This is a genomic window from Glaciecola sp. 33A (assembly GCF_002836745.1).
Classification (GTDB): Bacteria; Pseudomonadota; Gammaproteobacteria; order Enterobacterales; family Alteromonadaceae; genus Glaciecola.
Genome location: NZ_PJAR01000037.1, coordinates 57,672 through 115,342, shown reverse-complemented (window position 1 = coordinate 115,342; position 57,671 = coordinate 57,672). Strand labels below are relative to the sequence as shown.

General features: G+C 40.8%; 53 protein-coding genes (2 of these 53 cut by a window edge). 28 read left to right on the top strand and 25 right to left on the bottom strand.

Features of this window, described 5'->3' with window-relative positions; all coding sequences use genetic code 11:
• Positions 1–1,050: the 5' end (the start) of a TonB-dependent receptor gene (locus tag CXF81_RS08550; RefSeq protein WP_101180948.1), read on the bottom strand. It extends 1,671 nt beyond the left edge of the window; only the first 1,050 of its 2,721 coding nucleotides appear in the window; it begins with the start codon at positions 1,048–1,050; its stop codon lies beyond the left edge, outside the window.
• Between the two features lie 498 nt (positions 1,051–1,548).
• Between CXF81_RS08550 and CXF81_RS08545 the strand changes: the two genes are divergently transcribed.
• Entirely contained in the window at positions 1,549–2,685 is a 1,137-nt protein-coding gene (locus CXF81_RS08545) for an ROK family transcriptional regulator (protein WP_101180947.1), read from the top strand.
• A gap of 54 nt (positions 2,686–2,739) precedes the next feature.
• Here the strand turns inward: CXF81_RS08545 and CXF81_RS20655 are convergent, their stop codons facing one another.
• Positions 2,740–2,886, bottom strand: coding sequence for a TauD/TfdA family dioxygenase (locus tag CXF81_RS20655; protein WP_198556358.1), 147 nt, complete (start codon positions 2,884–2,886; stop codon positions 2,740–2,742).
• 3 nt (positions 2,887–2,889) lie between these two features.
• The gene (locus tag CXF81_RS20650) at positions 2,890–3,456 is read right to left on the bottom strand and encodes a TauD/TfdA family dioxygenase (protein ID WP_198556357.1); all 567 of its coding nucleotides are present in this window, start codon (positions 3,454–3,456) and stop codon (positions 2,890–2,892) included.
• 361 nt (positions 3,457–3,817) lie between these two features.
• Here CXF81_RS20650 and CXF81_RS20065 point away from each other — a divergent pair, with 361 nt between their 5' ends.
• The gene (locus CXF81_RS20065) at positions 3,818–3,988 is read left to right on the top strand and encodes a hypothetical protein (protein WP_198556356.1); all 171 of its coding nucleotides are present in this window, start codon (positions 3,818–3,820) and stop codon (positions 3,986–3,988) included.
• Between the two features lie 62 nt (positions 3,989–4,050).
• Positions 4,051–4,254, top strand: coding sequence for a diguanylate cyclase (locus CXF81_RS08530; protein ID WP_101180945.1), 204 nt, complete (start codon positions 4,051–4,053; stop codon positions 4,252–4,254).
• A 67-nt stretch (positions 4,255–4,321) separates the two neighbouring features.
• Here CXF81_RS08530 and CXF81_RS08525 read toward each other — a convergent pair whose 3' ends face one another.
• Entirely contained in the window at positions 4,322–6,514 is a 2,193-nt protein-coding gene (locus CXF81_RS08525) for a winged helix-turn-helix domain-containing protein (RefSeq protein WP_101180944.1), read from the bottom strand.
• A 343-nt stretch (positions 6,515–6,857) separates the two neighbouring features.
• Between CXF81_RS08525 and CXF81_RS08515 the strand changes: the two genes are divergently transcribed.
• The 4 genes from CXF81_RS08515 to CXF81_RS08500 all read left to right on the top strand — a co-directional run bounded on the left by CXF81_RS08515 (position 6,858) and on the right by CXF81_RS08500 (position 14,146).
• Complete coding sequence (locus CXF81_RS08515; RefSeq protein WP_101180942.1) at positions 6,858–9,872, top strand: TonB-dependent receptor domain-containing protein; 3,015 nt, start codon at positions 6,858–6,860, stop codon at positions 9,870–9,872.
• A gap of 115 nt (positions 9,873–9,987) precedes the next feature.
• The gene (locus CXF81_RS08510; RefSeq protein ID WP_232771853.1) at positions 9,988–11,085 is read left to right on the top strand and encodes a metallophosphoesterase; all 1,098 of its coding nucleotides are present in this window, start codon (positions 9,988–9,990) and stop codon (positions 11,083–11,085) included.
• Positions 11,086–11,433: 348 nt separating this feature from the next.
• The gene (locus tag CXF81_RS08505) at positions 11,434–12,351 is read left to right on the top strand and encodes an alpha/beta fold hydrolase (RefSeq protein WP_101180940.1); all 918 of its coding nucleotides are present in this window, start codon (positions 11,434–11,436) and stop codon (positions 12,349–12,351) included.
• 385 nt (positions 12,352–12,736) lie between these two features.
• Positions 12,737–14,146 (top strand): DUF2130 domain-containing protein, encoded by a 1,410-nt coding sequence (locus CXF81_RS08500; protein WP_101180939.1) that lies wholly within the window; start codon positions 12,737–12,739, stop codon positions 14,144–14,146.
• 134 nt (positions 14,147–14,280) lie between these two features.
• Here CXF81_RS08500 and CXF81_RS08495 read toward each other — a convergent pair whose 3' ends face one another.
• Together CXF81_RS08495 and CXF81_RS08490 are read right to left on the bottom strand one after the other, a co-directional pair.
• Positions 14,281–14,484, bottom strand: coding sequence for a hypothetical protein (locus CXF81_RS08495; protein ID WP_101180938.1), 204 nt, complete (start codon positions 14,482–14,484; stop codon positions 14,281–14,283).
• 194 nt (positions 14,485–14,678) lie between these two features.
• Positions 14,679–15,428, bottom strand: a complete 750-nt coding sequence (locus CXF81_RS08490) for a PRC-barrel domain-containing protein (protein ID WP_101180937.1) — start codon at positions 15,426–15,428, stop codon at positions 14,679–14,681.
• Between the two features lie 403 nt (positions 15,429–15,831).
• On the opposite strand from CXF81_RS08490, the gene CXF81_RS08485 reads away from it, so the two are divergent.
• Together CXF81_RS08485 and CXF81_RS19855 are read left to right on the top strand one after the other, a co-directional pair.
• Positions 15,832–16,779 carry a patatin family protein gene (locus CXF81_RS08485; RefSeq protein WP_101180936.1) on the top strand — a complete coding sequence of 316 codons (948 nt, stop codon included), beginning with the start codon at positions 15,832–15,834 and terminating at the stop codon, positions 16,777–16,779.
• A 668-nt stretch (positions 16,780–17,447) separates the two neighbouring features.
• Positions 17,448–17,588, top strand: coding sequence for a hypothetical protein (locus CXF81_RS19855; protein WP_157825530.1), 141 nt, complete (start codon positions 17,448–17,450; stop codon positions 17,586–17,588).
• Between the two features lie 16 nt (positions 17,589–17,604).
• On the opposite strand, the gene CXF81_RS08475 is transcribed toward CXF81_RS19855, so the two are convergent.
• From CXF81_RS08475 to CXF81_RS08455, 5 genes are all read right to left on the bottom strand, one after another.
• Positions 17,605–18,906: an MFS transporter gene (locus CXF81_RS08475; RefSeq protein WP_101180934.1), complete on the bottom strand. Its 1,302-nt coding sequence runs from the start codon at positions 18,904–18,906 to the stop codon at positions 17,605–17,607.
• 127 nt (positions 18,907–19,033) lie between these two features.
• Positions 19,034–20,446, bottom strand: coding sequence for a nicotinate-nucleotide adenylyltransferase (locus tag CXF81_RS08470; protein ID WP_101180933.1), 1,413 nt, complete (start codon positions 20,444–20,446; stop codon positions 19,034–19,036).
• Between the two features lie 168 nt (positions 20,447–20,614).
• Positions 20,615–21,544, bottom strand: a complete 930-nt coding sequence (locus CXF81_RS08465) for a hypothetical protein (protein WP_101180932.1) — start codon at positions 21,542–21,544, stop codon at positions 20,615–20,617.
• 66 nt (positions 21,545–21,610) lie between these two features.
• Entirely contained in the window at positions 21,611–22,555 is a 945-nt protein-coding gene (locus CXF81_RS08460) for a hypothetical protein (RefSeq protein ID WP_101180931.1), read from the bottom strand.
• Positions 22,556–22,935: 380 nt separating this feature from the next.
• Positions 22,936–24,288, bottom strand: a complete 1,353-nt coding sequence (locus CXF81_RS08455) for a S8 family serine peptidase (RefSeq protein ID WP_101180930.1) — start codon at positions 24,286–24,288, stop codon at positions 22,936–22,938.
• Between the two features lie 129 nt (positions 24,289–24,417).
• Between CXF81_RS08455 and CXF81_RS08450 the strand changes: the two genes are divergently transcribed.
• From CXF81_RS08450 to CXF81_RS08440, 3 genes are read left to right on the top strand one after another with little or no spacing between them, the layout of a single operon-like run.
• Complete coding sequence (locus CXF81_RS08450) at positions 24,418–24,924, top strand: RNA polymerase sigma factor (protein ID WP_101180929.1); 507 nt, start codon at positions 24,418–24,420, stop codon at positions 24,922–24,924.
• Positions 24,921–25,637: a hypothetical protein gene (locus CXF81_RS08445; RefSeq protein ID WP_101180928.1), complete on the top strand. Its 717-nt coding sequence runs from the start codon at positions 24,921–24,923 to the stop codon at positions 25,635–25,637. Before CXF81_RS08450 ends, CXF81_RS08445 begins: the two co-directional genes overlap by 4 nt.
• Positions 25,638–25,653: 16 nt before the next feature.
• Positions 25,654–26,175, top strand: a complete 522-nt coding sequence (locus CXF81_RS08440; protein WP_101180927.1) for a hypothetical protein — start codon at positions 25,654–25,656, stop codon at positions 26,173–26,175.
• Between the two features lie 227 nt (positions 26,176–26,402).
• Here CXF81_RS08440 and CXF81_RS08435 read toward each other — a convergent pair whose 3' ends face one another.
• Positions 26,403–27,197 (bottom strand): hypothetical protein, encoded by a 795-nt coding sequence (locus tag CXF81_RS08435; protein ID WP_101180926.1) that lies wholly within the window; start codon positions 27,195–27,197, stop codon positions 26,403–26,405.
• A gap of 594 nt (positions 27,198–27,791) precedes the next feature.
• On the opposite strand from CXF81_RS08435, the gene CXF81_RS08430 reads away from it, so the two are divergent.
• From CXF81_RS08430 to CXF81_RS08410, 6 genes are all read left to right on the top strand, one after another.
• Entirely contained in the window at positions 27,792–30,143 is a 2,352-nt protein-coding gene (locus CXF81_RS08430) for a PAS domain-containing hybrid sensor histidine kinase/response regulator (RefSeq protein ID WP_101180925.1), read from the top strand.
• Positions 30,144–30,351: 208 nt separating this feature from the next.
• Positions 30,352–30,642 carry a hypothetical protein gene (locus CXF81_RS08425; RefSeq protein WP_232771860.1) on the top strand — a complete coding sequence of 97 codons (291 nt, stop codon included), beginning with the start codon at positions 30,352–30,354 and terminating at the stop codon, positions 30,640–30,642.
• Positions 30,576–30,731 (top strand): hypothetical protein, encoded by a 156-nt coding sequence (locus CXF81_RS20290; protein ID WP_232771859.1) that lies wholly within the window; start codon positions 30,576–30,578, stop codon positions 30,729–30,731. Before CXF81_RS08425 ends, CXF81_RS20290 begins: the two co-directional genes overlap by 67 nt.
• Before the next feature lie 257 nt (positions 30,732–30,988).
• Positions 30,989–32,152 (top strand): iron-containing alcohol dehydrogenase, encoded by a 1,164-nt coding sequence (locus tag CXF81_RS08420; protein WP_101180924.1) that lies wholly within the window; start codon positions 30,989–30,991, stop codon positions 32,150–32,152.
• Positions 32,153–32,270: 118 nt separating this feature from the next.
• The gene (locus CXF81_RS08415) at positions 32,271–33,596 is read left to right on the top strand and encodes an NAD(P)/FAD-dependent oxidoreductase (RefSeq protein ID WP_101180923.1); all 1,326 of its coding nucleotides are present in this window, start codon (positions 32,271–32,273) and stop codon (positions 33,594–33,596) included.
• Positions 33,597–33,638: 42 nt separating this feature from the next.
• Positions 33,639–34,310, top strand: a complete 672-nt coding sequence (locus CXF81_RS08410) for a nitroreductase (RefSeq protein WP_101180922.1) — start codon at positions 33,639–33,641, stop codon at positions 34,308–34,310.
• 84 nt (positions 34,311–34,394) lie between these two features.
• On the opposite strand, the gene CXF81_RS19850 is transcribed toward CXF81_RS08410, so the two are convergent.
• The 5 genes from CXF81_RS19850 to CXF81_RS08390 form a co-directional block, all read right to left on the bottom strand.
• On the bottom strand, positions 34,395–34,622 hold the full coding sequence (locus CXF81_RS19850; protein WP_157825529.1) for a hypothetical protein: 228 nt from the start codon (positions 34,620–34,622) through the stop codon (positions 34,395–34,397).
• Positions 34,623–34,636: 14 nt separating this feature from the next.
• On the bottom strand, positions 34,637–35,002 hold the full coding sequence (locus CXF81_RS08405) for a hypothetical protein (protein WP_101180921.1): 366 nt from the start codon (positions 35,000–35,002) through the stop codon (positions 34,637–34,639).
• Positions 35,003–35,011: 9 nt separating this feature from the next.
• Positions 35,012–35,260, bottom strand: coding sequence for a hypothetical protein (locus tag CXF81_RS19845; protein WP_157825528.1), 249 nt, complete (start codon positions 35,258–35,260; stop codon positions 35,012–35,014).
• Between the two features lie 372 nt (positions 35,261–35,632).
• Complete coding sequence (locus tag CXF81_RS08395; RefSeq protein ID WP_101180920.1) at positions 35,633–38,719, bottom strand: efflux RND transporter permease subunit; 3,087 nt, start codon at positions 38,717–38,719, stop codon at positions 35,633–35,635.
• A 94-nt stretch (positions 38,720–38,813) separates the two neighbouring features.
• Positions 38,814–39,938: an efflux RND transporter periplasmic adaptor subunit gene (locus tag CXF81_RS08390; protein WP_101180919.1), complete on the bottom strand. Its 1,125-nt coding sequence runs from the start codon at positions 39,936–39,938 to the stop codon at positions 38,814–38,816.
• A 179-nt stretch (positions 39,939–40,117) separates the two neighbouring features.
• On the opposite strand from CXF81_RS08390, the gene CXF81_RS08385 reads away from it, so the two are divergent.
• Complete coding sequence (locus tag CXF81_RS08385; protein ID WP_101180918.1) at positions 40,118–40,732, top strand: TetR family transcriptional regulator; 615 nt, start codon at positions 40,118–40,120, stop codon at positions 40,730–40,732.
• Between the two features lie 121 nt (positions 40,733–40,853).
• Here CXF81_RS08385 and CXF81_RS08380 read toward each other — a convergent pair whose 3' ends face one another.
• The gene (locus tag CXF81_RS08380) at positions 40,854–41,348 is read right to left on the bottom strand and encodes a MarR family winged helix-turn-helix transcriptional regulator (protein WP_232771852.1); all 495 of its coding nucleotides are present in this window, start codon (positions 41,346–41,348) and stop codon (positions 40,854–40,856) included.
• An 81-nt stretch (positions 41,349–41,429) separates the two neighbouring features.
• A complete protein-coding gene (locus tag CXF81_RS20060; RefSeq protein WP_198556355.1) occupies positions 41,430–41,603 on the bottom strand; it encodes a hypothetical protein in 174 nt (57 codons plus the stop codon).
• A gap of 343 nt (positions 41,604–41,946) precedes the next feature.
• Here CXF81_RS20060 and CXF81_RS08375 point away from each other — a divergent pair, with 343 nt between their 5' ends.
• From CXF81_RS08375 to CXF81_RS08350, 6 genes are all read left to right on the top strand, one after another.
• Entirely contained in the window at positions 41,947–42,234 is a 288-nt protein-coding gene (locus tag CXF81_RS08375; protein ID WP_101180917.1) for a hypothetical protein, read from the top strand.
• A 98-nt stretch (positions 42,235–42,332) separates the two neighbouring features.
• Positions 42,333–42,893, top strand: a complete 561-nt coding sequence (locus tag CXF81_RS08370) for a CBS domain-containing protein (RefSeq protein ID WP_101180916.1) — start codon at positions 42,333–42,335, stop codon at positions 42,891–42,893.
• Between the two features lie 9 nt (positions 42,894–42,902).
• Positions 42,903–43,694 carry a hypothetical protein gene (locus tag CXF81_RS08365; protein WP_232771850.1) on the top strand — a complete coding sequence of 264 codons (792 nt, stop codon included), beginning with the start codon at positions 42,903–42,905 and terminating at the stop codon, positions 43,692–43,694.
• Positions 43,695–43,945: 251 nt separating this feature from the next.
• The gene (locus tag CXF81_RS08360) at positions 43,946–46,480 is read left to right on the top strand and encodes an RND family transporter (protein ID WP_101180915.1); all 2,535 of its coding nucleotides are present in this window, start codon (positions 43,946–43,948) and stop codon (positions 46,478–46,480) included.
• A 15-nt stretch (positions 46,481–46,495) separates the two neighbouring features.
• Positions 46,496–47,371 carry an outer membrane lipoprotein-sorting protein gene (locus CXF81_RS08355; RefSeq protein ID WP_198556354.1) on the top strand — a complete coding sequence of 292 codons (876 nt, stop codon included), beginning with the start codon at positions 46,496–46,498 and terminating at the stop codon, positions 47,369–47,371.
• Position 47,372: 1 nt separating this feature from the next.
• Complete coding sequence (locus CXF81_RS08350; protein ID WP_101180914.1) at positions 47,373–48,674, top strand: hypothetical protein; 1,302 nt, start codon at positions 47,373–47,375, stop codon at positions 48,672–48,674.
• Positions 48,675–49,025: 351 nt separating this feature from the next.
• On the opposite strand, the gene CXF81_RS08345 is transcribed toward CXF81_RS08350, so the two are convergent.
• Positions 49,026–49,895, bottom strand: coding sequence for an SDR family oxidoreductase (locus CXF81_RS08345; protein ID WP_101180913.1), 870 nt, complete (start codon positions 49,893–49,895; stop codon positions 49,026–49,028).
• 14 nt (positions 49,896–49,909) lie between these two features.
• Entirely contained in the window at positions 49,910–50,371 is a 462-nt protein-coding gene (locus tag CXF81_RS08340; RefSeq protein WP_101180912.1) for an SRPBCC family protein, read from the bottom strand.
• A gap of 244 nt (positions 50,372–50,615) precedes the next feature.
• Here CXF81_RS08340 and CXF81_RS08335 point away from each other — a divergent pair, with 244 nt between their 5' ends.
• Positions 50,616–52,064 carry a M20/M25/M40 family metallo-hydrolase gene (locus CXF81_RS08335; RefSeq protein ID WP_101180911.1) on the top strand — a complete coding sequence of 483 codons (1,449 nt, stop codon included), beginning with the start codon at positions 50,616–50,618 and terminating at the stop codon, positions 52,062–52,064.
• 51 nt (positions 52,065–52,115) lie between these two features.
• On the opposite strand, the gene CXF81_RS08330 is transcribed toward CXF81_RS08335, so the two are convergent.
• On the bottom strand, positions 52,116–53,018 hold the full coding sequence (locus CXF81_RS08330) for an alpha/beta hydrolase (RefSeq protein ID WP_101180910.1): 903 nt from the start codon (positions 53,016–53,018) through the stop codon (positions 52,116–52,118).
• Positions 53,019–53,085: 67 nt separating this feature from the next.
• Between CXF81_RS08330 and CXF81_RS08325 the strand changes: the two genes are divergently transcribed.
• Together CXF81_RS08325 and CXF81_RS08320 are read left to right on the top strand one after the other, a co-directional pair.
• Positions 53,086–53,706 (top strand): RraA family protein, encoded by a 621-nt coding sequence (locus CXF81_RS08325; protein WP_101180909.1) that lies wholly within the window; start codon positions 53,086–53,088, stop codon positions 53,704–53,706.
• Between the two features lie 372 nt (positions 53,707–54,078).
• Positions 54,079–54,939, top strand: coding sequence for a family 16 glycosylhydrolase (locus tag CXF81_RS08320; RefSeq protein ID WP_101180908.1), 861 nt, complete (start codon positions 54,079–54,081; stop codon positions 54,937–54,939).
• Positions 54,940–55,070: 131 nt separating this feature from the next.
• Here the strand turns inward: CXF81_RS08320 and CXF81_RS08315 are convergent, their stop codons facing one another.
• From CXF81_RS08315 to asnS, 3 genes are all read right to left on the bottom strand, one after another.
• The gene (locus CXF81_RS08315) at positions 55,071–55,535 is read right to left on the bottom strand and encodes an Lrp/AsnC family transcriptional regulator (protein ID WP_101180907.1); all 465 of its coding nucleotides are present in this window, start codon (positions 55,533–55,535) and stop codon (positions 55,071–55,073) included.
• Positions 55,536–55,565: 30 nt separating this feature from the next.
• Positions 55,566–56,672: a GGDEF domain-containing protein gene (locus CXF81_RS08310; protein ID WP_101180906.1), complete on the bottom strand. Its 1,107-nt coding sequence runs from the start codon at positions 56,670–56,672 to the stop codon at positions 55,566–55,568.
• A 712-nt stretch (positions 56,673–57,384) separates the two neighbouring features.
• Positions 57,385–57,671 carry the 3' portion of an asparagine--tRNA ligase gene (gene asnS, locus CXF81_RS08305; protein ID WP_101180905.1) on the bottom strand. The gene runs 1,111 nt beyond the window's last position, so 287 of the gene's 1,398 nt are visible here — the last part of the coding sequence; its start codon lies beyond the right edge, outside the window — the gene reads right to left on this strand; it ends in the stop codon at positions 57,385–57,387.

Here is a 57,671-nt window from a genome sequence, read left to right as displayed (position 1 = left end):
GGCCTGACTGGCGCCTATGCGTTGTTGCACACCCGTTAAAGTCGCTTGCGTTGCAACCCCATCTTGTATCACCGTGTTGGTAACCGCAGTAATATTACTTTCTGAAGGTGCGTCCAATATTGTACTTCTTCGATCGGCATCAATGGTACCGATTAATGCCCTTGCTTTGATGTCTAATTTTTCGTTGGGCCGCCATTGAGCCGTGACTACACCGCCTAATGTTTCTCTTTCTTCGGTTGCGTGACCAAAACTTTCGATTCTCGGATAAAGTGCATCGAGTTGTTCTTGAGTCGCGCCGCCTGGTTCACTTACGTCAGGCCCAATCCAAACACTCGACAAGGGCGAGTGACTGCTGCCTCGTATCTGACTGTATTGCAAGTCAAGATCCGAATAGACTAACGCAGCGTTGATCCCAAAGGTATCGTTCCAATTGCGGTTAAATACGATGGACGCTTTAGGACTGCTGGAGCCAGAGTTTTCACTGTAGTTGTTGTATATCGATACATTTAATACTGGTTTTTCTGTTGAAAGAGGATCCGGAGTGTTCAACGAAACACTACCTGCAATGCCGCCTTCAACTTGATCTGCAGTAACAGATTTAGATATTTCTACGCTACTGAATAATTCAGCAGGAAATATTTCAAATGAGAAACCACGTCCTCCATCACTGCCTCCGGCTAACATTCCATTAACTTCTGTTGAAGTGAATTCAGGGCCAAGGCCTCTTAAATTAATTGCGGTTCCTTCACCCGATGGATTTCTATTTAGCGTAACTCCAGGAACACGTTGAAGTGCTTCGGACAGATTGGCTTCCGGAAACTTTCCGATGTCCTCAGCGGTAATGACATCTACTACCTTGTTGGCAAATCGTTTTTGATTTAATGATTTTAACAGACTACCTCGCACACCGGTTACGGTGATCAGCTCCACGTCTTTTTGTGATGGTTCAGGTGTTTCTTGGGCAAGTGCAGGTGTACTCAGTGCAAGAGTGATAGACGCGGCCAAAATGCATTTAGGCATATAGATGGTTGTGTTTGGTTGCTGTTTCATAATATTTACCGAACTCCTGATTTTCCTAATGAGTATTATAGGAAGCAAAATATTGCCTCGTTGCTTTTTGAAAAAATGATCCTAAAGCAAGCTAAATGTCGATATAAGTCGAGGCCATTCAATTCAGTGCTTACTTAAACATCCTCAAATTAGAGGAGTCAGCACGTTGGTTATGGTGAAACACAAACTTAATTACCGAACTGGTACTTAAGTTAGCGATTAGACGTTAATTAGTCAACCATTAAATACCAATTTGTTATTTAATTAATAAAAGTAGGTATTTAAAAGGTATTGATTTATCATGTATTATTAATTAAATCGTATTAAAAACAAAAGATTCCGGGTTTAATTGTTAATATGTTTAAATTTAATTTAATACCCTGTTGGTACTTAATATACTATTTTAAATGATGAATTGGATAGTAATGTTAACAATAGGTAAGCTTACTGCGAAAGTAACAACACAACTAATGCACTATTAAAGATAAGGACCGTAAATTGCACGCGCAAATTCAGCACCAATCTGTTTCAGAAATTGAAAAAAAATTAAACTCCAGCCATAAGAGGGTGATCGAGGTTATCCGGCGTAACAGAAAATCTACGCGTGCGGAAATTGCCAAAGCGACGGGCCTATCGACACAATCTTTAACTCGACTGACCAAACATCTTATTGGTTTGGGTATCATTTCCGAACATTCCCGCGCAGAAGGCAAACGCGGCCAACCTGCAATTTATTTAACCCTAAATAAAAATGTTTTTTTATGTGTTGGGGTCGTCTTTGAACACGACCGGGTTACAGTCGTTTTGAATGATTTCAATACGGATACTATTACTAGCTATTGTGAAGAGGGGACATTTCTCTCTGCTAAAAAAGTAACGTCGACAGCAATTCTGATGCTCGATAAACTATTTTCAGAAATTGATCAAAACGCCACAGTTCTCGGAATAGGTGTCTCTATTTCAGGATTTTTTACCAATATTGACGGCCAAATTTGTTCACAACAAGATCCTCTAGGTTGGTCTACTGTGGATTTTCAAACAATGTTTGCCGCAAGGTATCGATGCCAATGCTTTGTTGAAAACGATGGTAATGCTGCTTCGATCGGTTTTTCTCTTACAAAAAGAGGAGCAGAAATACAGAGTTTCTTTTTATTACTTTTTACCTTAGATGTTGGCGGCGGTTTTGTTTTTAACGGTAGGTTAGTGGATGGCGCATTTGGTAATGCAGGCGAGATTTCAGCACTATTTGGTTCAAACGGTAACATGCCCAGACCCACAATAGGCTCATTGCAACAATACTTGAGTGATGCAACAGGAAAAACGATATCAATTAGCGATATCCAGACCGCGATTGGTGTTCAAGATCCAATAGTGGAATCTTGGGTTATCGCTTGCATTGAATCTATGAAGTACCCACTCAAAGCAATTCAAAGCTTACTTGACCCTGAAGCGATTGTTTTTGCTGGTAGGCTGCCGCAAGAACTTCAACATAAACTTGCAAAAAATGCGTATATTTCAAGTCCCTCGTTTGGCGGTTTTAGTGCGCCAAAGCCCAACATACATGTCTCTGATAGCAGGAATATACTGACAAAGGGTGCGACCTCGATACCTGCTTTTTACTTTTTTAATAGGTGAAGTTTTTATGACGTGGTCATCTTCCCTGGCCAAAAGTAGATTGATCAGGGAGGGTCACTTAGACGCATAGCGATAAGGCACCCCGTATTCAGTGAGTATTTTGAAGTAATTCGGATGCGGCTGTTTTAAGGTATTAGCGACGACAGTGGCATCCACAAATAAAATGTTGCCACCTTTTGCATCATTGATCCTGCAATGCAAGAATTAAATACCCGGAGCAAGCTCTTCTGCAGGTAAATCAGTGTGCAACTCAAGCGCCTTATTAGTGTAAGCAAGGTTTTCAGGATTGGCTTTGGATTTGACATCAAAGGTGTAACCAGAAAAAGATGGACGCACCGTTCCAAACAGTTCGCATAAGGTCTTCAGCCCTTTGTCAGAATTTGGCATATACTGAATTAAGGCGATACCTTCATCCAACATTGCTTCCGCCCAGTCGGCTACATTGGGCGGGTTAAGCATGACATTATCGTAGTTAAAACGCGCCATGTCCGAATAGTGATCACCATACCAATTCTCACGAACACGAACGGCCAAATCACCATGATTGCAGCCCTTGTGCCAAAGCTCAAGCCAACGTAGGTCGTATCGGCTTTCAAATCCATCGCTCCAAATAATATCCAGTGATTCGTTACCCAACCTGGCGCTGGTGGCATGCAGATCATCAGATTCATCAAGAATGTCAAAGGTAGGTTCTTGCCTGCTGCTATCCCATGAGATGACGCAATTATCGCGTAACCAACAGTAATTGAAATACACCATCTCTCCGTTCATAGTTCTGAATTGAGTCCATATTCATGTTCGTTAGTGAAGTCGAAGTAGAGACGTACTCTTTACCGGTTAAGGGATTTCCTAAGCAATTTTTGATTCTTTATCATTCAGCAAAAGCGATCACAACAACAACCAAACATGAAATAAAACCAAAAGTGTTAGCAACAAATGCGCTAGTTGTTTCACTGCAGCGGTGGCTCCTTTATAATGGTAAAACATCACTTAGAAGAGGTTAGCGAGATTATAGAGATTGAGCATCAGGGTATTTTTGTGAAAGTCTCAAGTAGTGATGTTAGGGTGACCTATCGCGTTGTTAGGTAAAGTTATAATCGCAGTTTTTAAACACCATATAATTAGAGAACAGATGTCTGAAAAAAAAGTTAAATTTGAGTTCGAAAAGCAAAATAAAAATAGTGTTCGTTACAAAGAGGTCCCAGAAGATGGCATGCCACCAGTGATTGGTAGCATTTATGTGCAAAAGTGGTTTGCTGGAGAGAGTAAGAAAATAGAATTGGTCATTACTAAAAAAGAGTAAACTAACGGGCGTTTATGCCGAGCTAGCTTGTTGACGGATAGTTCATTGATTCAAGAAATGCGATGTCTCAGGCTGAACGAATGTTGACCACTGAAGTGAGTAAGAAAGATTCAATGGTGGTGGCTATTTTAGACGTCGATAATTTTAAAGTAATTGATGATACTTATGGACATGATTTGGATGATAAGGTGCTTCAAAATCTTGCATATATCATTTCTAATGCACTTCGAGAAACTGATGTGGTCGGTCTATATGGACGCGACTAATTCAGACGTTTACTAAACATGCCAAAAGCGCACTCAAGTAACCTTTTTCCATATTCAGTTATGAAACCTATAGTAAAGGATGAATTAGTTTTTTAATATCAGATTGCGCTGACTTGCCGCTTGTGAAGAGAAGTTCTTGTTTGTTTAGGTTTATTGAAATCTCTTGATAGCCCGATACCTTATTAAGCGGTAAACGCGATAATTCCACTAATGACTGTTGAGCAAAATCGTAACGCAGATGTAATTGATGATCTATTTTATTAGTACTAAAATAAATTGCATTATTGGCGTAGACCCATGAGAAACGTTCATTGAATATCTCGCCAGAAAGTTTTAAGAAGGTGTCTCCTTCAAGTTCTTTTTGCCACAGACCGCTCTCTCTCCGAGTATACAACAACGTTGTTGGCGACGTCATAATGCCGTAGCGCCCGCCGTCAAAAGTTAGACGAGTTGATGAGCCATCGGCTATCGAAATCTCGAATAAGTCAATGAATTTATCGGTATATACTGCCGAGATAACGGCGCTATCATTCCAATTCCAAGTTGGCCTATTGTGTAATTTAAAAGCAGTATCAACCGTCGTCACTTTTTTTGATTTAACATCAATAATATGTATTTTATCAGTGTTTGTATTTTCTATTGGTGCAAGAAAAGCGACTTTATCGCCTTTCCTTGACCATCTTGGATAATTAACCGATTGTTTTAAAAAAGTAAGCTGTTGTCGGTTCATTCCCTTATCATCAGCTATCCATAACTCATAATATCCAGACTCGTTTGAGACATAAACAATGGCATTGGCTGGCGCCGAGTAGTCGGGATAAAGATGGCTAAATTCAGATTCTATTACGGGGAACGGGCTACTCATTGCATCTTTGTCTATCTGCAATTTTGTAATGTAGTATCGTTCATTTTGATACTGATAAAACAGTTCGCCCGTATTTTTTGCGAATGATGGATAACTAAATCCCTCTATGCTCAGTGATTGCGATTGTTTTGTGTCGATGTTAATAATATGTCCGCGTTTGATATCGGCGCGTTGTGCAGCATAAATTAAGTGTTTGCCATCGGGGTGCCAAGCTAATCCGACGATATCCTCTTCGTTAGTGACTAAGGTTTGTTCCTCACCGCTTAGAATGTCAATAAGCAATATATCTTCGGAATACCAATAGTTTCGGCGACTAATTGCTAATGATTTTCCATCCGGTGAAAATGCGATATCACGGTCTTTGTAGCCGCAATCTATATTGCAAGAAAAACGCACGGGTTTTGCGTTCTCAGTAGTTAAATCAACAATATAAATGCCCGTATTCCCTGTGGATGCGTCATATCCACGAAAAGCTAACTGCGTATCGTCAGGCGAAATATCTAGATAGTTATAGCCCCCAACAGACGGGCAGTTGGCTACTTGTCTTTCTTGATTAGTTGTCACTTTCATTTCAACGATATCGCATATAGATTCCGCTCTATTTCGGCGAGAAAAGTAAAGAAACTGACCGTCGTTGCTCCATACCGAAATACTTTGTTCAGCGTCATCAAAGGTGAGTTGTCTGGCTCGCAGTTGTGGTTGCGTGAGGTCGACCATGTACATATTGGTTTGACCATCGGGACGTTCCCATGCGTAGACCAGATATTGTCCGTTAGGTGAGGCTGAAGGGTGAATTTCGCTTCCTGGATCTCGCGTTATTCGTTCGATCTCAGTCATTACTGGACGTCCGGCAGACCCCGAGAAAAGGGTAAACCATAATGTAGTGCTCACCATTACTAAGGCTACTGCGATTACAATTACAAAATGTCGTTTCTGGTATTTGTCTTTGTTTAGAGGAGGTACACCATTTGCAGCTTCTGCAAAATCGTCATTTTTATTGGTATTAATAAGGTTGAAATCGCTCTGCCAAATGGGTTGTATGAGCAGTTGATAACCGCCTTTACGGATAGTCTTGATAACTTCGGTGACGTTTGTTTCGTCCTGACTGCCTGTTTTATTTCCCTCACTATCCTGCACGGTTAAGTCAATTAAGTTTTGGCGCAAGTGCCAAATAGTATTGGTGAGGGCTTTTTCGCCAACGTAGCTGTTATTATTCCAAATTTTATCAATAAGTTCTTTTCGCGGAATAACCCGTGGATAATGCAATGCGAGATAAACGAGTACCTCCATGTACTTTGGTTGCAGTGCTTGAATGCAACCATTGTCAAAGTGAATTGAAAAATCAGCTGGTTGAATTAGGCAGTTGCCTATTCGGAACGTATTAGTCGGCCCCATCTACATTACATCCCTTTTTCACAGTTTTAAACTCGCCTTTCAACTTCTTTCAACCCCTGTTTGAGTTTACGGGTTAAGCCTTATTCACGCAACAAATCGAAGATAATAGCGCTGTACTTATTATTTACATTAAATGTTTTTATTAAAAAAAACGAAGGTTGGGGCTAAGATTTTGTTTTTATTAAATAAAATGCTTAGAGATATTTTAGAGATATAAAAGCGAGTTGTTACAGATTGTATGTAACCTGAATCCAAAATATAACTACGTCCCACAGCAATGGCAAATAAAATAATAATAAAAAACCAACACATTCTAAAAACTAAAATAGAGAGAGGGGAAAGCATGAAAAAGAAACTTATTTGCATTGCGATAAATAGCGCGTTTGTCGGAGGCGCATTGGCGCTAAGTCCTGGCGCTTTTGCACAAGAACAAACAACGCCTAACGTTACACCAACGGCTGATAAAGTTGAAAAAATACAAGTCACAGGCTCTCGTCTTCGCAGAGACAGCTTTAATATGGCAACGCCATTGGTCACAATAGACAAAGAAAGTATTCAAGATACGGGACTGGGTTCTTTAGCGGAAATTTTGGTAGAAGAAATACCGTCAATATCAGAAGGCAGCAGCAATACTAACAGTCAGTCTAGTGTTTCTACCACTGGGCTTTCTACAATTAATCTACGAGACCTCGGTACTGACCGAACCCTGACACTCATTGATGGACGCAGAGTTGTCTCTAATAGTTATAGCGGTAACTTTGTTAGCTTAAGCACGATACCGAGCGGTATGGTTGACCGAGTAGAAATTATAAGCGGTGGTGCTTCAGCCATTTATGGGTCAGATGCCATTGCTGGAGTCGTCAATATCATTACTCAAAGCAGCAAAGAGGGCTTTGAGTTTAGAACACGAGCAGGACAGACGCCAGAGGGCGGTGGTAAAGAATTCACGGTGGATGCTAACTATGGCACGTCGTTTGACAATGATAGAGCTTACGTATTTTTCAGTGCCACTTGGGACAGACAATTTGGACTTGATTTTGTTGACCGAGATCGCGCACAAATAGAGTCTAGCTACGATTACAACACCAGCCTCTTATGTAATGAGAATAATACAGAGTCTGGCGACCAGTGTATGCGTGACATTACTCAAGCCGATTGGCGTGAGCGCAGCGACGGCACAGCTGGTGGGGTATTCGAAGAAGGTAATAGCGCGGCGAATGGCGGCTACTTTTTTAATGAAGCGGGTTTGCAAACGGGTTGGGTAGAAGAGCGAGATGGACTTAACTCAGAAATATATGACAAACTTAAAGTCCCAATTGACCGCTTAGCGGCTGCGTTCAAATTCAATTATGATTTAACCGACGACGTCTCAAGTACCTTCCAAATTCAATACGCATCTAATCAGTCGATTAATGTAAAGTCACCAGAAGATGATGCAGAGAATTCCGATGTATTGATCCTCGACCCCATAACGGGGGCACCTGGTGAAGTAAGGCCCGGTTCAATATCACCTGATAACCCATTTGTACCAGCAGAAATTGCCGCCAATGCTGGCAGCAGTGTGAGCTGGGACCGGCGTTTCTTTGAAGTAGGTAACATAATAACCGACAATGACCGTGAAACTATTAGGTCTTGGTTAGGCTTCCAAGGCACCGTTTTTGAAGATGATTGGGACTGGGATGTGTCAGTTGGGTATGGCAAATTCAAACAAAGACAATCACGCTTAAACGAACTAGACGTTGTTAAAACTTCGCAGGCATTAGATGCAGAATTTGCGGCCGATGGGGTGACGATTCAATGCGCTGACGCCGATGCCCGCAGCGCCGGTTGTGTTCCGCTTAATATCTTCGGTGTAGGATCAATAACACCTGATGCCGCCGATTGGATCCGAGCCAACCCAAGAATTAGTACCGATATCAGTCAAATTAATTTCTTAGGTTATATCGCTGGTGACCTATTTGATATGCCAGCAGGTCCAGTCGCAACCGTATTTGGGGTTGAATATCGCAAAGATACGCAGAAGCTGCGTACTAACGACGAGCAAAGATTTGGTGGCGTGACCTTTAACGTCGTTCCTTCCTTTGATGCTGACCTTGAAGTCATGGAAGTATTTGCTGAGGCGGCTGTTCCTTTATTAGTTGATCAGCCCTTTGCTAAGAGCTTAACAGCTGAAACTTCATTGCGACTGGCTGAATATAGTTTTGAAGGTATCGACACCGTTGCCAGCTACAAACTTGGATTAGCGTGGCAACCTGCAGATGGCTACTTGATCAGAGCCAACTATGCTCGCGCGCAAAGAGCTCCGAGTATCACTGAAGCGTTGTCACCAGCGCGTGGTGACTTTGATAGCTTTGATGATATTTGTGCTGAGGTTACGGCAACTTCAACTGAAGAGGGTCACGCTAGCTGCAGACTCGACCCCGGCATAGCAGCAACAATTGCGAGATTAGGCGTATTTGAAGATGAAAATAATGGCTATTCACCGAATGCCGGTAACGAATCGTTAACCGAAGAAACCGCAGACACTTATACGTTTGGTATCACGATGTCCCCTACATTTATAGAAAACTTCAATATTGCGATTGATTATTATGATATTACGGTAAAGGATGCAATTGGTACCATTGCTAACCAAGATATATTGCGTAATTGTTATGAATCGTCGGTTGCTTTTGGCAGCGGTAATTCTTTTTGTAATGACATTCGTCGTGATGATGATGGACAGCTGATTGAAATATTGCAACGAGAGTTTAACTTAGATGAAATAGCGACTCGTGGATACGACATTGCGATTTCATATAGATACGACCTCGAACAATACGGCAGCCTAAGATTTAAGGCCGATATGAACCACGTAATCGAGCATTCACGGAGCTTTGTCGGTAATGACGGGCTTGAAATAGTTAACAACAAAGGGCAACTCAGTACAGGTATTTTTGATAATAGAGCTTCTGCCTCGGTATCGTGGCGTAAAGATAACTGGCGCGTGAGATGGAGCACTCGCTTCAAAAGCTCAACAGTTGATGATTTAGACAGAGTTGAAGACTATCAAGAACGCTTTGCACAGAACCAGTTGCTTATTGATGCAGGCGATCCAGATGCTATTTTAAATCCAGAAATACCACTGTATTTATTTTATGGATCTTATACAACACATAACTTGTCGGCGTCATACAATTTGGAACTGGATGGCAGTGAACTACGTTTGTTCGGTGGTGCGAACAATGTGTTTGATAATCAAGGTCCATTTGTGCCAAATACAGGCGATAATGTTGAGAGCGGAAGAGGTAACTTTGAAAGTGAATACGGCGGTGGTTTAGGGCGCTTTGTTTATCTTGGTTTTGAGTTAAGTTTTTAAATATATAATGAAACTGACATTCAAAAATTGAGTAACTCTTATGTTAGGCCTTTTCGAAAAAGGGCCTAATATTCTATTCAAGTTTAGTTATATTGCGTTCCTCTGGAGTAAGCAATTGAGTCGATTTATCTATTTTATCTGGTTAATTAATGCAGTAACTATTCAAAGTGCCTCTAGTCAGTCTATTTCTGACCCTCAAGAACAAGGGAAGATTTCTGATGGTCCTTATATTTTTGTCAATAATGATACATTAGATATTGATTGGGTTTGTCAAAATAACGCACAATCAAAATCTATAAACGTAGCATCACTTCCGTTTTATTTTTCTGAATGTGGTTTAAAAGCAAAAATAACCACACTCGATTTGCCGCCCCAAGCAATCCATTATAGTGGGGACTTCACTGTTGCGGCTTTAAGTGATTTACATGGCCAATATGACCTGATGCTCACCTTATTAAAAAATAATAAGATCATTGATGTTAATAATAATTGGCGTTTTACTAATAATCATTTAGTGATTGCGGGCGATCTATTTGGCCGCGGCGATAAGGTGACAGAAATAGCTTGGTTTTTATATCATCTTGAGAAAGAAGCCATTTCGGCGGGTGGAAAATTACATCTTTTGTTAGGCAATCATGAAGTGATGGTGCTAAATAACCAATTGAAATACTTGCATAAAAAATATATTGCATCCGCAAAAGTACTTGAGCGACCATTTCATGAGTTATTTGGTCAAAACAGTGTCCTGGGCAAATGGCTGCGCAGTAAAAATGTGTTGGTTAAAATAAATGATAGTTTGTTTGTACATGGCGGGTTTCACCCTGAACTTGTGAATGAAAAGATCAGCCTGCTGATGATCAATAATATCTTTAAAGAGCATCTAATTGAGACTGAACTAGAGGCACCAAGACTTGGCATGGCGAAATTTTTGCACACAATCAATGGTCCAATTTGGTATCGAGGCTATTTTAATGAAATCAAAGCAACTTCATCTGAAATAGACCGCTTACTCGCTCACTTTGATGTGGCAAGAATTGTTGTTGGACATACGTCGCAAGAACTGGTGATATCGCGCTATCAAGGCAAAGTTATCGGCATCGATACAAGTATAAAACGCGGCCACAATGGTGAAATATTGTTTGTAGACGGCGATAGAAAGTGGCGAGGGAGTTTACAAGGAGATGTTCTGCCTTTGCTAATTAATGGCGGCTAACTATTTTGCGTCGCCATTAATAGTGTTATGGATATCTAAAGTGGTTTCTTAATTTTTATTACTACTTCTCACATCAGGCCTTAGTAAAATTTATTCCTCAATCAAATCCCACTGCTATCGATTACAATGGCATAGTGAAAATCCAGTGCCTGTTGTATACATCAGAGTTGTGTTTTATTGTTCTTGCACATCAGCAGCAGTTAATTGATAAGCGCATGTCTGATGTCATTATTATAAATTTACCGAGTATGAATTATTTGGTTTAGATGCTTAATTTGATGCCTGACCTGGGTAGGGTCACTTGCTACATGCGTTAAAGCGCTAATGAACTAGAGGAGTCTATAAAAAATGCCGGATAACATAAAGCACCAAGTTGCACAGCAAGTCAGCGCTAATGGCTTGCAAATCACCTATGATAGTTTTGGTGTCCCCAGCGATCCGGTCATTATCTTAATTATGGGACTGGGCACCCAGATGATCCACTGGAGCGATCAGTTCTGTCAATTATTAGCCACTAATAAGTTGAGGGTCATTCGTTTTGACAATCGTGATATTGGTAAAAGCACTTGGCTGACTCACTACCCTGTGCCAAGCACGTGGGATTTTATTTGCAACAGTTTGTTTAGCAAAAAAGTGAACGCGCCTTACCTACTTGATGATATGGCTGATGATACCTTAGCTTTGATGGATTCGCTAAATATACATAAAGCCCATATTGTAGGTGCCTCAATGGGCAGTATGATAGCCCAATGTATGGCTTTGAAATCGCCTAACAGAGTAAGTAGTCTCACCTCTATTATGTCTACTACTGGCAATCGTTCTTTGCCAAAAGCAAAGATAAGAGTCATGGCAAAGTTACTTAAACCGCTAGCCAAAGAGATTGAGCCGCTCGTGGAGCAGAGTTTGGGTGTGTGGCGTATGTTGCATGGCGAATATTTCCCTTTTGACCGAGAAAGTGTTGAAAAAGTGATACGTTATTCAGTGCAAAGGGGGGCTAATCCTGCTGGTGTTACCCGCCAGTTAAGCGCAATAATTGATTCACCGGATCGCACTCTGGGTTTACAGAAATTACAAATACCCAGTTTAATTATTCACGGTGATATTGATCCCCTAGTGCCTGTGGAGTGCGGCATTGCCACTGCAGCAGCAATTCCTGGTGCCACTTTAAAAATCCTCGAAGGAATGGGGCATACCTTGCCGCTTCAACTATATCCACAAATTGTTGAGGACATAGTCGAGTTAAGCAATTACGCGGAGAATGCCTAAGCGATGATTTATAAATAAAATTAGCGTTAGGACAAGCAGGTGTTGTGGACGCAACGATATATGGCTATACGCTTAGGGCTATCGCCTATTATTGGTAGATCCGATTTACCTGACACTAGTTGCGTTACCAATAGTTTCCTGCATAAAACTCGCTTGACTCCAGTCCATTTTAACTTTTGAATAATATTGAGTTTAAGAGGACTTTAAACATCTTCCATTTTCGGTTCTAATAGCGCTTAACGCTTTACTTGATTAATGTAGGTTGACTTATCCGTGATACGAACAAGTTAAGGCTGCTTGAGACACCTTCTACAAATTACTCAAAGCCAGCGCGGCGTCCCAATATAAGCAACGCGAATCTCCATCAAAAAGGAATTAATAAGACATGCATGAAATCATCTGCCCACACTGTAATAAAGCATTCAAGATCGACGAAACTGGGTATGCCGACATTTTAAAGCAGGTCCGCGACAGCGAGTTTGAGCAACAGATACACGAACGACTAGAATTGGCTGAAAAGGATAAGTTTAATGCCGTAGAACTGGCCAAGAGTCAAGGTGGCAGCGAAATGCATAGAGCCGTGGCGGCTAAGGATATTGAGATCCAAGCGTTAAAAGCCAAATTAGATACAGGTGAAGTCACTCAGAAGCTTGCCGTAACCGAGGCGTTGGGGGATGTCAAAAAAGAGCGAGATAGTCTGGCTAATGAGCTGGAGCAAATTAAGCGCGATAGGCTAACAGCTTCCGAACTTGCCGATGCTAAGCTTGCCAAGGAACTACAGGAAACCGCAGCAATAAAAGACAGAGAAATTCAGGCATTACAAGCCAAGCTTGGCGCCACTGAACTTGAGCAGAAGGTGGCGATAATCGCCGCTGTCAGCGCAGTTGAGAAGGAGCGCGACGAATTGAAGAACGGTCTTAAGCAAGCCGGGCTTGAAAAGCAACTTGCCGAGACCTCGCTTAAAGATAGATACGAGACACAAATCAAAGATCGCGATGATGCAATTGAGCGGCTTCGGGATATGAAGGCCCGCCTATCAACTAAGATGGTTGGCGAAACCCTCGAGCAGCATTGTGAAACAGAATTTAATCGTATTCGTGCAACTGCGTTTCCGCGGGCGTATTTTGAAAAAGATAATGACGCTCGAACAGGCAGTAAAGGCGACTATATTTTTCGTGACTTGGACGAAAATGACACTGAGATTGTTTCAATTATGTTTGAAATGAAAAACGAAAATGATACTACCGCCACTAAAAAAAAGAACGAGGACTTCTTGAGAGAGTTGGACAAGGACCGCGTAGAAAAGGGCTGCGAGTATGCAGTGCTAGTGTCTCTGTTAGAGCCTGACAGCGAACTTTACAATACTGGGATCGTGGATATGTTTTATCGTTACCCGAAGATGTATATTGTGCGGCCGCAGTTTTTTCTTCCGATCATTACGTTATTGCGCAATGCATCGATGAAATCACTCGAATATAAGAGGGAACTTGCACTTGTTAAAGCACAGAGCGTTGACATAACAAACTTTGAAGATGATCTCGATTCATTTAAAACCGCTTTCGCAAGGAACTATGATCTCGCCTCAAAGAAATTTAAAACAGCGATCGATGAGATTGATAAGTCTATCGATCATTTGCAGAAAACCAAGGACGCCCTGCTCAGCACCGATAGGAACCTTCGTCTGGCAAATGATAAGTCACAGGATGTAACAATCAAGAAACTAACTAGGCGCAATCCGACTATGGCAGGCAAGTTTGATCAATTAAATGATAAAGGTAATTCGGATGCCGAATGATGCAACAGATACACTGCATTTCTTTGTATTTTGGGCTTGAGCAAATTTCCTTTAATAGCGACATTTGCGGTTGGCTGGATCGGCGTTTGTCCGGCAAACCTGAAGTCGTTATTGCAGCGAAATGTTAGCGCTTCTTATCCCTTTACTGGAATATCTTCAAGTAATTTTATGATCGCATGATTATTACTTAGTTTGGCTAAGTCAACGAGATAGCTTTTTTCAAGGTCCTGCATCTCCTGGTCGCCTGAGAGTTCCTTTACCGACTGCACTTCATCATTGACTATGGCGGTTTTTAAGGCCGCAAAATTTGCGATACCGTGTCCGTTCTTGTCATTCATTGTAGCTCCTATTAGTTACATTTCACTAATCGTTGGTTACTAACGTTATACTCGTTACTAAGATTAACAAAATGACCGCGTATGTTGCAATCCAAGTGTATGGTTAATGTAAGCATATGCCGAAATTTAACCGAAACTAAATAAGTCGATATAGCGCTTTGCAGCACAGGCAAGCAAACCCGACTGATTGTCGTTTATGGGTCCACCTGCAATTTGTTTTTAACCAACGTTAAATAATCAAGGTCATTCAATTTGTCATGATAATATTCTGGACAGGCTTCTATTTGCGATATGCTAACGTTGCAAGTAATTGTTTTATACTCCCAATCTACGCTCTTCACTTGTTCAGTCGATATGAGTACCTTTTTTCCGCCAGGTAACCAATCATGAGTATCTATTACAAGATAACGCAGTGACCAGCTATCGGTATCCCAAATAAAGTCTTTAACATAACCTTTGTTGTCACCCATTGCATTGACGCTATAGTGTGAGACTTCGTTTGACGACTGAAGATGGTTAGTTCGCTCGATATCCTTGTCGCTTGCGCTATCAAAAGACAACATATTTCGAGTAGACAAGGCTGTCGGGTAAGCATATTCTCCCCACGTGTCTGTGTCCATCCAATAATAGCCATACCCAAAATAATCGAAATAGAATTTTTCAAACTCTCTCGAAACCGTTTCATGCTCTTCCACTTTAGGACAATCCTCAATCATTTCTTTTGTTAAAGATACATTGAGTAAACGCTCATGCGCACTAAAATTTAGCAATGCAATAGGGCTTATTAACACTTTTTCACTAAGGGGAAGCCATGGGTGCGTGTCAATCACTAAATACCTAATTGTCCAAAACCTATCGTCAAAATAAACATCTTTTATTTCGCCTAAATCACCATCCATACCGTTGACGATACTACCATTTAATTCTTTTAAGCTAACTAACATAAGTTTCTCCTCGCTTGTGAATTGGCTCTCTGCCACCTTTTTGGTCATCTATGTCATTATTAAATAATAGACCTTGCCGTTTCATTATGCCACTTCAGTTAGGCGCTTTTGCTTATTAAGTGTACAGTTAAATCGACGGTATAATTCCATGTCCAGCTATTATAGCCGCTTAATTTTACACTTTAGCGACTTTTTTTATGTTAATTTGATATTTATTATTGATTAAATTCAACGATTTAATTGCTTTTATTTAGATGTGATACCATTTTATGTAGATAGATAGATAGATAGATAGATAGAACTCCAGCTATTTTTAGAGACTAGCCGTTAAAGCTCTTATTTGTCTTAATCGCAAGGGAGTTCTCAATATTATCTTCACGAACAACAAAGCGTAGCGTTATTAATGCGGGGGCGAATTGATTTGAGCGTAAAAGTAGCACTGATTGCTGAAGGTGGTGGTCAACGAGGAATATTCACTGCCGGTGTGTTAGATGCCTGGTTGGAGCATGATTTTGATCCTTTCGATTTATTTATCGGCACCTCATCTGGATCGCAAAATCTGACGAGTTTTTTATCTCGTCAAAAAGGCTATGCCAAACGATTAATCCGAGGTTTATCGCGTCAAAAGCGTTTTTATAAGCTTGGCCGTGGATTAATGGGAGGCAATGTTGTCGATTTAGACTGGTACTTTGATAAAACCATTCAAGGCAGTTTTGCCTTAGACTTTGCGGCGGCTAAAAAATCATTGGGAGAACGAGAATTATTGATCACCGCAACTAATTCACGCGATAGAAAAGGGTACTTTTTACGCCCAAACGGCAATAGTAATCACTGGCGTAAATTGCTTAAAGCCTCCAGTGCATTGCCCTTTTTATATAAAGAAGGGGTCAAACTCACGCCTGAATTAACTGCCCGCTCACTTAATAAGGCAAAAGGTAATAAGCTAAAAGGTAATAAAGCAAAAGCGCCTCCAGCTGATTACTATCTGGACGGTGGATTAGCGGCGCCGCTACCCGTGCGCGAAGCCTATCGCCGCGGTGCTCGAAAAATAGTAATTATACGCACGGTTAACGCTGACTTTCATGCTCAGTCGGTTTGGCTAAAAAAATTAAAGTCATTGATTTACTCGTCTGGGCATTGCCCAAAAACCATTGATTACTTGCTTCAGCATGAGCAAGCTTATCGCCAAGAGCTCGCGTTTATCGCTAACCCTCCTGATGATGTCGAGCTCATTCAAATTTTTGCTAAAGACCATCTTCGAAGTAAACGCTTAGGCAGTTCGGATATGGATTTACAGCATGATTATGGTGCCGGCATCGATGCGGGTAATGCCTTTTTGCGGACGTCATAAATATTTTACGCAGCACATCCTTAGTATTCTTTCGCATATTAGCCACTTTTATGCTGCTTTTGGCAAGTTATACCTCTCCTGTTATTCTGAACTATATGAGAGAAAGCATGACCAATCAAAGCATATTGGTTAATCCTCAATCGATTATTAAGCATGGCCTGACTCGCTAAAAATGGTTGCAAGCGTTGCGCTGATGCTATCTGATTTGGATTCAGTATCATTGATTGAAAAAATAGCAAATAAAAAGAATAATTAATGATGCCGATAACACGTTACTGTCGTATATTTAAGCAACTTACGAAATACCTGCAAATAACAGGTTTACAACGGATTATCCACGGCCAGTCTTAGGTCGTGTAAAAGGAATTAATGTGGACAGGGTAAGGTACGTCAAAAATATTACACAATTATTACCCAAATTTGAGGACAGCACAGCTAATATTGTACTAATAAAGCGAGCTAAAAAGCGGCGTTTCCAATTAACAAACCTATTTATAATATTGGTCTGTGTTTGTTTTTCTTTGTATATAACCTTCTTGGATTATCAGTTTACGCTGGTTGCTCATCTGTTTCTGGTTGTTATCCTGTTATGTGTTTATACAAACTACGTTGCCTTAAAGGACGTTTTTTTCTTGAGGGAGCAGCTAACAAAGAACATGAAACTAATCATGACAGCGTCAGAAATTATTGAGAGTAAAGTTGAAGCGGACGACAATCTGTTGGCGACTATTTCCAATCATTTGGAACTGGATGGAAGCGAGCTCATAAACAAGGCGTTTGAAATCGGCGTTCGAGTGAAAGAACGATGAGAGTTAATTAAACGGATTAATTGGCTTTACTGACCTTATTATCTTCGCTACGTCGGTCTTCTGGTGCATCTAGCACCTCTTCAGATTCAGGATGCATAGGGAGCACATTTGGCGACGTACGCACCATCGCAACATATCGACTCTCATGGTCTTCTGGTCGTTCAACGATGCGTGATCGGACCAATTGCATTATTAAAATCAAACTGAAAATAGCCAAAACGCTTAGATAGTATGCTGGCAACGCGCTAGCACCCATATATTTCAGTGCAAAACCAGCAATCGCCGGCCCAACAAAAGATCCTAAACCATAAATCATTAACAAACTGCTTGACCCAGCCACCAGATGATCTTTGTGAATTCTATCCACTAGGTGTACCACCGAAATAGGATAAACAGCCAGAACCAAACCACAAAAAACGGCTGAGAGTGCGGTTATTAATCCGTGTTCACCAGGGTAATATTTTGCGCAAATAGCCATCGACAATGCCACTATTGTTCCTAAGATAAACGTGAACAGAATGACTCGTCGGCGGTCCATCTTATCTGACCAACGACCTACCGGATATTGGATCAAAGCACCGCCAAGAATAGAAAGGGAGATAAAGGCAGCTAGTTCTTCGTTAGTGTAACCTAGTTCGCTTACAAACAACGGAGTTAGCCCCCAAAAGGGTCCCATAATTAAACCTGATACCAAGCAGCCCGTTACCGCTACTGGGGCAGCATCAAAAACTTTTAAAATACTCATAGATGGCATGTCAACTACCACATGCGGTTGCTGTAAACGTGTCCAAGATATTGGCATAACCGCGGCGGTGATAAGAAAACTAGCAATGATAAAAAGTGTATAGCTGGTGGCATTGTCGATTAGCAACAGCTGTTGCGAAGCGGCAATAGCTATCAAATTGACAAAAGTATAAATAGAAAATACACGGCTACGGTAAGCGTCTTGGGTTTGACCGTTTAGCCAGCTTTCGACCACGGTATAAACCACAAATATACCAAAGCCGGTAAAGAATCGAATAAACAGCCATGCCACTGGCGAGATAAATATTACGTAAGCTAAAACGCTACATCCAAGTAAAGCCGTACAGAACGTAAAGCAGCGAATATGCCCCATCCGCTTGATCATGGCAGAAGCCATCAACGTTGCTACGAAGGCGCCAAAAAAATAGACAGACGTCAGAATACCTAAAAATTGCCCAGAGAAACCCTCAGAAACACCGCGCAAAACTAACAATGTGCTAAGTAAACTGTTGCCCATTAACAGCAAGAAAATGCCTAAAAATAAGGCTAAGATAGACACCAGGATTGAACGCATGACGGTTCCGAAAATGCAGAGGAGGCAGGACAGGGTGAGTATAACCTAAAGGCTATGAAATCAACAACCGTTGAATGAACAACCGTCGAATCAACCAGTCACGGGTATTATGCAAAAAGAATTTTGCCTACTCTCTAAAGCCAAAGAATTTGTTATTTACAATTTCATCTACAGCATCTTTGGGAAGCGCCTTCTCCCAATTACCTCGGCCTTTTGGAATTTGCTTTAATATGGATCTAGAGAAGATTTTAAACAATTCTTTATCACTGCAGTCGATGCCTGAAATAAAGTCATTTTCCAGTAAGTGGCGATATAAAAAGCGTAAGTGCTCAGGCACTTTTACATCAGTGAACTTGCTAATTTCGCCTTCAGAATTAAGCTCTGGATAAACAAACAGACGTGTATGGTCGGGAAAGAGTTTGCCAAAACCTTCTAAGATACCGCCTTCAACACCACGATAAAAATCCTCATCGAAAATTTGCTTAACGTTTATCATGCCAACTACTATGCCGATGTTAAGATTAGTGTATTGGCGAAAGTATGCGCGCAGAGAAAAATAGCGAGTGTAATCTGAAATCATCACATGATAACCCAACGAATGTAGCACTTGCACTCGCTGAATAATATCCTGCTCAGAGAAGTTGGCATCATTACCTTTTACATCGTTAAGTGAAATTTCAGCAATCGCAATGGTGTTTTCTGGTGTTACATCTTCAAGTTCATAGAAGGACCGTTTACCTTGTTCGATCATATCTATATTTAGCTTTGTCACTGGGCGGAATGAACCGCGTATCGTTAACACATTCTTTTTGTAAAGTAATTCTGCTGGCACCGCTACTGAACCATCTGGTTTCAGCATAATGGCGCGCGTTTTCCAACTTCTAATCAAGTGTATGTTTTTCATTCGATTATCTAAGTCCTCAAAATATGGACCTTGAAAATCAATTGAATCAATTTCAATACGCTTGGTTTTCATATTGTCGGTTAACGAATCAATCATTGTTCTAGGATTCTCAAAATAGTAGAAGGCAGCATAAATTAAGTTAACACCGAGCACGCCTAATGCTTGTTGCTGTGCTTCGGCGTTATCATCACGCATTCTAACATGCATGGTTATTTCAGACGCTTCTGCGCCAGGATACATTTGTACTCTTATTCCGCACCAAGCGTGACACTCATTATCGCTTTTAAAGCTTTTAGCAGCGACCGTAGCTGCGTAAGCAAAATAACGTGAGGACTTGGAACGAATATCACCGACTCGTTCAACCACTAGTTTGAACTCTTGGTCCATCATGGCTTGAACTCTTGACTTACTAACGTAACGTCGATCTTCTTGAACGCCGTAAATAGCGTCAGAAAACTTCATATCATAGGCTGACATGGTTTTAGCAATTGTGCCCGCAGCTGCGCCCGCTAGAAAAAACTGTCTGGCTACTTCCTGTCCAGCGCCAATCTCAACGATGGTACCGTACTTTTTTTCGTCTAAATTAATGCGTAATGCTTTTTGGCTAGTGCTTCGTGCGCTGACTTGTTTATCCATGATGTTCCCAAAGTAATTAAGCATTAGTGTGGTGTTCTGCGTGCAGATTATTTAGGGTTATGGCGATACTGTCAACTTAATGAAACAAGCGATGCGATCATATACCTTGATGGGCGCAAAAACAGCGAGGCATATCGACTGACCGCAAGGTGCCATTTGTTTAACATACTACCACTGATAACTGACACCTACGCTAGCCACGTTTTGTGTGTAAGTTAGTTTATCCAGGTCAGAGCTATAGTCTCCGCGTTCTAACTCTGTCTTTAGCGCTAAGTTATCTAATATATTGAGTGACCAACTTGCTGTAATTACGTGTCTGTTATCATCTCGTTGTGTTTTTTCTTCAGACTCTGCTCCCACATTTTGTAGGCTAATGTAGTCTTTCATTTGATAGCGCCAATCTAAGCCAATCTGAGAACCCAATCCGAATAGTGTGAATTTGTGAGAAACCTTAGAAGCAATTCCCGCTCCTTTAAAACTAAACGCTTGATTAATTGCATTTTCTTTCTCGATGTTAACGCCAAGCATAAGCATCGTATTGGCGTTATTGATAAAATGAAATATGTCAGTAGACACAGCCAACGCCTCTGCATCTCTATCGGTTAACTCGGCAAACGATTTATTCTTAATTTTGAAGCTTGTACGTATATAAGTGTGTGGTTTAACAAATGAGCCATAATAAACAGTAGCTTGCTGAAATTCTAAGAACGTTTTTGTAGCCAAACTTGCTGTTGCTGCATCAAGTCTAAGTCCAATTTCGCCGTTACTTAATTGGTAGCTTGTATCCACATTGGCTTGATGTAGAGCCAAGTCATATTGGCTGAATGTATTATAATTTTGTTGTTGATATGAATAACCTGTAACTACCTTTATTTTTTCATTGGGTAACCATTTTGCGTTCAGTTGTATGCCAATTTCGTTTCCGCTATCGCTATCGCTTGACACATTATCAATCTCATCAACACTCAATGCTGAATTGTTAATTAATCCGGCGCTAACCTCACCACTAACGTTAAAGTCACTGTTTGAATCTGCTAGTACGGTAGCACTGGCAGATACTGCTAACAAACCAATAATCTTACATATAATTAATTTCATTGTAGAATCCTTACGAGAATGAGATGAACGCCGACCCCAGGCCGGCGTTAATAGGTAAGTCAATAATTAAAGACCTAGACTTAAGTCATTACTGATGTTGTTGACTACCTCTGCTGTGGTGGCTGCTGCGATCTCGTTAGTAATCTGTTCAGAAACCAAGGTACTGATTTGACTATTCACTGATTCAGAAACTGAGTTCTGAGTATTACTCGTGATGGAGTCAAGCACGTTAGCCTGAATAGTTTGGTCGATAACAGTTGATGCGTCAGTGGCAGCGGTTAAACCGCTATCTGCGTCTTCAGCGCTTGCTTCAGTGCTGGGACCTTCTGCTGTTGCCACAGTGTCAGGATCTTCTGCTGTTGCTACAGTTTCAGGATCTTCCTGAATTAATGCGTTATCAGCATTACCGATAGACTCAGAAGACTGCTCATTATTAGTGCTTAGCAGTGAAGCTGAATCTAATGTTGTGTTGCTTGCTAATGCCGAGGTACTTGTTAACTGGCCTTCGAAGCTATCAGACCCTGCCGTTAGTAAGTTGTTGCCAACGTCAGAAAGGTTGTCGAGGATTTTGACCGTTGCCGTTTGCACGGTTTCAATTTGTACGACATTGCTTATATCTAGGTTATTTGCACTTGATTGCGCTTCCTCTGAGTCATCCGAGTCATCCGAGTCATCCGAGTCATCCGAATCAACCGAATTATCCGATTCAACAGAGGTATCTGACTCAACTGAGTTATCTGATTTAACTGAGTTATCTGACTCAACTGAGTCATCTTCATCTGATACATTATCAGCCTGAGCTTTCACCTTAGTAGAAGACGTTGCTGAAGCGTCAGTATTCATCTGCGTTGCAGTTTGCCCTGAGTTTGTGCTGGCCGATTGTGTTGCATTTGTTTGCTTGGAAGCACTGATTGATTGGCTTGCGCCCGTGTCGGCCGCGAACGCGCTCATTGATATTTGTGTAAGGCCTGCAATTACCATCACTTGTACTATTTTATTGAACTTAGTCATTTTAGGTTTCCTCGTGTTTGTGTTGAATGACACTTGGATAACGGATCAAAAATTGATTTATTCCCTATTTTTTGAAAAAGCTTAATGCATCAAATTTTATATTTAAAAATGGGCTGGGAAGAGAGAGATTAAATAGGAAATGGGAAAACTAGAAGACATTGCAGAACTGGCTTGTCCTAAACGGCTTGTTTTGGTCAGTCCGCATTTTACTAAAATTATATTTTAATTGTTTTGTTGTGAAAAAAGGTTTTTGAAAAAGATAACACGTCGTATTTGTTTTAAATATCTACGTTTTTTCAAAGCTTAACGTTAAACGTAATACGAAGTGTAGTATTACTGAAAAAGATCGAGTTTCGTAAAATGGTAAACACAACTAACAGTTACCAAGGCTGAATAGCCCCGAAACCATATATAGGGTCTTTACCAACAGGCCCCAGATCAATTGCTTTTTCAGCAAGTGCGCTTAGCACCTCGCTTCTGTTCGCTATTGCTGCGTTTTTTATGCGAGCCACCGTGCACGCTAGCGCAGCTGATACGATTGGTGCCGCCATGGAAGTCCCCGACTCTCGGCCGGTACGTCGTTGAGATTGTGCTGTTAATACATTGACTCCCAATGCAGAGTAATCAATGTAACTGCCCTGATTTGACCATCGATAAGGTTGCTGATGTTGATCAATCGCGCTCACCGCTATAACGTCTTCGTACCCAGCGGGAAACACAGGGTCCGCTGCAGGACCTTCATTTCCTGCCGCCGCTACGATATAAGCCCCTTGTTTGTGCGCAGCATTAATAACCGCTTTTAGTATCGCGTTGTCGGGCCCTGCAAGGCTCATATTAATTACCTTGACATCCTCTTCTATCAACCAATTTATGGCTTCAATCATGGCGTTTAAAGTGGCGCCTTGAGCATAATCAGACTGACGATAAAAAACTTCAGCAGAATACAAGTGGGCGCCTTTAAGTAAAGGTGCTTGATTATTGATCTTCCCTAGAAGCACACCAGCCACTGCTGTGCCGTGTAATGTAGGCGATTGTATACTACCAGAGAGAAATGATTTAGCGGTGATTTTAGCGTCATTAAATACAGGGTGAGTTTGCTCCACGGCACTATCTACCATGCCAATGCGTAGAGCGTCTGCGCAAAATGGGGTAGCCAATGGCCTTTGATTTGACTGCACATTCGCCTGCGTTATGCGTCGTGCAGATTGAGCTTGATATATGTGATTTCTATCCAGTGTGGCAGTATCAGATTCGGATAAATAAACAGCTAGAGCTTGTTTTGAATCTACATTATCAGGAACCGTAAAACGCAATAAGGTCAGTTTTAAACCGGCGTATGGACGGTCTGATTCGATCCTGGCACCTAATGAGGTTAATTTGCTTTTGGTATTTTCATCGGCCAATATTATCCATTGGTTTTTTACCGCACGCCAATTATCTTCAACTCTTACTTCTGTCCAAGCCGGATCCAACATATTAACACCAATCGCCAAAGTGTCAGGAAGTGAATTTAACGGGGAAGTGACAAGTGAATCGATTGGCGCCAATAAGCGGTTGCTAAATGATCGCTCAGGTAATTCATTAACCAAAGGTTGGCGCAGTTTATTTACAACAGAGTCAATTTTATTAATTGGCGGCACGCTGAGCGTATATTGTTCAACAATTTGAGCACTTGCTAATTGACTTACCACCGCGGTTACTATCAGCAATATGATGGTTCTGATTGAGCGCATATAATCCTCTACATTATGCTGCTTAGTTTTGGAGTAAACGTTTCAGCTAAAAATAAATTTCATTTTTTTTGGAATAAAATTAACCTTGGCACGTTACCCTGATAATAAGTGAGAAAAAAGAGAAAAAAAATGAATGAATCTTGTGTAAATGTATCGTATGAAAATATCATACCAATGTTACGTCGTTTTGCCTACTCACTAACGGGCAGCCCCGCTGACGCCGACGACTTGGTGCAGGCGACATTCGAGAAAATCTTAAACAAGGGGGTTCCAGAGAATGTTGAAGCCGTGAAATGGGCATTCAAAGTCTGTCGAAACGTTTGGATTGATGAATATCGTTCGCAAAAAGTCAGACAAAGGGCAACCCAAGTGCCAGAATTACAAGAGAAAGTAGTTGATCCTCAGTCAACTCCGCATGAAGCAAAAGAGCATATTGCCAAGGTCAATGCTGCGATGGGCACTTTGCCTGACGACCAGCGGTCGATTTTATCATTGGTGGCTTTAAAGGGCATGTCGTATAAAGAGGTAGCGGTTATCTCCGGCATCCCAGTAGGGACAGTGATGTCGCGATTATCTAGGGCACGCACTAGTCTGCTAGAGATGCTAGAAAATCAATCAGCAGGACAAAAATCATGAAAATAACCGACGAAAAATTGAGTGCGTTTTTAGACGCAGAATTAGCGCCAAATGATATGGAGATAATTCGTGAAGTACTCGAGGTGGATGATGATTTAGTAATGCGCCTCGCGGAACTTAGCCAAGTAGATCAATGGGTAGTGGAAAATGCTGAACAAATAGACGCAACGCCAGTGCCTGAAAACGTTGTAGAGCTAGCACAACAAATTGATAGAGGGCAAAAGCAAAGTAATGTAGTGCAGTTGTTTAATTGGAAATTAGTAAAAACCAAAATAAATACGTCAATGTCGATAGCCGCCAGTGTGGTATTAGCGATAATCGTTGGTGTATCCACCATTAATTATCAGGCAGCGCCAACGATTTCTAATCAGATAGCCAAAGTATTAGATTCGTCTACTAGCGGTCAAACAAGCCTAATTGCCGAAAATACAAGTGTTAAGGCTCAGCTTAGTTTTGCTAATAAAGAGGGGGATCTTTGTCGTCAGTATCTTTTGCTTGAAGAGCAGGCTAATTCAACCAACATTGCTTGTAAGGAAAACAACCGTTGGCGTCTGCGTGCTTCTATTCAAGAAAACGAAATTAATACTCAGCGCTATCAGACTGCCAGTAAGGAGCAATCGTTAGAAAGAGTGATAGACGGCATGATTACAGGAGCTCCATTAAATACAGAGCAAGAACAAATCGCCATTTCAAAGCAATGGCAATCAAAATAACCAAACGAGGTGAAATATGAAAACAATCATGATTTTTTTATCTATAACGATCTTGCTAGCAGGCTGCACATCAAAACCAGATTATCGCGCAGCGACTGACGGATCCGTAGGCCATAGCGAGCAAAAAATATCAGAAGACCGATACAGAGTACAATTTAAAATATATTCTAACAGCGTCGCCGACGCGACCGATTTTGCTTTATTAAGGTCTGCGCAATTAACCCAACAAGAAGGCTTTGACTGGTTTCTAGTAACCAGTAAAGAAACCTTTATAGAATCAACAAAAATGCATCCTGCGGCTAGTGTTGGCTTATCGCAAAATCGTCAAACTGTAAGGCAGTGCGGTTTGCTCACATGCGATACTTATCAGCGACCGTCGAGCCAAATGGACGCGTCTATTTCGTTAAGCTCACAGAACGATCGCAAAGAGGTGCATACGGTTTTAGATATTAGAATGGGTAAAGGTATGAAGCCCAACGACGACAGCTATCACGCACAAGATGTGATTGACAACTTAGGAAATAAGGCCATTGAATAAGTAAAAAACAAGCTCTTTAGTTTGATCAAACGACCGAGATAAACAACTCGGTCGTTTAATATCAGAAAAAAATGTTGCTGACATTACGATAAAAAGCACACACTTTATAAAAACTTAAAAACTTAAAAACTTAAAAACTTAAAAACTTAAAAACTTAAAAACTTAAAAACTTAAAAACTTAAAAACTTAAAAACTTAAAAACTTAAAAACTTAAAAACTTAAAAACCTCACAATTTAGGGCGAAAATTTTTCAACTGACTCGGTAAATATGGATTAGTTAATCGAAACGCTGTACGCGTCCGCAAAGCTAATCGGTTGATTAAATCTGGATGGTGCTCTTCGAATAACGATTCATGTTTTCCATTCGCTATGGCTGTTGTTAAACCGCTTTTAATTATACTGACAAGGTCCTGTCTATGAGGGTGAATGTAAAAAACCAGAGGTAGTGAATAGTAGATTAAAATAGTTGGTTCTAGTAAAAGTCCTTTCTTTTCACCGTTAAACTGCTCAAAAATTGATTCTATCTCATTAGCCCCCAAGGCAATATAGTCAAACTCTCGGTCTAATAAACGCATAAAAAGATCGTCTAAGCTGCCTTTTTCCGACACAGTAAAACCGTTATGCCTGAACAAATCAGCATCAGCCCAAGTGGCAGGAATGCCAATAGTCATTTGCTGTAACTGGTGGATATTATTAATGTTTGCAAAATACTCAGCCTGTTTTTGCGGTATTACCAGTAAGCGATGTCCTAAAACACCTCGGCAAACAGGTATCTCAATAATAGTTGTGGGCTTACCTGAAAATTTTTGATTACCAGCCACACTGACTAATAAATCGCAACCGTTAGAGAAAACATTGCCTTCATCCTCGGCGACTGGATAATCACATTCATCAACTATAATGTCAGCATCGGTTATGCCTGCTTCTTGCAAGCATAAAGTCAGTAATTGCTTCTCATAATTGCGCCTAGTTGCCGATTTATTGCCATTCCAAAAATGTATTTTTTTTTCTTTAATTATCATTTTTTAGAGCTTCTAAAGAAAACCATTTCGTGATCCATAAAGGTCGATCCCTATTTTTTGCATGCCCGTCAGTTTTATTTTTGCATACAACGCATTACATATCACTCTACCTGTTCTTGAAACCTTGTCGATATCAAAAATAATAGAGGAATTAAGTTAAATAAAGCGTTATTGAATTGATTTATGTCTGTCCCTATTGTCGAGCGCAGCATCATAGTTATATTGAGATTATTTTTATTACTGCCTGAGCTTCGCAACTTCGTCCAGAATCACCTTAGCCAAATGTGTCTTACCCAAAAGCACTAATAAAACCCAGTGATATTTGGTCGCTGGATAACTCACAAATACGTAAATGACGACACTTATACAAATGAGTGGGTATACACAAATGAGCCTAAACTATCTATTAAATACCATGTTAAGAGCACAAATCGATATCTTTTATTTCTCAAAGGGTTGATATTACTTGAATAGATAAATTAGACTAAAGTCTAGTTCCTTAGAACAGTCAGATCTGTTCGCTTCATTTGAAATTTATTAATGGTTTAAGGTTCGCAAAACTTTTCACATTTACGTAAAAAATAAGAGAGCAGAATGTTAGCAACTTCAACGTTTTTTGAAAATATTGACTATATATTTTTCAGATGTAATCGCAAACATATAATAGACTACGCTAATCCTTTTGCATCAAAGGTAACGGCTTCTCGTCAAAATGTCTTTCTTGGCAGCAGTTTTGTCTCCTTGTTCCATGCAGATGATAAAGAACATATTGCTGAAATATTGACAAAAAAGCAATCGAATAATCAACACTATACTCACCGATTATCCAAAGCAGATGGCAGTTACCTTTGGTTTAAGTGGCAGTTTAATCGAGACGAAAATTCGGGCGAATCCTATATAATAGGCGAAGATACTTCTGAACTTAAACGAATTAATTCAGCCTTTACTGCACTAGAAACCGTGACCGATACGGGTTATTGGGAAATTGATTTAGATACAAGCCAGTTGTATTGGTCTGATTATGTTCATCGTATTCACGAAACAGATCCGCTTACTTTCAAACCTAAACTCGAAGAAGGTATTAAGTTTTATCATCCAGACGCAATTCCAACATTAACTCGCGCATTACAAAATTTAGAAAAAACGGGTGAGTCCTACTCAACTGATTTAAATTTTATTACCAATAAAGGCAAAAATTTAATCGTTAATGCCACTGGTTTTTCAGAAGTCATTAATGGGCGCGTCGTTAGAAACTTTGGAACATTCAAAGATCTCACCATGCAAAAAGAGGATGAAATATTGCGACAAGGGCTTGAGCAACGCATCATTCTTGCGCTCAAAGCCGCAAAAATTGGGGTCTGGGACTACGACATAGACAATGACCATTTAATATGGGATGACCGATTATTTGAAATTTATGGATGTAGTCGAGATTCATTCAAAGGTTGTTTTAAAGATTGGAGCAACTCGGTTTTCCCTGATGATCTTGACGCAGCTAAAAAAGCATTTGCAAAGGCATTAAAAAGCCATTCTTACTTTAACCATGAATTTAGAGTGATCACTGATACGGGTGAGATTCGAAGCGTGCTGGGCATGGCAGCCTGTATCTATGATGTCAATAACAACCCAATTAAAGTCACTGGTGTTAATATTGATCTGACGGAATCGAACCGTATAAAAAATGAGTTAAAAGCAATTAGTGAACGAGCTCAACATAGCGCCCAATTGGCTGAAAAAATGGCTGAAAAAGCAAAAGCAGCCGACTTACAAAAGAGCGCATTTTTGGCAAATATAAGTCATGAAATTAGAACCCCAATTTCCGGTGTGATTGGGCTAACTGACATGTTATTAGACGATGCTGAGGTTAATCAAATAAGTCAAGATAAGCGTCAATATTACCTAGGATTAATTAATAGCAGCTCACATCATTTACTTAGTATTATAACAGATATACTCGACTTTTCTAAAATTGAAGCAGGTAAAATTAGTATCACTAATCAACCATTTGATCTGCTAACGTTAGTTGAAGAATTAATTAATGATTTTAAACATAGAGCAGCAGAAAAAAGCCTTAAACTTGATTATTTGTCAGCGGGAATGGAAAAAGGACTATTTGTTGGCGACCCCCATCGGTTAAAACAAATACTATACAATTTATTAGGGAATGCGATTAAGTTCACCCCAACCGGTTCAATAAGCGTTCGTGTTCGACTTAACAAAAAAACACCAGAGCAAGCCAACTTTGTTTGCTCAGTAATTGATACAGGTATTGGCATAGAGCAAGATAAACTGCTTGTTTTATTTGACCCCTTTGAACAAGTAGATTCAAGCGCTAAACGCAGAGCACAAGGCACAGGATTAGGGCTACCTATTTCTCGAAAATTAGTTGAGTTGATGGGGGGGAGTGTCAATGTAGATAGCGAATTTGGGTTAGGTTCCAATTTTACTATTAGTATCCCTTTCGGTATATGCGACGGATTAAGTCTGAATGATGCAACAGTCAAAAATGAGGATGCCGACAACATATCCGGCCACTTATTTCAAAATTGCCATGCTTTAGTCGCCGAAGACAATGATATAAATCAGCTTGTGATCCAGAACTTACTTGCCCAATTAAACATCACCTGTACCTTAGCAAATGATGGTGAAGAAGCGCTAGCGCAATTAAATAGTGAAGCGGCTGGCTTCTACAATTTTATTTTAATGGATTGTCAAATGCCAAAACTCGATGGCTTTGAAACCACACGTCTTATTCGTCAAGATGACAAATATCAACAAGTAAAAAATATTCCGATCATTGCATTAACAGCCAACGCCATGGTGAGCGACAAGGAAAAATGTTTTGAAGCTGGCATGAATGGATATTTATCTAAACCGGTCACCAAATCCATACTCAGCAATAAAATTATAGAGCTATTACAAGATTCAAAATACACTAATGAGTAAATTGGGATACAAGCTGATTTGGCCTCTGTAAAGCGATGCAGCAAGGACGGTTAAATGCTGTGTAAGGCCCTTATAAAGGACTCATATAAGTTGTTACAGAGAATGCCTTATTAGTTGTTAAATACAAGCGAATAGATATGTATAATAGTTGCTCCCGTTACAATATTTATAATTAGGTCGACAATAAGTTAACTAAATGAGAATAATAATGTCAGCGCGCATCCCCAGAGATAGTGATAACGATCATACCCATAATACGGCTAAAGTCCGTCGCGATTTTGTTAAAGATAAATGTGATACGTCATTAGAGCATGTCGGTAGTTACTCATTCGATCCTGTTGTAACAGCGGGTAATATTGAAAACTTTATTGGAGTCGCGCAGGTGCGACAGTCAGGGTTGTTGATGATGCGATGCAAAGAGCCCCTGTTTTTATTTTTGAAAGCGCTCGCCAAGCTAGAGATTTCGGTTTGTGGGTTGAGGCCAACTTTGAGCAAATAAAATCGGTCTCTGAAACAACCACAAAAACAGGAAAACTAAGAGACATTGAACAATATGCTGCATACACGTGGAAAGCGCGTCATCGCTGAAGCTATATTACCAAGCGCATTATTAAGCGGAGACTGGGTAGCGAGTTATGAAAACTTAGGGCGCAATCGATAGGGGTATTAGAATGCGCACCTAGGGTCTTCGGCTATGCTTGAGCAAGACATTGATGAATAAATTTGAGCTAATACTTTCATCTTAACGAGATATTATTAATAGTAGTTTTACATCTTTGATGTTATCAATAATGTCATTCACAATTATACTCAGATTATGATGACCAAGTTTAATAAGGGCGCTTATGTCGACACAAATTGTACTCCCACGAATTCTTCAAATTGGCGCAGATGCAGCAAGCAAAGTAGTGGAGGTTATTAACAGTTTGGGTTGTTATCGTCCGATTATTTTAACCGATAAAACCATGGTTGAACTCGGTTATGTTCAGGCCCTATTAGCGCAGTTTAACGATTCTGAACAATTGCCAGATGTATTTGACAATACAATACCTGAGCCAACAGTCGCCTCAATTATACTAGCGCTGGAAAAAGTCAAAAGCGAACCTTACGATTGCATCATTGCCTTAGGTGGCGGAAGTCCTATTGATAGTGCAAAAGCAGTGGCGGTGCTAGCGACGCTGGGTGGTGAAATGAAGGACTATAAGTTTCCTCATATACAAACTCAGCCCGGTTTACCTGTCATCGCGATCCCTACTACTGCAGGAACAGGCTCTGAAGTCACCAAGTTTACTATTATTACAGACCAAGAGACGGATGAAAAAATGCTGTGTGCCGGTCCTGGCTTCATGCCCGCAGCAGCACTTATCGATTACACGCTGACCTTGAGCTTACCACCACGCACCACAGCCGATACTGGCATTGACGCACTAACTCATGCAATTGAAGCTTATGTAAGTAAAAAAGCAAATCTGTACAGCGACAGTCAAGCGTTAGCGGCAATGAAGTTGCTTGCGCCGAATTTGCGAGAAGCTTATCGCAACGGAAAAAACAAAGTCTCTCGGGAAGCAATGATGTTAGGCGCTACGTTGGCAGGTTTGGCGTTTTCTAATGCATCAGTTGCCTTGGTGCATGGAATGAGCCGCCCGATTGGGGCGTTTTTTCATGTCCCTCATGGTTTGTCCAATGCGATGTTGTTGCCAAGTGTGACTGCATTTTCGATAGCGGGTGCATGCCCGCGTTACGCTATGTGCGCGCGAACGATGGGTATCGCTACAAACGTGGATTCTGATGAGCATGCTTGTGGACTCCTTATTAAAGAGCTACAACAACTTAATGATGACCTTAATGTGCCAACACCAAAAGATTTTGGTATTGAAAAGGAGTCCTTTTTTGAGGTTTGTGAAACCATGGCCAAACAAGCATTAGCCTCGGGCTCACCGGGAAATAATCCTATTGTGCCTAGCATTGAGGAAATGGTAGCGATTTATCATGGGCTTTGGAGCGTGTAAACACCCAAATGAAAGCGCAGACTTAGGAAGTCAAGCTTCGTTAATTAATTTACTAAGCAAAACCAACATCGACTTTATACAAACACTGACAATTAACTAATATAAGATGACTCAATAAATGATAACACTGGAAACCCAAAATTCAGCCCACAATAGCCAAAAAAACATCATTATTGTGGGTGGTGGAGCGGGCGGTTTAGAACTCGCTGTAAAACTTGGACGACGTTACAAAAACAAAGCGCGCAAAGTCATTTTAGTAGATAAAAATCGAACACATATCTGGAAGCCCCTATTGCATGAGGTTGCGGCAGGGTCCCTCGATCCTGACATAGATGGGGTTGATTATCTGTCGGTAGGTAATAAAAATGGTTTTATTTTTCATTTAGGTAGTTTGGTCGAGCTTGACCGAAAAACTAAAAAAATCACTTTGGCTCCGTTGTTAGACGATGACGGCAATGTGATACTCGATTCACGAGAATTAGAATACGTAAAGTTGGTTTTTGCGATTGGCTCAGTGACCAATGATTTTGGCACAGGGGGTGCTAAAGAACATTGTATATTTTTAGATTCACCTGCAAGTGCTCAAAAATTTCATATTAAGTTACTTAATGAATTTTTAAAATTACAATCTGACGACAACAATCACAGCTTAGAAATTGCTATTGTTGGAGCCGGAGCGACCGGCGTTGAGTTGGCCGCTGAGCTTTATAAAACCTCTGAACTACTCAAGTCATATGGTTATAATCACTTGTCGAGCAAGCGACTCAAAGTCACCTTAGTCGAGGCTGGTCCTCGACTATTGCCGGCACTTCCTGAAAGAATTGCTAAAATTACCAAACGGGAGTTAGAGAAATTAGGGGTTGAAATATTGCTCGATACAGCAGTGTCTGCAGTAGAAAAAACAGGCCTACATACAAAAGACGGTCGATTTATTAGCAGCCGCATGTCGGTATGGGCAGCAGGCATAAAAGGGCCAGATTTTTTAGCCAACATAGGCGGCCTAGAAACTAATCGAATTAATCAAATTGTGGTCACGCCGCAATTAGTCAGTGTCACGGATGAGAATATCTATGCCTTGGGCGATTGTGCTCATTGCTTAATGCAGGATGGCTCTAAAGTGCCTCCACGCGCGCAGTCTGCCCATCAAATGGCCAGTCATGTATTCAACAATATTAAACTACTTGATGAAAACAAACCGCAAACCGATTACAAATATGTAGACTACGGTTCCTTAGTTTCATTATCGACCTATTCAACGGTTGGGAGTCTTATGGGTAATCTAACCAGCGGCACCATGTTTATTGAAGGGCGCTTAGCACGTATTGTTTACGTCAGCCTGTACCGAATGCATCAAGTGGTTATTTATGGTAAATTAAAAACGCTGTTATTCATGTTCGTCAGTCGAATTAACAATAGATTACGACCCAACTTAAAATTACATTGATAGTAAGTATCGTGACGTCACCCTAAAAGTATTAAGGATCTTATGAATTTTGCAGAATTCGCTGCGTCTCGAAAAAGTGTTCGTGGTTTTAACAAAAAATCAGTTTCCAAAGAAACGGTTGACGCAATTATAAATGCAGCCAAATGGGCACCTTCTTCCTACAACACACAAACTTGGCGAGTGCATGCGGTGACTGGCGATGTCTTGGATAAGATCCGCGAGGGTAATACGCAAGATACAATAGCTGGAAAGCCCCATGTCCGTGACTTTCCGTACAAGGAAGATTACGTCGGTGTGCATAGGCAACGCCAGATTGATGTAGCGGTGCAACTATTCGAAGTCATGGGCATAAAGCGAGAAGATAAAGAAAAGCGTATGGATTGGATGATGAGAGGTTTTCGTCAGTTTGATGCCCCCGTATCACTTGTGTTGACCTATGATAAATCCTTGGAGCCTGCTGGTATTACGCAGTTTGGTTTGGGCTCATTAGCTTACGGTATTGTCCTAGCTGCCTGGGATCTTGGATTGGGGTGTGTCATTAATGGCCAGGGTATTATGCAATCAGACGTGGTTCATAAATACGCACAAATACCAGATACCGAAGCTATTATGATTTGTATTGCTCTAGGATATCCGGACGAAAATTTTGCTGCCAATCAAGTGCGCTCAGTACGAGTAGATAATAAAGAATTTGTGAGTTATCACGGTTTCTAAACTGGTCACTGGAGGTTAGCCAAAAACCGTCTCGTGATCAGTCGATAAGTTTGCCTACTTCAGACACCCTTTCATTTAAGTAGCTTAATTAAGGATGAGTGTTGCTGGCATTACAGCCAACTTCACAATACAAACGTCACCGCCCAGAAAATACCTCGCTTTACCAACTAGCTGAGCGCGAGTTTGATGTTTTTGTGCGGAGCGTATGTAGCGACTGTAAACATGAAAACTCGTTGCATTTACCTGTAAACGCTGTGGTTTTCGCCCTAAACTCGGATCACCGCCTCCAAGCGGGATGATGGCTTGGTGCACAATGCGGCTAACAGCTATGTCTCAATCTGCCGCGCGCGGCGCACTGCAATGAAGCTCTTAATGTAGACAAACAGTGCGAACAGACTGACGGCCATCATCACTCCCACTCGAAATACGGCAACCATATCGTCCCGTCCAATAGAGCCTATTAGTGGCATGATTAGCGCTATGGTAATCAGTAGGGTTAACCCCGCAACCGCGTGAGCAACAATTTTGTTTTCCTTTTTAAAAAACGGAACCAACAATGCGAGAACGACGCCAAAAATCACTGGGATCAATATCGTCGTAGAGCGCGACTCTGCTGCCACATTTAGATACGCCCAAAGGCCGAATACCACCAAAACGGCGGAGTTAAAAATAGTTGCTTGATATGGTTTCATTTATTTCTCTCAGTTTCTCAGTGAATGACACAGAGCGTTCTCCAACTCCAAGTGCAGCACTCGGATTGGTAAACGCCTGATGGTAAGATAATCCAAACAATGTAGACTCAACAGAGCCGGATTAGTTCCCTTGAATGTGCATTGATTGAATGCAGTTGTTGCAGAAAGTTGAATCCGTTTATCGAAAAAAATCTGACCTCTATTAAGCTTCCAGTCGTTTGACTCTTGCGCTGCAAATAACAAGTCTTCTTTAGACAAGTCTGCACCTTAAATACACCATTCATCATCGTAAGATATCTTCAAATTACTCACTTTATTTTTAGTATCACTATAATTTATTTAGGACACTGTTTTAAAACCGCTAAACGCCTTATAGCCCAATCATTAAGCCCAAGTGCTTTAGACGAGTCAGATGCAGCTAGTCACTGGGCATGATTATTAACGGTTATATTTGCCCCAATTTCCCTGAGGATGACGAAGGCAGTCTATTGCAGCTGCAAGTGCCTCGGTGAGTTACCGCATTGCCATAGGACCGCAACAAGGACAAAATATATTTACATGACAAACTGGCCAGTCTGTGTGAGTAAACAGCCAAGAGCCCACGATACTCGTTATTGAATAACGCTAAATTTACTTAGTAATTTTTTGTACCATCACAAAAAACATAGGTACAAAAAATATGGCTAAGAAAGTGGCTGCAAACATCCCGCCTATTACCGCAATACCAATTGCATTTTGAGATGCTGCGCCCGCACCATTTGATATAGCCAACGGTGTTACCCCTAATATAAAGGCCATGGATGTCATAATGATAGGACGAAAACGCTGTTTAGCAGCAGTAGAAACCGCGGTCATGACATCAACTCCATTTTCAACTTGGTCCTTCGCAAATTCAACAATCAAAATGGCATTCTTAGCAGCTAAGCCAACGGTGGTTAAGAACGCAACTTGCAGATAAATGTCATTTGGTAGATCAAAAACAAAGGCTGCTACAACGGCGCCTAATATACCTAAAGGCACAACTAACAGGACTGAAATTGGTACCGACCAGCTCTCATATAATGCTGCTAAGCATAAAAATACGATAAGAAGGGAAATAAGATACAGCTGCGCTGACTGTGAGCCCGCGGCTTTTTCTTCATACGATAATCCAGACCAGGCAACACCAAAATTGCCAGGTAACTGAGCTACCATATTTTCCATTTCAGTAATCGCTTCACCTGATGATACTCCTTGGGCCGGATTACCTTGAATATTTACCGAGGCAATGCCGTTGAAACGTTCTAATTTTGGTGAACCATAGGTCCACTGCGTAGTAGCAAAAGCGCTGAATGCGACCATTTCACCGCTGTTATTTCGTACGTACCACTTTCCTAAGTCTTCAGGTACCATCCGGTGTGGGGCATCGGCTTGCATATATACCCGTTTAATACGGCCATTATCAATAAAGTCATTAACGTAACTCGAGCCCCAAGCAATTTGTAATGTGCTATTAATTTCGTTGAGAGGAATACCAAGCGCCGAGGCTTTTTCGCTATCAATGTCAATTTTGAATTGCGCAACATCGGCTAAGCCATTAGGGCGAACTCCAGCAAGCTTAGGATTTTGTGCTGCCATGCCAAGTAATTGGTTTCGCGCATTCATCAGCGCTTGGTGGCCATCCCCAGTTCTATCCACCAGTTGCATATCAAACCCTGTCGCATTTCCAAGTTCTTGTATAGGTGGCGGTAGAATAGGAAACGCAGTAGCGTCTTGAATTTGAGAAAATGCGCCGTAAGCTTGGTTAACAATGGCAAATGCACTGTCTGACTCATCTCTTTTGTCCCAATCAATCAAATGTACAAAACCCATGGCGGCATTTTGCGCTTGCCCGGCAAAGCTATATCCAACCACGGTAAATAAGTCAGATGTGACCTCACCGTGAGTGTCTAAAAAGAAATCTTCAGCTTGTTTAACTGACTCTAAGGTACGCTGTGCAGTTGAACCCGGTGGCGTGCTCAGTAGCATTAAAATACTACCTTGGTCTTCGTTGGGTAAAAAAGAAGTAGGTAAGCGTAAAAAGATAATGACCATGACTCCAACGAGTGCGCCATAAACCACTAGGTAACGTTTAACTCGCTTTGCAATATGAGTAGTTGCGCGTTCATAACCATCTCTACCTTTGTTAAAGTTGCGATTGAACCAGCCGAAGAAACCTTTGTTTTTGTCTCTTTTAGGATCGTGTGGTTTCAATAATGTGGCGCATAAAGAGGGAGATAAAATAATCGCAACTAACACCGAAAATCCCATGGCCGATACAATAGTTATGGAAAACTGGCGATATATAGCGCCAGCAGTGCCACTAAAGAACGCCATAGGAATAAATACGGTAGACAAGACCGCGGCTATACCGACTAGCGCGCCGGTTATTTGTGTCATTGATTTTTTTGTCGCCTCTTTGGGTGGCAAACCTTCTTCGTCCATAATCCGTTCAACGTTTTCCACTACCACAATAGCGTCATCAACCAGCAAACCTATGGCTAACACCATGGCAAACATAGTTAACACATTTATGCTCAAGCCAAAGGCATACAGCACACCAAAGGTACCAAGTAATACAACAGGTACGGCGATAGTAGGAATAAGAGTAGCTCGCCAGTTTTGTAAGAACAGCAGCATAACTAAGAAAACTAACACAACAGCTTCTATCAGGGTTTGCACCACCGACTTAATCGACAGTTCAATAAAAGGCGATGAGTCAAGCGGATAGACAATTTGAACTCCATCAGGTAATGTCGATTTCAATTCATCTACTCTGGCTTTTACTCGGGCTATGGTATCAAGGGCATTTGCGCCGGTTGCCAAACTAATTGCCATGCCGGAGGCTGGACGGCGCTTATAGCGAACAATAACGTCATATGACTCAGCACCAAGCTCTATTCGAGCGACATCTCGCACTCTCACTTGAGAGCCATCTGTGTTAACTCGAAGTACGATCCTTTCAAAATCCTCAACCGTTTTTAGTCGAGATTGTGCTTGTATAGTCGCGTTGATTTGCTGTCCGTCAATAGCCGGCATACCGCCTAATTGTCCTGCAGACACGTCGGTGTTTTGAACTGTAACCGCATTGCGTACATCAACGGGAGTGAGGTTGAAACTATATAGTTTGGCAGGGTCTAACCAAATACGCATGGAACGTTGTGAGCCAAATACACGCACGTTACCAACGCCGTCTATTCTTGAAATAGGATCGCGGAATTGTGAAACCAACATGTCGCTCAAATCAAACTGGCTTATTTCTTCATTATCAGAGTAAAAACCAACTACCAGGGCAAAGGCCGCATTTGATTTAGTTACCGTAACGCCTTGTTGTTGGACCTGTTGCGGTAACAACGAAATAATCCCTTGTACTTTGTTTTGAGTTTGCACTTGTGCGATGTCTGGGTCGGTGCCAGGTGCAAAACTCAATGTAATTGTCATTGAATTGTTTGCGCTACTTGCCGAGAAATAGCGTAAATTGTCGATACCCGACAAGCTTTGTTCAATGACCTGAGTCACTGAGTTTTCAACGGTTTCTGCTGATGCACCAGGGTAGGCTGCGGTGATAGATACAGTGGGAGGCGCTACCTTTGGATATTGTTCTATAGGCAGAGATGAGATTGCAAGTACGCCAGTTAGCATGGTGATGATGGCAAGCACCCATGCAAAAACAGGACGATCAATGAAAAAGCCAGCCATAAATTGCTTTCCTAATACGTTTCTAAAATTAAAGTATGGACCAAACTGGAGTAGAGCAACTCCAGAGGCCGTTTTTGTTATCGGTTATCGGTTATTAGTTTGTTGTCCAAGGAACTGCGTTTACGCTAGCGCCTGGTCTGACTTTTTGATAGCCAGTTACGATGAGTTTTTCACCCGAATCCAAATTTTCGGTAACGACATAGTCCGAACCAATAGATTTTATGGGATTTATTTTTTTAGCAATGACTACATTGTTAACATCAACTAAATAGATTATTAGACTACCATCAGGTTGGCGCATCGTGGCGCGTTGAGGCACTAAAACTGCATCTTTTGAACCAATATGCACTCTTGCTGTAACGAATAAACCCGGCAGCAAAATGCTATTTGGATTTGGCATCACTGCGCGCAACGTAATTGCACCTGTGCTTTGATCAATCGTTACTTCTGAAAATTTCAGCTGGCCTTGTTGAGAATATAATTCACTGTTAGTTTCATTGACTAAAATGGATACCGGTAAGGATTCTTGTTGCTGCATTTCACGTCGTAACTCTAAAATAGCAGCGCCAGATTCTTGCATATCGACATAAATAGGATTTAGCTGTGTAATGGTAGCAAGCTGTTGTGATTGATTTCCGGTTACTAAGGCACCTTCCGTTACATATGAACGACTAATTTGGCCGTCTATTGGGGCATACACCTTCGTGTAATCTACATTCACTTTAGCAACGGTTACTTTAGCTTCAGCCACACTAATATTTGCGTTTGCTTGCTCGTTTTGGGCAATGACGTCGTCGAATTCTTGCTGACTGACGGCATTTCTGGAAACTAAGTCCTTGTATCTAGCCGCTTTAGCTTGCATGGTTTTTTGATTCGCAAGGGCACTTTTTACATCCGCATGAGCACTGTTTAATTGTGCACTATATCTAGCATCGTCAATTTGATAAAGCTGCTGACCTTGTGTAACTTGGGCACCTTCTTCGAAGAAGCGCTTAATAATAACGCCGTCAACCTGTGGACGAACCTGCGATTGCTTAAAAGGTGTGACACGGCCCGGTAAATCCATCGAAATATCAACGTTCTGGATTTCTAGTGTGAGAATAGAGACCGTCTGTGCGGGTTTTTGAGTCGGGCCTTGTGGGTCCTTTGTGGTGTCAGAACAACCATAAATTGTGGTTGATAGAAATACCATCATTAAACAAATTCGAAATGTGTGCATATATATATAAACCTTGGAGAGAAAAGGTGATTAGTCTAGACAAGTTCTTGTTAATTGATTATTGTAATATACATACATGGATGTATGTTGTCAATTTATCATACTTTTTTAAGTAATAAATGGCGCAAATAACAACGGATCCCTTCTTTTCATTCAGATGTGTGGAGCAGTTAATAGTCATGAGAAAAACAAAAGAAGAAGCGGATATTACAAAGCAATCAATTTTAGATGCCGCAGTCAAATTATTTAGCGAACATGGCGTTGCAAAAACGTCATTGGAAAAGATTGCCAAAGCTGCGGGTGTGACAAGAGGGGCTGTCTACTGGCACTTCTCTAGCAAGCAAGATATTTTTGAGGCACTTCACGACCAACTGCATTCCCCATTTATACAAATGATCACGGACGGCCTCGAAGCAGTCAGTCCTAATGCAATAGAGCAATTGCAAGAGGTATGTACTGAATTACTTATTGATTTAGAACAAAATAAAATGAAGAAGAAAATTGCGACCTTATTTTTATTGCGCTGCGATTACTCCGACGAGTTTGCGCAAAGTAAGGAACGATATAATGAAAAGAAGAAACAAAAAAACGTCACCTTGTCGCGGTACTTTGACAAAGCAATCAAGCAGGGCGTGCTTCCAGAAAATACCGATTCTATGTTGTTAACGATTGGTATTAGTGCTTATTTACGGGGTATCGCGGTTGAGTATTTAGAAGATCCTGATGCGTTCTCAATGCAAGATAATGCCGCAAAACTCATCGGCATGTATTTTGGAAATCTGCATACAAAGTAGGCATGACTTCTATAATTGATGGGACCGGCGACTTCATTTCTTGCTAATGAAGTTTCTACAGTCAAATCAACTCAATCACCTGTAGGGTCCAAGCTACGTAGTTTTCACTTAATTAGTCTTTTTATCTATTTTTGCTTACGTTATGAGCGAGGTATTTTTCTAATAGAGCGTTAAAAATGAATTGCTCTTCTTGATTAAACACAGAAACTATTTTTTCTTGAGTTTTTACATGTTCTAAAATGACTTCATCAATCAATTTTAAACCTTTCTTAGTAAGCGCCACATTGACGCTGCGTTTGTCGTGTTTTTTAGTTTTTCTTTTTACTAAGTCTTTCTTTTCTAACTTATCTATTCTGGTCGTCATGGTGCCAGAGGTAATATGCATTTGCTCAATTAACTCACTTGGGGACAACGAATGGGGTGGGCCAGCACGAAGCAGTGTTGCCAAAACGTCAAAGCTAGCATCGGTCAGCTTGTAATGCTCAAAGTGAGTGCAAAGTTCGCCGTTAATTTCTTTCGTTGTTTGCTGTAAACGGGCGATGAGAGCCATGGGTTTTGTGTTCAAATCAGGCATTTGTTTTGACCATTGTTGAACTTTGTTCTGAACCGAATCCATGCAGATTGTATCTTCTTATTGTTTTATAAAATTAACATACGGATACTTTATCTTTGCGTCAAGATATAATTCCAGTCAAGGTTATTTCTTGGCAGCTTCTTGTTCGCGACCTTTTTTCTGTTTTTCTTCAAGTTTTTTTAGCTTTATAATATCTGCGCCGAGTATACGTTCAACTGTTTTTCTTCCTAAAATAGCGACGGGAGAATATGGATACTTTCGTTTAAAAAATTTCTTAAATGCTTTTATAATGAACATTATTGTATGTGCCTCCCTTAATTTAAATAACGATTTTTGATAGATATTATTTGCAGCATACTTATAAGTTTTAAATCAAACTATCAAATTATACGACACGTTTTATTTACCTTGATATCAAGATAGTATAAATTTATCTTGATGTCAAAGTATTATTTTAATTTGATTATTAAAGCCTAATTTACCAATAGCTCAATGAAGATGTTACCTTTAGTAGTGTTGAGCAGATTGCGGCTCATAACTTTGCCATTGGTTCTGCAGTGGATATTATAAATTTTAGGCTTTCTCTTGAATAATAATAAAATGCCTACATATTTTAAACAGTAGAAGACGGAATCAACCAATGTTAAAGATATTTCTGATTTTAGTGTCCATATTTGCCGCAAGCGCCGCTTTCGCAAGCGACGACATCGCGCAATTTGACAAAAACACGTCAGTTTTTTCTTGCAGCGCCGATTCTGAAACTGTCGGTATTGAAGACATCGATGATGTCGAAATGGATATGGTTCCACTTCTTTATTGCCTAGCCACAGTCCGTTTTGTAAACATAAATGCCCGCTTAAGTGGTGTGTTTATTATATTATCAAGCAGCGCTTTATTCCCGATCCGAGCCCCTCCATTTCATTATTAGTAACACTCAGATTCAAAAATTAATGAATATTTTACGATGTCTAAAACTTGCTATTAGTCGTTTTAGCACCTATATGATAATAAAAAGGAATGGTTTTTATGAAAAATTTAACACTATATAATACTGAATCTATTGATGAATTAGTTTGGCCGGACGAGAATATATCGATTTCAAAAAACACGCCAGCGCTAAGTATTCTAACCGATTTCCACCATAATTTGCCTAGAGTCATCGGTACTAATGTTAAGGCCATAGATGTAGAGGCAATGATGAAACGCGCTCACGTTAGAATGAAGCTAGTGGTAGATGATAATAATAAGTTTGTTGGCTTGATTGGATTACAGGACCTATCCGAAGAAAACGTCCTTAAAAAAGTAAATAAAAATACGCATCGGGATGAACTCTTGGTTAGCGACTTTATGCACCCGAGAGAGAGTCTGAAGTGCTTTGATTACGAAGAGCTTACCAACGCTTCAGTTAGCGATGTATTAGAAACACAGAGAAATAACCATCAACAACATTGTCTAGTCATCGACCGTGAAAGACACCAAATTAGAGGTCTTATTTCGGCGCGCGACGTGGCACGTTTAATTAATCGTTCATTTGATATTGAAAAACACCTTTCATTTGAAGCGTTATTCAAAGAATTAGAAATTTAGGAGTGGTTTATGATAAAAACCGTGTTGAAAATTGTATGTTCCCTTGGTGCTTTTACCTTGTTATCACTGAATGTGTTTGCTGAGCAAAACAATACCTTATTTTTAGGTAAATTAGATTTACGAGCAAAAGCGCCAATTAAAGAACTAAATCAAATTTCAACTGATTTAGCAATTGCAGATAACCCTCATTTCTTTGATAGGAATCATCTTTACTATACGCAGGTTTTAGGTATCTCAAATAAACAGGAAGCAGATGTGTTTGTCTGGGACTTATCAAAAAATAGTATGCGTGGTATTGCGCGTTTAAGTAAAAATCAACTTGCCGCTGCGTCGGCACCAAAGGATTTTGGCTTTTTGCTGGTAAGAGAAAAGGATAACGATCAGATTGAATTGCGAGCTATCAATGTTAACGGAAATCCGGAAACATATTTAGCACAAAATGGAGAGGGAGTGCCTACATCGATAAATACTCATCAATTTGAAAAATCTAACTGGTATCTTTATGCTCAAAATCAACAGCAGAATGAGTTGAAAGCCTATAACACTAAAAGTAAGAAAACGATTGTTGTCAGTGAACTACCACAAGGGAGTGAGTATTTTTCAGTAAGTGCAACAGGACACCTGATCGCTAGCGATGGCAGTAAACTTTACCAACGACAGATCATAGCCAAAGGTGAATATCTTCAGGCAGAAGGTGACTGGAGTCCAATGATTATTGAGTCTGAGTTCTGCCAATCGGGTATTACTAAAACCGCGATTTCACCCTATGGTGAGACGATTGCGTTAATATGCTCAAATTAAGGTGTTCTAAAAAAGACCATCGCCAAGTCACTTGCGGGCGAGTCCCGCGCTAGTGAGCGATTTCATCGGTAATGCATAACTATCGAATAGTAACAACACGGTTTAATGCGTAAACATGGTTAAATGTCTCAATTTTATATATATATCAGTATGTTAAAGTGCTTCTATTGACTTTTTAGGCGTGTTGACGCGCATTTTGGTGCGTATTTTGCGTTACACTCTACGGATGCTAGTAAAATTTTAATAAAAAAATGAAAAACATAACTAAAAATTTGGTCCATTTTTGTACGCAAAAGCCTAAAGTTGTTTATACAATATTGGTGGTTTTAGCATTACTTTTTACGGCGCAAATACCGCGTATAAAAATTGATACTGACCCAGAGAATATGCTCGATGCAGAGCATCCAGCACGTTTGTTTCACAACGAGGTAAAAACCCGTTTTGCGATGCATGATTCGATTGTCGTTGGAGTGGTTGATACCAGCACCGAAAATGGCGTATTTACGCCATCATCACTCACTGACATATATGACATTACGCAGTCAATACTGTCAATTGAAGGTGTTATTTCAGCTGACCTAATGTCAATATCAACTGTCGACAATATTAGCCAATCCGAGTCAGGCACAATTCGCTTTGAATGGATGATGGACAAACCGCCTTCAACCCTCGATGAAGGCGCAAAAATTCGAGAACATCTAGCTAGACTGCCATTGCTGCAAGACACACTGGTATCTCAAAACGGCAAAGCAGCAGCCATTTATGTCCCGATTAAAGACAAAAATGAAAGCTACAAAATAGCTGAGCAAATTAGACAAAATATTAGCAAATTAAATGGCAATGCCGACTGGTATATCACCGGTTTACCTGTTGCTGAGGACCAGTTTGGTGTTGAGATGTTTATTCAAATGGGTATTTCTGCACCACTAGCCGGATTAACGATTTTCATACTGCTGTTTTTCTTTTTTAGAAATATTCCGCTCATTATAGCGCCGATGATTGTGGCAATGGCAACCGTGGTGATCACGATGGGTGCGCTCATAGGTATGGGCTATACCGTGCATATTATGTCCTCAATGATTGCGATTTTCTTGATGCCTATTGCGGTAGTCGACTCAGTGCATATTCTTTCTGAATTTAGTGACCGATATAAACCAGGGGCAGATCTGAATGAAACAATTGAAGAGGTCGTTGAGCATCTGTTTACACCAATGCTGTATACCTCAATTACATCATCTGTGGGTTTCTACTCGCTCATGCTAACACCAATACCACCAGTACAAATATTCGGAGGTTTTGTTGGAACGGGGATATTACTCGCGTTTTTAATCACGATCACCTTCATGCCATCCTACTTATCACGAATGAACAATGCGTCATTACAAAAGTTACAATTAGTTATGCATTCCCAGCAAGGCGGCAGTCGAATAGCTAAAATAGCTAAATTTCTAGGTGGTTTTGCACTCAAATTTAAAACCTCGCTAGTCCTAAGTTTTGCTGTTGTGTTCACTATTTCAGTATGGGGAATAACGCAAATTGAAATTAACGATAATCCGGTGCGTTGGTTCAAAAAAGGCCATGAAATTCGTATTGCTGATAAAGTGTTGAATGAAAACTTTGCTGGAACCTATGATGCTTATGTCGTTCTTAGTTCGGGCAATTCCTTACTGTCGCTTGACGAGTTACTCGCTAAAGACAAGCCTACCAGTCTAGCAAGTTGGGCAGCGGATCAGGTCACTCAATTGTCTGGACAACCTCTTAGTGAGCAGTATCAGCAATTGTTAATTAATATTGATGACAAGTTATTTTCACACGCATCTGATACGCAAGCGAGCTATCTCAATACGACATTACAGAACGCGGAGTCAGCATTAAGCCAATCTAAGGCATTTCAGTCTCCAGAGTTACTCGCGTATGTCGAATCATTACAAGACTATTTAAAAGCATCGGGATTAGTCGGAAAATCAAATTCACTTGCCGATGTCGCTAAAGTGGTTAATAGAGAATTAAGATCGGGTGAGCAAAAGGATTATGTACTGCCTAATTCGCCGCAGGCGGTCGCGCAAACGTTACTGCAGTATCAGTCATCACATCGTCCCAATGATTTGTGGCATTTTGTGACGCCAGATTATCAAGAAACGCTAATTTGGCTGCAAATGACTTCAGGTGACAATCAGGATATGAGCAGCGTTATTGCCTTAGTTGACAAGTTTATAAGTCAGCAACCGTTGCCACAAAACATTCAACTACGTTGGGCCGGTAAAGCGTATTTGAACGTTGTTTGGCAGGACAACATGGTCGCAGGCATGCTCGATAGCCTTATCGGTGCCTTTGTCATTGTGTTTATCATGATGGTGTTACTGTTTCGCTCAGTTGTATTTGGCGTATTAGCGATGCTGCCACTAACTATCACAATCACTTTTATTTACGGTCTAATTGGCATTATTGGCAAAGATTATGACATGCCGATAGCGGTATTGTCCGCACTGACGTTAGGCTTATCGGTTGACTTTGCCATCCACTTCTTAGAAAGGGCACGTGAAGTATTTAAACGAACCAATGATATTAAACAAACCTTTGACTTGATGTTCGACGAACCGGCAACCGCCATTACCCGTAATGCCTTGGTAATCGCATTCGGCTTTACGCCTTTGTTGTTTGCACCGCTTGTTCCGTACATAACTGTAGGAATATTTTTAGCCAGCATTATGGCGATTTCTGCCTTAGTGACCCTGTTAATTTTGCCTGCGGTGATGACCATGGGCAAACGTATTGTCTTTAAATAAATAAGGAAAACGAAGATGCTAAAGAAAATATTGAACGTGATTACCTTGAGTTTACTGCTATCTATAGCAGCGCTTTCTATAGCAGCGCCTTCGATAGCAGCTCCCTTAATAGCAGTAACTCTAACAGCCGCGCCATTGCCTGGTATGAGTGCAGACTTGAGCTCTGTTGATGTAGCAAGCATTGTAAAAAATGCTGAAAAAGCCGCTTATTACAGCGGTAATGACGGTCGCTCTGATGCTAGAATGATGATTGTTGATGCTCAAGACAGAAAGCAAATGCGCCAATTCACTATTTTGCGTCGCGATATTGAAGACAATGGTGACCAGCAAATGATGGTCTTCTTTTCAAGGCCCGCTGATGTTAAAGACACGGTATTTAGAGTTGAAAAACACGTTGATCTGACGGTTGAAGACGACCGCTGGTTGTACCTGCCTGCACTTGATTTAGTTAAACGTATTTCTTCAGGTGACAGGCGTACGTCTTTTGTCGGTTCGCACTTTTTTTATGAAGATGTGTCAGGTCGCGCTATTTCAGAGGATAACTTTGAGTTACAACAAGAAACGGATGTTGCATATCTATTAAAAGCAACTCCTAAAGCGCCTGATACTGTTGAATTTGCACATTATGTTGTGACCATTGACAAAAAGACCAACCTGCCAATATTGATTAATTTTTTCAACGCTGACAACACAAACTATCGTCGCGTAGAAGCGCTAAAGATTGAGGAGACACAAGGTTTTCCAACCGTTGTTCGCTCAAAAGTAAGTGACCTTGAAAGTGGCGCTTATACTTTAATGGAGTTTCGTAATATTAGCTTTGACCTAGGCTTAGGCGATGACGTGTTTAGCGAGCGCAGTTTGCGAAATCCGCCGCGTGAATGGTTAAATTAAGATGAACTTTATTTTACCGACACTGACACTTTGTTTGGGATTATCGGGCTCGGTGTTAGCTCAAGAAGAGCCGTGGGATTTGGGAGAGTGGGGGATGGAAGAAACTCCCTCTCATGGCTTTTCTGGCTTTATGGAGCTAGCGTTGGGTGCCCGTTTGTCATCTGATCCGGTTATTAATACGGAAAAAACATTGGCTGATCTAAGAGCACAATTGCAATGGGATAAAGACTTTGACGCTTCGGGGATCAAATTTACAGCCGATTTTTATTATGACGGTGTGCTTGATCAAACAAAACTCCAAGTTAGGGAATTGGTTTGGCAGGGCGGCTTGAATGCATTAGTCGACTTAGGTGATTGGGGTAAGAAACTAGATGTCAAAGTTGGCCTGCAGATACTCACTTGGGGTACAGGTGATTACGTATTCTTAAATGACTTATTCCCAAAAGATTTTCAGTCTTTTTTTGCTGGACGAGACGATGACTATTTGAAAGCGCCATCGTTTTCAGCAAAAGTATCTGGTTTTTTCGATTGGGCCAATGTTGATCTTGTGATCACACCAAAATTTACCCCTGATAATTATATTAATGGTGACTACTTTTCGTTTTTTTCTCCTCTTGCAGGAGCTAATATAGCGCCTGGCTTTGATGTCTCATCACCTAACAAACCCAGCTCGCCAACGTATGCGATGCGTATTTATAAAACCATAGGTTCAACCGAATATGCCGCCTATGCTTATACTGGAGCGCATAAATCGCCCGCTAGTTTCACTGAATTTGACGAGCCCTATTTTTCGACGTTGAGAGTGTACGGTGCTAGCGCAATAACGCCCTTTGCCAAGGGCTTATTAAATATAGAAATTGCCTATTACGATTCGACCGAGGACGAACAAGGTAACGAGCCTCTAGTGCCTAATAGTCAAATGCGTTGGTTGCTGGGTTATGAGCAGGAATTAGTCAAAAATTTAACGGCAAGTGCACAACTATATGTGGAGCATACAAATGATTTTGATGCCCTAAAAGCAAATTCTCTGGCTCCTGAGTTCGATCCAAATCGAAGTCGCGTTTTGTTTACTCAACGTTTTATGTATCGGGTTATGCAACAAACATTGACATTAAACGCGTTTAACTTTTATTCCACTAGTGATGAAGATGGTTATTTAAAATTAAGTGCTGATTACAGCCCCGTTGATCAGTGGCAGTTATCAGGCGGATTTAATTTATTTTACGGCAAACAACGGTTTAGCTTCTTTAAGCAATTTGAAGATGCAAGCAACGCATTCATGCGCTTTAAATATTATTATTAACAGCGCTTTATTTTGGGGCCTAAACCTAACATCACTCGGTTCAATAAATAGTATCATGTCCGGATCAAACTAGAATTTTTGTTGGACACGATTACAAAAGCGCGCCTCGAGACCAATATGCTTGGGGAACCACCGTGTTGCAAAAAAACGCAACAATATACACGTTAAAGTAGGCACAACTGAAACTGAATTTGTCAGCTTGCGAGAGTCATGTAATGCGAATTTACCCGTTCCCATGTTGTCTTTTACTGACATGCAAGGTGTTCTAAAAGTAAAGGCTACGATTTGGACAATATAGTCAGGATATTTGAAGCCACTCAGTTGCAAATAAGTAAACCAATGGCTCACTTCCTAATGATCTGATTTTTTGATCGTAAAGCCAGCGTGGTCAGTCCGGTAATCGTCTTCCATACCGAGTCCGTGTATTTCTTTTCCGCTTAATTTAGACAACCATTTCAATGGTAAAATTCGTGAAGCGATATGTGTTTTAGTCGCTTGATTACCAAACACGATACGCGCTTTATTACGCATTATTGAGTTCGCGATATGCAGTGCTATGGTTTCCGGCTTAGTGGTTAAAAATCGTTCTTTAAATTTTTTACTTTGCTCTAATCTGGTGATATTTGTATCAATACCGCCAGGATGAACCAGATGCACTTGCACTTGAGGATGCACCAGCTCGAGCTCAGCACGTAATGATTCCGTGTAGCCACGAATAGCAAATTTACTAGCACAATAATCCGCAGTATTTGGAGGCGCGAGCAATCCAAATACACTAGACACATTAACTAATGCTGCCCAAGAACGCTGAGTTAAATACGGAAGGGCGGCTTTACTGCCATAAACCATGCCATAAAAATTGACGTTCATAACACGTTTAAGAAGTTCATCGTCTGACGCCCAAGCCGGCTGTGATGAACCTTCAATGCCTGCGTTATTGATCACTATATCAATATGTTCACAATGACTCGCCACATCAGCTAAGTAGGTTCCCCAATCAGTTTTATTGGCAACATCAAGGACACTTGTAAATAGAGTCAATGCAGGGTGGGTTGATTTAAGTTGTAAAGCAACGTCAGATAGCGCCGACTCATCAATGTCGCAAATTGCCACTTTGCATTCTAAATCAGCAAACACGTTGGCTAATGCTCTGCCTATACCCGAAGCTGCACCAGTAATAACCACGGTTTTACTAGCAAAAAAATCATGCAATACAGGCATTGAAGCGTGTCCTTTTAGACTGATTTAGTGGGTATTTGGGGCATATTATCAATAAACTTTAAAATACTGCCGAAAGCACGTTGACCTCCCTGCTGTATTTTTTTGTCAAAGTACCAGTTACCTAGCAGCGGAATTGAAATATGACCTTGAGAACGCCAATGCACATGCGTTTTGCCATCAACTTCAGTCAGCCTAACTTCGCCAAGTTTATGCTTATAAGGGAGTGGTTTGGAATGAATTATTTTGTAACCAAGTAAGTAAGGCGGCTCAAATGCAATAATTTCTTCATGCAAGGTAGCACCGCCAGCTTGAATTTCCCTTATTGCACCTAAGCCATTAACGTCGTCTTTCCCTTTTTTTATAAGACTAGATTTATCAACGCCCTTGAACTGCGAATAATTAGCATGCTCGCTTAATACTTGAAAAACCTCGGCGATGGGTTTATCTATTGTGCGTTCAACTGAAATTGAAAACATAGGATTCCTTATTCTGGTTGTTATTTGAGGTTTTATGATTGATGTTAGTAAAAATCGTAAGGTTGATATTGCATGTTTGTTTTACCATCAATCTTTAGATTTATGAATTATGTTGAGTAATTTGTATCACACTCTACCGCCTGACTTTGGCTTATATTAAGATAAAATGAGGCGGTGGACTAGACAACAGCCATATTCGTGTTTACTTTACGCACTAACGATAATAATTGGAATACAAAATAAAATGCGACAAAAAATTGGGGTAGCTATTCTTTCAATTGGTTTGGTAATACTCTTAGCTAGTTGCGCAAAGACGCCATACAACGCACAGAACGCAATAGTAAATACCGCTAGTACGCCAGCATTGGCGCACGCTTTAAACGTAAAAGAGAATAGTCAAAAAAGCGGTTTATCCTACCAAATTGTGAAATCGCTCACGGTTGAGGTTGGACCAAGGATCGCAGGTTCACAGGGTGATAAGCGGGCTGTCGCTTGGGCTGAGGCAAAATTCAATGAATTAGGCTTTGATAAAGTCTACAAACAAGCTGTTAGGGTTAGAAACTGGGAGCGCGGTTTTGCCGATGCGAAAGTGGTTTCGCCTTTCCCCCAGGTGTTAGCTATTTCAGCGTTGGGCGGATCTATCGCAACGCCGGAAAAAGGACTCGAAGCAAAAGTGGTCATGTTTGATTCGCTCGATTCACTTGCTAGCGCTGAGAAAGCCACGATTGAAGGTAATATTGTTTTTCTAAACACAAGAATGGAGCGTGACCGAGCCGGCAGTTTTTATGGTCAAGTTGTTCCAAATAGAGTAAACGGTGCGGTTGAAGCCGCAAAACAAGGTGCTCAAGCCGTTATCATTCGTTCTGTCGGTACTGACAACTCGCGCTTTGCTCATACTGGCATCATGCGTTATGCCGACGATATTGAAAAAATTCCAGCGGGTGCTATTTCAACCGCTGATGCAGATAATTTGGAAGCTATGTTTAGTGCTCAAAAAAGTGCTCAACAAGATATTATTCTTAATATCAACATGCAGGCTAAAGACGCAGGTTGGCAAACATCTTATAACGTTATTGGTGAGTTCACTGGGTCAGAAAAACCAGATGAAGTTATTTTAATATCGGCACATTTAGATTCATGGGATGAGGGTACTGGTGCACTCGATGATGGAGCGGGTGTCGGTATTGTAATGGCGGCAGCTAAACTAGTAAAAGAGGCGGTAGGTCAGCCTAAAAGAACAATTCGGGTTGTTCTTTATGCGGCAGAGGAAATTGGATTAGTTGGTGCTTATCAATATGTCCGTACTAATAAAAACACATTGGGAAATATTATTTTTGCTGCAGAGTCTGATTTTGGAGCGGGACAAATATACCAACTTGATACAGGTTTTGCTGCAGCGGTAAGAAATGACCCTGCCGATTTGTATTCAGCGCTTAACATGATGGGCGTTAAACTTGGCAACAACACGACCAAAGGCGGTCCGGATGTGTCGATGTTGCCAAATTATGGCGTCCCTGTGATTGCACTTAAACAAGATGGTACGTATTACTTTGACTATCATCACACGCCAAATGATACCTTGGACAAAATTAAGCCTGAGGATATTCAGCAGAACCAAACTGTATGGGCGATGATAACCGCTTATATGGCAATGTCTGATTTTGATCCACGTCCAGCACCAAACACGAAATAGAGGCGCAAGCTTTTATATAAATACAAAAACGCCTAGCCAAGCTAGGCGTTTTTATTTCAGCACAATGACTTTGGGAGTGGCTTCCTCATCAACCAGATAAGCAACCGCAGCGTTGGCCATTAGACCGTTTTTATGACCGACATTAGGCACAGTTACCAGCTGCCAACCGAAATTAACTGCATATCGCTGTGAAGCCTGTTTGCTTTGATTAAAAAAATATTCTCCACGTGCTAGCCTGTGTGGTCCTTGGCGCATAGCCGGCGCAGCCTTGCGTAAATACTTATCGTTAGGATCATTGTCAGCCTCTCCTAACAAAATAACCACTGGTTTTTGCAGCGAAGCAATTAGATAGTCCTGAGTAACCATCGTATTTTTTAATCCGTAAGGGAAAGCAATGTTGAAATCAGGTGCTGTGTACCAACCCGCATTTGCACTGACTATTTTTGAAACTCTAGCCTGTGGGACGAAAAAAATAAAACGATGCACAAACTGCGAACCAGCCGAATGGCCATATAGTCTGTAAGTGTTGTTGACATTTGCATATGTTGATTTTACATAATCGAATAAGGGTTCTATTGCAGAGTATGCCCATACCTCAGGTGGATTAGCTTGCTGGTACTTATCATCTATAAACACATTACCTAAATTGTACCCAAGGGCCCGAGGAAAGTCTTGTTGACTAAACTGCGGAACAATTAGCAATAAATTATGTTGCTCTGCCAATGCGACCCATTCATCTCGATAACGGTCGGCATCTCTTTTAACGCCGTGCATAACAAACAATATTTTACTGTTAGGTGCATAATTACTTGGAGTGTAAGCCCATACGTTTAAGGGTTTTCCTTGCCATTGGTCAAATACAAATTGATGTTTTCCAGAAGGTGATTCTGCATGAGACTTTTGAATACAAAAAATCAACAGTGCTAAAAACATTGCATATTTTACAGTAGTCATGAGGTTCCTTTTATTGTTCCATATGATAGATTATGTCTCACGCCTAAAACAGTAAAGATATTTCGGTATGACTGATCCCACCTATAACGATTTTGCCCAAGTGTCATCATGCGATTTAGCGGATGCGCTGCCCCGTCATCAATTTATGCATTATGCCATTCATCCTTTATGGCCAAACATGCCGCGTATTGCCGGAAGAGCTTTTACCGTGCATTGCGGTCAAGGTGATAACCTGATGTTGCACGCCGCCATTTATGCTGCCCAAGCTGGCGATATTTTGGTTGTACAAGCCAATGATCAGTATGCCGTAAGCGGCGGTAACGTATGCGCCATTGCACAAGCGCGAGGTATTACTGGTTTTGTGATTGATGGCGTTATTCGTGATCTAGATGAAGTGGTTGATATTAAATTTGCAGTCCACGCACTTGGAACGTGTCCAAAACCAGGCGCGAAAAAAGTCTACATACCGCTTAACAACCCCGTGGTGTGTGGTGGTGTAAACGTGCATACCGGTGATATTATTGTTGCCGATAACGACGGCATAGCCGTTATTCCAAAAGCCCAAGCATCAGAAGCTTTGGCCGTTGCGGTCAGTCGACGCGACACGGACCTTCAGCAAACGCTAGCGCAATGGCAAAGTAAGCATGAGCAAAATGTGAAAGATATTTTGCGCCAATTGACGCCATAAATTAACCCCCAACGGCCGCTGACTCTTACCGGTGCTTCTGCTCTCCATAAGTGCCCCCCATAAGTGCGTTCCTTAAGTATTGTCCACAACTACCTGTGGACGCTGCTAATTGCCGACCGTCTGTTTGTGTCATCGTATCTGAAATATCGCATTAAGAAAATCCTCTCTCGGATAATTAATTCAGGTTTTGATGCAATGAGGAGGTATATTCCCACTGGTCTCAAATAGAGTCCAAACTAACGTTATCCATAAGGTAGAAGGACTCATATATGGGATATACTGCAAAGTCTAGGTGTTCTTGTTTTATTGTTATAGGGCTTTTAGTGCCCTGAACGTAATTATTCTATAATCTACTTTATGTTTGGAGATCAGATGAAATATATTTCGTCCATCATTACATTAGCTGTTTTAGTCTCTGCTTGTTCGGGGCCCACCTCAGAAGAGCTCGTTAAAGAAGAAAATGCCGCAGCGGTTAGTGGTTGGCAAGTAGACTTCGTCGATGAATTTGACACCTTTAACACAGAAAACTGGCAAGACCAGATGATATGGGTGAATAAAGAAGACCAATGTTATGTGCCAGATAATCAGTTCAATACACGGGAAGTCAGCGAAGGTACTCTCAAACTAAGAGTGATTGACTTAGGTGAAAAGCGTCCTTGTGACAACATCAGTAAAGACGGTAAAAAGCATCACGATACACAATATGTGGCCGGTCGTATTGCTTCAAAAAACCGTAAGGAATTTATCAAAGGTAAGTGGACCGCTAGATTAAAGGTCCAGAATAGTGGTCAACCAGGCATGTTCCCGGCTTGGTGGTTGCTGGGTGCTTTGAACAACGAAGCACCAGTGCAAGAAGCCAATGAAACTGTGTGTTGGCCAATGACCGGTTCAGGTGAAATCGATATTTTTGAACATCACAGTGATGGTGGCCCTGATCACTATGCAGCTCGCGCAATAACAAGTTTAGGCTACTGTGATGGTGGTGATTGGCAGGCACTGATGTTGGTGCAAGCCGCAACGCTGAGTGAATACCATGATTATTCAGTAGAATTACTTGGCAATGACATCATTTTCCGCCTCGATGGAGTGGAGGTCTACCGTAATAGCAAGGATGAAGACCAATTCCCTGAGCCCTTATTTGCTGTCCTGAACTTCGCAAAGATCAATGACTCTCCTATGACCCAAAATTGGACCATGGAAGTGGACTGGGTGAAACACGAAGTCTGGAAATAAATAAATGCTTCATTTCGCTAGGTGACCGTTTTTCAGCGAGTGTCGTACCTACTATTTACTTGCGAGATAAGCCTGAAATATTGCAAAAAGTGTCGTTAGCCAGGACAAATCCAGACTCGTTATCTTAAACGCTATAAATGATTAAGTGGAATAGCCGTTTGATTTTTAATTTTCTCCATGGCAAAACTTGAGGTAACTTCGCGCAATTCAATACCTGAAATGAAGCGTTTATAAAAATGATCATAGCCTTGCATATCACAAACAAGGACTTTGAGCATATAATCAAATTCACCACTTAATCGATGAAATTCAATAACTTCTTCAAAAGCTTGAGTATGTTCAGCAAATTTTTTGAGCCAACTAGAGTCATGTGTAGCAACTTTGACATTCACAAAAACAGTCAACATAAGGTTTAGCTTTTCGGGTTGAAGAAGGGTCACCTTTTTTATAATGATCCCTGAGTCCTGCATACGCTGAATTCGTCGCCAACAAGGCGTTGTTGTCAGCCCGACTTGTTCAGCAATCTCGGCGGTTGTTAGCGCCGCATCCTGTTGAATGATTCGTAGAATTTCTTTGTCTATTCGATCAATATTCACCGTTATTTTTCTCTACAAGTTTTACGTACTTCATTTTATCATATCAGCAGAAACCGTTTGATTACGACCTTCTTTTTTAGCATTGTAGAGTGAATGGTCAGCTACGTTTATAGCTTGGTCGATATTATCATCGGGAGTAACTTCGTTTACACCCATACTGATCGTAATTTTGATGTCATTGTTTTTGTATTGAATGATGTGCCCCTCAACATGCTGTCTAATTTTTTCTGCAAGTACTACCGCATCCGCTAATCTAGTATTTGGCAGTAAAAACAAAAATTCTTCTCCACCCCATCTTGCCACAACATCTTGTTGTCTAATTTTTTCAACAAAAAATTTGGATAAGCTTTGAAGCACAAAGTCACCGCCATCATGAAAGTATTTGTCATTCACTTGTTTAAAATAATCAATATCGCAAATAAGTAAAGACAGAGGTTCTTTGGAGCGCATTAACCGATTATATTCATGATTTAAATATACTCGCATTCCTCGTCTATTTGGCAAATTCGTTAATGCGTCATGCATCGCTTGCTGTTCGTACTTATGGCTAAGTTCCTCGATATGATTGTATGACTGCTGGCGTGAATATTCATAAAAGCCGAAGAGTAAGGTGACGGTAAGGAATGACAATATCAGGCGCAGCTTGAATTCCAGCGTATATGTCGTTTGTAGCAATGCTTCGTGTGGATAAAACAGCATAATACTGAGAATGATTACAAAAACAGTAATGCCTTTAATCCCCTTACGCAAACCATTAAAAAAGAACGCCACAGGGGGCACAAGATAGATCCAAAGAGGGCCTGTATTAGACACACCTCCAGAATAGACGAGGTAGAGCATTAATATCAACAGATTAATAAAAACCACGCTTGTAGAGATTAAAATGGTGTTACCTAACTTCGGAAAGCGGTGCACCTGATGGCAAAAGAAAAAGATAACACTGGCAAAAAATAGTGAAATTGACAACACAGACTTACCACTAATTGCGGCGTTTAGGGCGAGACCAAATGTGATGGTGTACCCGATAAAAGAAAATAAATTTGAGACAAATAACTGCTGATTCGCGTCTAGACTTTTTTCGTCTGTAGTGCCAATTTGAAGGTATTCTATAAATGTTTTTTTGCCATGTGCAAACATTTGTTTTGTCTCATGTATATCAGTTTTTTGAAAATGAATTTATGGTCTGCAATTCATTAGCGGAACTGAAATTATCAGTAGCTAAATTATGCATCTGTAATATTACCTCGTTTACTCAATGAAACAACAATTTTTTAACATGTCAATAACGACAAATTCGATGATTTGATTCTTAGCTTGAGGATTTCTTGGTAAGTGGTTGGGAGCAATTTCTAAAAAATAGGCTAGCGGTTCTTAAAAAAATAATCAGTAGTCTTAGGGATAGACAACAAGTTAGCTTTTAAAATTGGTATGAAATGCTTAATCTGGCGTTTACAGGCTCACCAATAGTAATGTTGTCATCGTTGTGAGCGCATGGATAGAAGCCTTCAGCGAATAAGCTCTCAATATTTAACGGCACTTTTGTGTCGGCTTATATGTCGTAATGTAGCGCAGCGTCAACACGCGTAAAGTCAGGTACTTGAGATAATATTCTATTTGCCAAACTGCCGTTAACCATCCGGTCTGTATCATAGGCGTCTAAGCTGATGGTCGATATATTCGTATGATAATACTAGCTGACTCACGTCATTGAGGGCAGTGAATATGTCTTCTGTTGATGCTGTTTTAGTGACTCGGTTAACAACACCTTACTTAATTTAGCGTAAATATAAAAAAGGCTTAATACGAAGAGCATATTAAGCCATTTAACTGCGTTATTATTTTCTAAAAATTAGTATTGAGCATTTCCAGGTGTTCTTGGGAATGGAATAACGTCGCGCACATTCTGCACACCTGTAACGTAAGCAACCAGACGTTCAAAGCCTAGACCAAAACCGGCATGTGGAACCGAACCATAGCGACGTAAGTCGCGGTACCAAGAATAATCTTCTTGGTTTAAGCCCATTTCTGCTAGGCGTCGGTCAAATACGTCAAGACGTTCTTCACGCTGCGAACCACCAATAATTTCACCAATACCAGGGGCTAATATATCCATCGCTGCAACCGTTTTATTGTCAT

Coding starts and splice junctions, on each gene's coding strand:
- CXF81_RS20650 (WP_198556357.1), bottom strand. CDS start 3,456: ATGAACGGAGAGATGGTGTATTTCAATTACTGTTGGTTACGCGATAAT.
- CXF81_RS20065 (WP_198556356.1), top strand. CDS start 3,818: ATGTCTGAAAAAAAAGTTAAATTTGAGTTCGAAAAGCAAAATAAAAAT.
- CXF81_RS08530 (WP_101180945.1), top strand. CDS start 4,051: ATGTCTCAGGCTGAACGAATGTTGACCACTGAAGTGAGTAAGAAAGAT.
- CXF81_RS08525 (WP_101180944.1), bottom strand. CDS start 6,514: ATGGGGCCGACTAATACGTTCCGAATAGGCAACTGCCTAATTCAACCA.
- CXF81_RS08515 (WP_101180942.1), top strand. CDS start 6,858: ATGAAAAAGAAACTTATTTGCATTGCGATAAATAGCGCGTTTGTCGGA.
- CXF81_RS08505 (WP_101180940.1), top strand. CDS start 11,434: ATGCCGGATAACATAAAGCACCAAGTTGCACAGCAAGTCAGCGCTAAT.
- CXF81_RS08500 (WP_101180939.1), top strand. CDS start 12,737: ATGCATGAAATCATCTGCCCACACTGTAATAAAGCATTCAAGATCGAC.
- CXF81_RS08495 (WP_101180938.1), bottom strand. CDS start 14,484: ATGAATGACAAGAACGGACACGGTATCGCAAATTTTGCGGCCTTAAAA.
- CXF81_RS08490 (WP_101180937.1), bottom strand. CDS start 15,428: ATGTTAGTTAGCTTAAAAGAATTAAATGGTAGTATCGTCAACGGTATG.
- CXF81_RS08485 (WP_101180936.1), top strand. CDS start 15,832: ATGCGGGGGCGAATTGATTTGAGCGTAAAAGTAGCACTGATTGCTGAA.
- CXF81_RS19855 (WP_157825530.1), top strand. CDS start 17,448: ATGACAGCGTCAGAAATTATTGAGAGTAAAGTTGAAGCGGACGACAAT.
- CXF81_RS08475 (WP_101180934.1), bottom strand. CDS start 18,906: ATGCGTTCAATCCTGGTGTCTATCTTAGCCTTATTTTTAGGCATTTTC.
- CXF81_RS08470 (WP_101180933.1), bottom strand. CDS start 20,446: ATGGATAAACAAGTCAGCGCACGAAGCACTAGCCAAAAAGCATTACGC.
- CXF81_RS08465 (WP_101180932.1), bottom strand. CDS start 21,544: ATGAAATTAATTATATGTAAGATTATTGGTTTGTTAGCAGTATCTGCC.
- CXF81_RS08460 (WP_101180931.1), bottom strand. CDS start 22,555: ATGACTAAGTTCAATAAAATAGTACAAGTGATGGTAATTGCAGGCCTT.
- CXF81_RS08455 (WP_101180930.1), bottom strand. CDS start 24,288: ATGCGCTCAATCAGAACCATCATATTGCTGATAGTAACCGCGGTGGTA.
- CXF81_RS08450 (WP_101180929.1), top strand. CDS start 24,418: ATGAATGAATCTTGTGTAAATGTATCGTATGAAAATATCATACCAATG.
- CXF81_RS08445 (WP_101180928.1), top strand. CDS start 24,921: ATGAAAATAACCGACGAAAAATTGAGTGCGTTTTTAGACGCAGAATTA.
- CXF81_RS08440 (WP_101180927.1), top strand. CDS start 25,654: ATGAAAACAATCATGATTTTTTTATCTATAACGATCTTGCTAGCAGGC.
- CXF81_RS08435 (WP_101180926.1), bottom strand. CDS start 27,197: ATGATAATTAAAGAAAAAAAAATACATTTTTGGAATGGCAATAAATCG.
- CXF81_RS08430 (WP_101180925.1), top strand. CDS start 27,792: ATGTTAGCAACTTCAACGTTTTTTGAAAATATTGACTATATATTTTTC.
- CXF81_RS08425 (WP_232771860.1), top strand. CDS start 30,352: ATGTCAGCGCGCATCCCCAGAGATAGTGATAACGATCATACCCATAAT.
- CXF81_RS08420 (WP_101180924.1), top strand. CDS start 30,989: ATGTCGACACAAATTGTACTCCCACGAATTCTTCAAATTGGCGCAGAT.
- CXF81_RS08415 (WP_101180923.1), top strand. CDS start 32,271: ATGATAACACTGGAAACCCAAAATTCAGCCCACAATAGCCAAAAAAAC.
- CXF81_RS08410 (WP_101180922.1), top strand. CDS start 33,639: ATGAATTTTGCAGAATTCGCTGCGTCTCGAAAAAGTGTTCGTGGTTTT.
- CXF81_RS08405 (WP_101180921.1), bottom strand. CDS start 35,002: ATGAAACCATATCAAGCAACTATTTTTAACTCCGCCGTTTTGGTGGTA.
- CXF81_RS08395 (WP_101180920.1), bottom strand. CDS start 38,719: ATGGCTGGCTTTTTCATTGATCGTCCTGTTTTTGCATGGGTGCTTGCC.
- CXF81_RS08390 (WP_101180919.1), bottom strand. CDS start 39,938: ATGCACACATTTCGAATTTGTTTAATGATGGTATTTCTATCAACCACA.
- CXF81_RS08385 (WP_101180918.1), top strand. CDS start 40,118: ATGAGAAAAACAAAAGAAGAAGCGGATATTACAAAGCAATCAATTTTA.
- CXF81_RS08380 (WP_232771852.1), bottom strand. CDS start 41,348: ATGGATTCGGTTCAGAACAAAGTTCAACAATGGTCAAAACAAATGCCT.
- CXF81_RS20060 (WP_198556355.1), bottom strand. CDS start 41,603: ATGTTCATTATAAAAGCATTTAAGAAATTTTTTAAACGAAAGTATCCA.
- CXF81_RS08375 (WP_101180917.1), top strand. CDS start 41,947: ATGTTAAAGATATTTCTGATTTTAGTGTCCATATTTGCCGCAAGCGCC.
- CXF81_RS08370 (WP_101180916.1), top strand. CDS start 42,333: ATGAAAAATTTAACACTATATAATACTGAATCTATTGATGAATTAGTT.
- CXF81_RS08365 (WP_232771850.1), top strand. CDS start 42,903: ATGATAAAAACCGTGTTGAAAATTGTATGTTCCCTTGGTGCTTTTACC.
- CXF81_RS08360 (WP_101180915.1), top strand. CDS start 43,946: ATGAAAAACATAACTAAAAATTTGGTCCATTTTTGTACGCAAAAGCCT.
- CXF81_RS08355 (WP_198556354.1), top strand. CDS start 46,496: ATGCTAAAGAAAATATTGAACGTGATTACCTTGAGTTTACTGCTATCT.
- CXF81_RS08350 (WP_101180914.1), top strand. CDS start 47,373: ATGAACTTTATTTTACCGACACTGACACTTTGTTTGGGATTATCGGGC.
- CXF81_RS08345 (WP_101180913.1), bottom strand. CDS start 49,895: ATGCCTGTATTGCATGATTTTTTTGCTAGTAAAACCGTGGTTATTACT.
- CXF81_RS08340 (WP_101180912.1), bottom strand. CDS start 50,371: ATGTTTTCAATTTCAGTTGAACGCACAATAGATAAACCCATCGCCGAG.
- CXF81_RS08335 (WP_101180911.1), top strand. CDS start 50,616: ATGCGACAAAAAATTGGGGTAGCTATTCTTTCAATTGGTTTGGTAATA.
- CXF81_RS08330 (WP_101180910.1), bottom strand. CDS start 53,018: ATGACTACTGTAAAATATGCAATGTTTTTAGCACTGTTGATTTTTTGT.
- CXF81_RS08325 (WP_101180909.1), top strand. CDS start 53,086: ATGACTGATCCCACCTATAACGATTTTGCCCAAGTGTCATCATGCGAT.
- CXF81_RS08320 (WP_101180908.1), top strand. CDS start 54,079: ATGAAATATATTTCGTCCATCATTACATTAGCTGTTTTAGTCTCTGCT.
- CXF81_RS08310 (WP_101180906.1), bottom strand. CDS start 56,672: ATGTTTGCACATGGCAAAAAAACATTTATAGAATACCTTCAAATTGGC.